The sequence below is a fragment of the Pseudomonas sp. BN102 genome (assembly GCF_029871245.1).
GTDB lineage: Bacteria > Pseudomonadota > Gammaproteobacteria > Pseudomonadales > Pseudomonadaceae > Metapseudomonas.
Map to the genome: position 1 here is coordinate 1 of NZ_SSON01000043.1, position 57,671 is coordinate 57,671.

Annotated in this window: 46 protein-coding genes, 4 pseudogenes and 1 riboswitch (1 of these 51 running past the window's edge); of the genes and pseudogenes, 25 read left to right on the top strand and 25 right to left on the bottom strand. The window is 64.0% G+C overall.

Translation table 11 applies throughout. The features are described 5' to 3' along the window. The 8 genes from E8F12_RS08255 to E8F12_RS08290 all read right to left on the bottom strand — a co-directional run. Window positions 1–587: haloacid dehalogenase type II (locus tag E8F12_RS08255; RefSeq protein ID WP_280324762.1), on the bottom strand; the 587-nt coding region annotated here is incomplete at its 3' end. A gap of 260 nt (window positions 588–847) precedes the next feature. Next, window positions 848–2,317 (bottom strand): aldehyde dehydrogenase family protein, encoded by a 1,470-nt coding sequence (locus E8F12_RS08260; RefSeq protein WP_280324766.1) that lies wholly within the window; start codon window positions 2,315–2,317, stop codon window positions 848–850. Window positions 2,318–2,737: 420 nt separating this feature from the next. Next, window positions 2,738–3,241: an Lrp/AsnC family transcriptional regulator gene (locus E8F12_RS08265; RefSeq protein WP_280324767.1), complete on the bottom strand. Its 504-nt coding sequence runs from the start codon at window positions 3,239–3,241 to the stop codon at window positions 2,738–2,740. A gap of 21 nt (window positions 3,242–3,262) precedes the next feature. Continuing rightward, window positions 3,263–4,615 (bottom strand): aspartate aminotransferase family protein, encoded by a 1,353-nt coding sequence (locus tag E8F12_RS08270; protein WP_280324768.1) that lies wholly within the window; start codon window positions 4,613–4,615, stop codon window positions 3,263–3,265. Beyond that, window positions 4,599–5,675 (bottom strand): phosphotransferase, encoded by a 1,077-nt coding sequence (locus tag E8F12_RS08275; protein ID WP_280324769.1) that lies wholly within the window; start codon window positions 5,673–5,675, stop codon window positions 4,599–4,601. The genes E8F12_RS08270 and E8F12_RS08275 overlap by 17 nt, the downstream gene beginning before the upstream one ends. After that, window positions 5,675–6,379, bottom strand: coding sequence for a haloacid dehalogenase type II (locus tag E8F12_RS08280; protein WP_280324770.1), 705 nt, complete (start codon window positions 6,377–6,379; stop codon window positions 5,675–5,677). Before E8F12_RS08280 ends, E8F12_RS08275 begins: the two co-directional genes overlap by 1 nt. 434 nt (window positions 6,380–6,813) lie before the next feature. Next, entirely contained in the window at window positions 6,814–7,785 is a 972-nt protein-coding gene (locus E8F12_RS08285) for a threonine/serine dehydratase (protein ID WP_280324771.1), read from the bottom strand. A 36-nt stretch (window positions 7,786–7,821) separates the two neighbouring features. Then, on the bottom strand, window positions 7,822–8,811 hold the full coding sequence (locus E8F12_RS08290) for an ornithine cyclodeaminase family protein (protein ID WP_280324772.1): 990 nt from the start codon (window positions 8,809–8,811) through the stop codon (window positions 7,822–7,824). A 661-nt stretch (window positions 8,812–9,472) separates the two neighbouring features. On the opposite strand from E8F12_RS08290, the gene E8F12_RS08295 reads away from it, so the two are divergent. Next, window positions 9,473–10,798, top strand: coding sequence for an FAD-binding oxidoreductase (locus E8F12_RS08295; RefSeq protein ID WP_280324773.1), 1,326 nt, complete (start codon window positions 9,473–9,475; stop codon window positions 10,796–10,798). A 229-nt stretch (window positions 10,799–11,027) separates the two neighbouring features. On the opposite strand, the gene E8F12_RS08300 is transcribed toward E8F12_RS08295, so the two are convergent. Next, window positions 11,028–11,735 (bottom strand): cupin domain-containing protein, encoded by a 708-nt coding sequence (locus E8F12_RS08300; protein WP_280324774.1) that lies wholly within the window; start codon window positions 11,733–11,735, stop codon window positions 11,028–11,030. A 435-nt stretch (window positions 11,736–12,170) separates the two neighbouring features. Here E8F12_RS08300 and E8F12_RS08305 point away from each other — a divergent pair, with 435 nt between their 5' ends. The 6 genes from E8F12_RS08305 (at window position 12,171) to E8F12_RS08330 (ending at window position 17,138) form a co-directional block, all read left to right on the top strand. Then, the gene (locus E8F12_RS08305; RefSeq protein WP_280324775.1) at window positions 12,171–13,505 is read left to right on the top strand and encodes an OprD family porin; all 1,335 of its coding nucleotides are present in this window, start codon (window positions 12,171–12,173) and stop codon (window positions 13,503–13,505) included. A 485-nt stretch (window positions 13,506–13,990) separates the two neighbouring features. After that, window positions 13,991–14,848, top strand: coding sequence for a GNAT family N-acetyltransferase (locus tag E8F12_RS08310; protein ID WP_280324776.1), 858 nt, complete (start codon window positions 13,991–13,993; stop codon window positions 14,846–14,848). Window positions 14,849–14,956: 108 nt separating this feature from the next. Further along, window positions 14,957–15,184 carry a twin-arginine translocase TatA/TatE family subunit gene (gene tatA, locus E8F12_RS08315; RefSeq protein WP_280291375.1) on the top strand — a complete coding sequence of 76 codons (228 nt, stop codon included), beginning with the start codon at window positions 14,957–14,959 and terminating at the stop codon, window positions 15,182–15,184. A 520-nt stretch (window positions 15,185–15,704) separates the two neighbouring features. Beyond that, window positions 15,705–15,974 carry a hypothetical protein gene (locus tag E8F12_RS08320; protein WP_280324777.1) on the top strand — a complete coding sequence of 90 codons (270 nt, stop codon included), beginning with the start codon at window positions 15,705–15,707 and terminating at the stop codon, window positions 15,972–15,974. After that, window positions 15,971–16,267 carry a LasR-specific antiactivator QslA gene (locus E8F12_RS08325; RefSeq protein ID WP_069084332.1) on the top strand — a complete coding sequence of 99 codons (297 nt, stop codon included), beginning with the start codon at window positions 15,971–15,973 and terminating at the stop codon, window positions 16,265–16,267. The genes E8F12_RS08320 and E8F12_RS08325 overlap by 4 nt, the downstream gene beginning before the upstream one ends. A 358-nt stretch (window positions 16,268–16,625) precedes the next feature. After that, on the top strand, window positions 16,626–17,138 hold the full coding sequence (locus E8F12_RS08330; protein ID WP_280324778.1) for an antirestriction protein ArdA: 513 nt from the start codon (window positions 16,626–16,628) through the stop codon (window positions 17,136–17,138). A 320-nt stretch (window positions 17,139–17,458) separates the two neighbouring features. Here E8F12_RS08330 and E8F12_RS08335 read toward each other — a convergent pair. From E8F12_RS08335 to E8F12_RS08375, 9 genes and pseudogenes are all read right to left on the bottom strand, one after another. Next, window positions 17,459–17,758, bottom strand: a pseudogene (locus tag E8F12_RS08335) (RidA family protein); the annotation flags it as partial. Between the two features lie 133 nt (window positions 17,759–17,891). After that, a complete protein-coding gene (locus E8F12_RS08340) occupies window positions 17,892–19,310 on the bottom strand; it encodes an aldehyde dehydrogenase family protein (RefSeq protein ID WP_280324779.1) in 1,419 nt (472 codons plus the stop codon). Window positions 19,311–19,326: 16 nt separating this feature from the next. After that, window positions 19,327–20,370, bottom strand: coding sequence for a homoserine dehydrogenase (locus E8F12_RS08345; RefSeq protein WP_280324780.1), 1,044 nt, complete (start codon window positions 20,368–20,370; stop codon window positions 19,327–19,329). 302 nt (window positions 20,371–20,672) lie between these two features. Further along, window positions 20,673–21,110: an Lrp/AsnC family transcriptional regulator gene (locus tag E8F12_RS08350; RefSeq protein ID WP_280324781.1), complete on the bottom strand. Its 438-nt coding sequence runs from the start codon at window positions 21,108–21,110 to the stop codon at window positions 20,673–20,675. Window positions 21,111–21,123: 13 nt separating this feature from the next. Continuing rightward, the gene (gene thrC / locus E8F12_RS08355; protein WP_280324782.1) at window positions 21,124–22,497 is read right to left on the bottom strand and encodes a threonine synthase; all 1,374 of its coding nucleotides are present in this window, start codon (window positions 22,495–22,497) and stop codon (window positions 21,124–21,126) included. Between the two features lie 15 nt (window positions 22,498–22,512). After that, window positions 22,513–23,403, bottom strand: coding sequence for a LysR substrate-binding domain-containing protein (locus tag E8F12_RS08360; RefSeq protein ID WP_280324783.1), 891 nt, complete (start codon window positions 23,401–23,403; stop codon window positions 22,513–22,515). A 65-nt stretch (window positions 23,404–23,468) separates the two neighbouring features. Then, window positions 23,469–24,905 (bottom strand): amino acid permease, encoded by a 1,437-nt coding sequence (locus E8F12_RS08365; RefSeq protein ID WP_280324784.1) that lies wholly within the window; start codon window positions 24,903–24,905, stop codon window positions 23,469–23,471. A 146-nt stretch (window positions 24,906–25,051) separates the two neighbouring features. Further along, complete coding sequence (locus E8F12_RS08370) at window positions 25,052–26,329, bottom strand: cystathionine gamma-synthase family protein (protein WP_280324785.1); 1,278 nt, start codon at window positions 26,327–26,329, stop codon at window positions 25,052–25,054. Between the two features lie 603 nt (window positions 26,330–26,932). Further along, window positions 26,933–27,160: pseudogene (locus E8F12_RS08375) on the bottom strand (IS5/IS1182 family transposase); the annotation flags it as partial. A gap of 150 nt (window positions 27,161–27,310) precedes the next feature. On the opposite strand from E8F12_RS08375, the pseudogene E8F12_RS08380 reads away from it, so the two are divergent. From E8F12_RS08380 to atzF, 12 genes and pseudogenes are all read left to right on the top strand, one after another. Continuing rightward, window positions 27,311–28,763, top strand: a pseudogene (locus E8F12_RS08380) (sigma 54-interacting transcriptional regulator); the annotation flags it as partial. A 281-nt stretch (window positions 28,764–29,044) separates the two neighbouring features. Further along, the gene (locus E8F12_RS08385; RefSeq protein ID WP_280324786.1) at window positions 29,045–30,313 is read left to right on the top strand and encodes an OprD family porin; all 1,269 of its coding nucleotides are present in this window, start codon (window positions 29,045–29,047) and stop codon (window positions 30,311–30,313) included. A 63-nt stretch (window positions 30,314–30,376) separates the two neighbouring features. Then, window positions 30,377–31,768: a GntP family permease gene (locus E8F12_RS08390; protein ID WP_280324787.1), complete on the top strand. Its 1,392-nt coding sequence runs from the start codon at window positions 30,377–30,379 to the stop codon at window positions 31,766–31,768. 58 nt (window positions 31,769–31,826) lie between these two features. After that, complete coding sequence (locus E8F12_RS08395; protein ID WP_280324788.1) at window positions 31,827–32,597, top strand: 3-hydroxybutyrate dehydrogenase; 771 nt, start codon at window positions 31,827–31,829, stop codon at window positions 32,595–32,597. 279 nt (window positions 32,598–32,876) lie between these two features. Beyond that, entirely contained in the window at window positions 32,877–33,251 is a 375-nt protein-coding gene (locus tag E8F12_RS08400; RefSeq protein WP_280324789.1) for a hypothetical protein, read from the top strand. Window positions 33,252–33,761: 510 nt separating this feature from the next. Continuing rightward, window positions 33,762–33,860: riboswitch (guanidine-I (ykkC/yxkD leader) on the top strand. A gap of 58 nt (window positions 33,861–33,918) precedes the next feature. Next, the gene (locus E8F12_RS08405; protein WP_280291370.1) at window positions 33,919–34,983 is read left to right on the top strand and encodes a putative urea ABC transporter substrate-binding protein; all 1,065 of its coding nucleotides are present in this window, start codon (window positions 33,919–33,921) and stop codon (window positions 34,981–34,983) included. A gap of 76 nt (window positions 34,984–35,059) precedes the next feature. After that, entirely contained in the window at window positions 35,060–35,875 is an 816-nt protein-coding gene (locus E8F12_RS08410; protein ID WP_280324790.1) for an ABC transporter permease, read from the top strand. Next, a complete protein-coding gene (locus E8F12_RS08415; protein WP_280324791.1) occupies window positions 35,872–36,675 on the top strand; it encodes an ABC transporter ATP-binding protein in 804 nt (267 codons plus the stop codon). Before E8F12_RS08410 ends, E8F12_RS08415 begins: the two co-directional genes overlap by 4 nt. A gap of 10 nt (window positions 36,676–36,685) precedes the next feature. Beyond that, entirely contained in the window at window positions 36,686–37,405 is a 720-nt protein-coding gene (locus E8F12_RS08420; protein WP_280324792.1) for an urea amidolyase associated protein UAAP1, read from the top strand. Between the two features lie 11 nt (window positions 37,406–37,416). Further along, window positions 37,417–38,052 (top strand): urea amidolyase associated protein UAAP2, encoded by a 636-nt coding sequence (locus E8F12_RS08425; RefSeq protein ID WP_280324793.1) that lies wholly within the window; start codon window positions 37,417–37,419, stop codon window positions 38,050–38,052. A 251-nt stretch (window positions 38,053–38,303) separates the two neighbouring features. Continuing rightward, the gene (gene uca, locus E8F12_RS08430) at window positions 38,304–41,921 is read left to right on the top strand and encodes an urea carboxylase (RefSeq protein WP_280324794.1); all 3,618 of its coding nucleotides are present in this window, start codon (window positions 38,304–38,306) and stop codon (window positions 41,919–41,921) included. Window positions 41,922–41,997: 76 nt separating this feature from the next. Beyond that, entirely contained in the window at window positions 41,998–43,806 is a 1,809-nt protein-coding gene (gene atzF / locus E8F12_RS08435) for an allophanate hydrolase (protein WP_280324795.1), read from the top strand. 488 nt (window positions 43,807–44,294) lie between these two features. Here atzF and E8F12_RS08440 read toward each other — a convergent pair. After that, window positions 44,295–44,552, bottom strand: a pseudogene (locus E8F12_RS08440) (transposase); the annotation flags it as partial. 172 nt (window positions 44,553–44,724) lie between these two features. Between E8F12_RS08440 and E8F12_RS08445 the strand changes: the two are divergent. Next, on the top strand, window positions 44,725–44,886 hold the full coding sequence (locus tag E8F12_RS08445; protein ID WP_280324796.1) for a hypothetical protein: 162 nt from the start codon (window positions 44,725–44,727) through the stop codon (window positions 44,884–44,886). Between the two features lie 4 nt (window positions 44,887–44,890). Further along, complete coding sequence (locus tag E8F12_RS08450; protein ID WP_280324798.1) at window positions 44,891–45,520, top strand: XRE family transcriptional regulator; 630 nt, start codon at window positions 44,891–44,893, stop codon at window positions 45,518–45,520. A gap of 148 nt (window positions 45,521–45,668) precedes the next feature. Here the strand turns inward: E8F12_RS08450 and E8F12_RS08455 are convergent, their stop codons facing one another. The 5 genes from E8F12_RS08455 to E8F12_RS08475 form a co-directional block, all read right to left on the bottom strand. Beyond that, a complete protein-coding gene (locus E8F12_RS08455; RefSeq protein WP_280324799.1) occupies window positions 45,669–46,175 on the bottom strand; it encodes a hypothetical protein in 507 nt (168 codons plus the stop codon). A 347-nt stretch (window positions 46,176–46,522) separates the two neighbouring features. Further along, entirely contained in the window at window positions 46,523–47,467 is a 945-nt protein-coding gene (locus tag E8F12_RS08460) for an aliphatic sulfonate ABC transporter substrate-binding protein (protein ID WP_280324800.1), read from the bottom strand. 1 nt (window position 47,468) lies between these two features. Continuing rightward, entirely contained in the window at window positions 47,469–48,512 is a 1,044-nt protein-coding gene (gene mgrA, locus E8F12_RS08465; protein WP_280324801.1) for an L-glyceraldehyde 3-phosphate reductase, read from the bottom strand. Window positions 48,513–48,571: 59 nt separating this feature from the next. After that, complete coding sequence (locus E8F12_RS08470) at window positions 48,572–49,894, bottom strand: LLM class flavin-dependent oxidoreductase (RefSeq protein WP_280324803.1); 1,323 nt, start codon at window positions 49,892–49,894, stop codon at window positions 48,572–48,574. A gap of 79 nt (window positions 49,895–49,973) precedes the next feature. Further along, window positions 49,974–52,229 carry a TonB-dependent receptor gene (locus tag E8F12_RS08475; protein WP_280324804.1) on the bottom strand — a complete coding sequence of 752 codons (2,256 nt, stop codon included), beginning with the start codon at window positions 52,227–52,229 and terminating at the stop codon, window positions 49,974–49,976. 217 nt (window positions 52,230–52,446) lie between these two features. Between E8F12_RS08475 and E8F12_RS08480 the strand changes: the two genes are divergently transcribed. After that, window positions 52,447–53,493: a LacI family DNA-binding transcriptional regulator gene (locus E8F12_RS08480; protein WP_280324805.1), complete on the top strand. Its 1,047-nt coding sequence runs from the start codon at window positions 52,447–52,449 to the stop codon at window positions 53,491–53,493. Window positions 53,494–53,533: 40 nt separating this feature from the next. On the opposite strand, the gene E8F12_RS08485 is transcribed toward E8F12_RS08480, so the two are convergent. Next, on the bottom strand, window positions 53,534–54,586 hold the full coding sequence (locus E8F12_RS08485; protein ID WP_280324806.1) for a sigma-54 dependent transcriptional regulator: 1,053 nt from the start codon (window positions 54,584–54,586) through the stop codon (window positions 53,534–53,536). Window positions 54,587–54,905: 319 nt separating this feature from the next. Between E8F12_RS08485 and E8F12_RS08490 the strand changes: the two genes are divergently transcribed. The 3 genes from E8F12_RS08490 to E8F12_RS08500 all read left to right on the top strand — a co-directional run. Then, window positions 54,906–55,979, top strand: a complete 1,074-nt coding sequence (locus tag E8F12_RS08490; RefSeq protein ID WP_280324807.1) for a PhnD/SsuA/transferrin family substrate-binding protein — start codon at window positions 54,906–54,908, stop codon at window positions 55,977–55,979. A 184-nt stretch (window positions 55,980–56,163) separates the two neighbouring features. Further along, complete coding sequence (locus E8F12_RS08495) at window positions 56,164–57,372, top strand: LLM class flavin-dependent oxidoreductase (RefSeq protein WP_280324808.1); 1,209 nt, start codon at window positions 56,164–56,166, stop codon at window positions 57,370–57,372. Window positions 57,373–57,376: 4 nt separating this feature from the next. Continuing rightward, a protein-coding gene (locus tag E8F12_RS08500) for an ABC transporter substrate-binding protein (protein WP_280324809.1) crosses the window boundary here: on the top strand, window positions 57,377–57,671 show its start. Its footprint extends 797 nt past the window's final position; only the first 295 of its 1,092 coding nucleotides appear in the window; the start codon lies at window positions 57,377–57,379; its stop codon lies off the right edge, out of view.

The window sequence follows — 57,671 nt, forward strand, 5'->3', positions numbered from 1 at the left end:
CCACGGGCGACGAAGGCCTTGTTCTTGATCTTCATGTCTTCGGCCGGCATCAGGTCGTAGCGGAAGCTGGAAGAAACGTGCAGCACGTCTTCCGGACCGCAACCGAGGTTGTCGAGCATGTATTCGAAGGCTTGCAGACGCGGCTTGTAGGCCTGGGCCTGTTGGGCGGTGAAAACCTTGTGGAAAGGCACGCCCAGCTTGTCGACGTTGGACATGATCTGTTCGTTCATGGCGTTGGAGAAGATCACCAGCGGGATCTTGTCGGCGATCTTCGCCAGGCCGGCCGTCACGTCGGGATGCGGGCCCCAGGTCGGCACGGCGTTGTAGTAAAGCTGGCCTTCGCCGCGATATTCGATGCCCCAGCGCTTGCACAGGCGCGACATGGCGGTATCGAGAATTTCATCATATGGCCGCCAGTCACCCATCACCTGATCCAGGCGATAAGCGGTGAAATCCTTGACGAACTGGTCCATCTGCTCAGGGGCAACGCGATCGGCGAACAGCTCGCGGGTCAGCGGCCCCATCTGGAAGTTGGTCAGCGTGCCGTAGCAGTCGAAGGTGATGTACTTGGGGCGCATGAAGCTCATATGGGCAGTCCTGAAAGTTCGTTGATAAAGGCGACGATAGGTCGCAGCACCACGACTTCATTACAGCACCGCGAACCCAGCAGATGACGTTAAAAGTTCGACCCACTCGATACAAAAAGACAATAATTCGAGCCAACCTCAGCAGACTCTGCGAAGTACTCCCAAATAGCAGAACCTCGCCCCACACGCCTTTTTTGCGGGCCTGCACAAACACCAAGGGCGCCCATTTGGGCGCCCTTGCAGGTCATATCGCAGCAGTATCAACCGATGTCGATCAACACGCTCTTGTGCCGTAGATTGGCCTCGAACGCCTCACTGCCCAGATCCTTGCCGATGCCTGAACGCTTGTAGCCGCCGGTGGGCAGTACATGATCGTTGCTGCGCCCGTACCGGTTGACCCACACGGTGCCGACCTCGAGGCCACGGACCAGGCGCAGGGCGCGATTGAGATCGGCGGTATGCACCCCGGCCGCCAGCCCGTAGGTAGGATGCTCGGCGAGTTGCAGCGCCTGCTGCTCGTCGTCAAAGGTCTGGATGGTCAGCACCGGGCCGAAGACCTCTTCGAGCACCGCCGGGTTGCGGCTGTCCGCCACACTCAACAAGGTGGGCTGGTAATAGGCTCCGCCGAGGCCGTCGATGGGGCCACCGCCTTCTAGCACTTCGGCACCGGCCTGACGCGAACGCTGCACGATGCCGTCTATGCGCTCGGCCTGCGGACGCGAAATGATCGGCGACAGGCTGGTTTGTGCCGACCAGGTATGGCCCGGGCGCAACTCGCGGAAATAGCCCTGCAGGTGCTCGACGAAGGGCTCGAGGATCGAACGCTCGATGATCAGCCGCGAACCGGAGACGCAGACCTGGCCGGCATTGCCGGTGATACCCATGGCAACGCTCAGAGCGGTCTTGCGCAGGTCCGGCACGTCGGCGAACACCAGCTGCGGGCTCTTGCCGCCGAGCTCCAGGGTAACCGGCTTGGGCCCGAACTTGGCGCAGGTCGACATGATGCTCGAGCCGGTGGTGGTGGAACCGGTGAAGGTCACCTTACTGATTCGCGGATGGCGGCATAGAGCATCGCCAGTGAGGCGACCGTCGCCCTGCACCACGTTGAAGATGCCCGGCGGGATGCCCGCCTGCACCGCTAGCTCGGCATAGCGCAGGATGGAGAACGGAGTGAGCTCCGACGGTTTGAGCACCACCGCGTTACCGGCCGCCAGGGCCGGCGCGACCTTCCAGTTAGCCATGCTCAGCGGGAAGTTCCATGGCGCGATGGCGCCTACCACCCCGTAGGGTTCAGCGATCTGCATGCCCAGACGATCGCGCTGGGTGGCCGCCACCTGGCCGCCATGCTTATCCGCCAGCTCGGCGAAGAAGCGCAGCACCTCGGCGACATAGGGAATGTCCCAGCCCAGCACGTCCTTATGCGGACGGGTCGAGCCGACCGCCTCCAGCGGCGCCAGGGTCGCGGCGTCGGCCTCGATCAGATCGGCCCAGCGGCGCAGCACGCGACAGCGCTCACGCGGCGGACGGCTCGCCCAGTCGCTGCGGCAGAAGGCCTGCCAGGCATTCTCCACCGCCTCGTCGACCAGCGCCACGTCGGCGATGGGCAACGGCGCGTAATACTGGCCATCGGAGGGACGTACCACCTCCAGCCCCGGCAGACCGTCGCGATAGGTTCCGCCGATGAAATGAGCACTGCGTACCTTGACGATGCTGGGGTCGAAGCTGTTCATAAAGGACTCCGGAAAGGGGCCGAACACCGGTTCGGCAGCGAGTTACCAGGCCCTCATCGTAGAGAAAATCGGCCGATATTTGCTGCCGACCTTACCCCCCGTTTGAGCAGTAGCTGCGGCCTGTCGGGCCTGCATTCGCGCAATCTACCGAAAGTCCTTTTAAGCCCGCAGCTTCGTAGGGTGGGTTAGCCGCCTGTTGCGTTTGTCGATCGACTCGCTGTGCCTGGAGCGGCGTAATCCACCACCGGCGCAACGCCATCCATGGCCTGGTGGGTTAAGCGGCGCACGACCTTCAGCTGCGCCTGGAGGACCGGCATTCGGCGCCGCCAACCCACCCTACGGGAGCGGCGCTCGGCACCTCGTGCCCAAACGGCAACAGCTCCTTGTGATGCATGGCGCCGAACCTCCAACACCACTCGATCAATCCCAGTCCGGCCTACCACTTGCGATGGTATTCAACGGATAGCCGCGTTGATCGAGCGGCTGACGCAGCACGATCCGGCTGGCAAATTTCTCGATGCCGATATCGTCCTCCAGCAGCCGATCCATCAGCGCCTGGAACCAGGTAATGCTGGGTGCCACGATTTTCAGCAGGTAGTCGTAACCGCCGCTGACGTTGTAGCACTCGACGATCTCCTGATACTTGCCGACCCCGGCTTCGAACTTGCGGAAATCACGGGGTCGATGGCTGCTGATGGTCACCTCGGAAAACACCATGACGTGGCTGCCCAGCTTCTCCAGCGCGACCTCCGCACGGTAGCCGCGGATGACGCCGGCATCCTGTAGACGCTTGGTGCGCAGCAGGCACGGACTCTCACTGAGGGCGATGGCCGCCGACAGATCGACATTCGAACAGCGCCCCTCGCGCTGAAGGTGCACGAGAATCTTGATATCGAACGGGTCGAGGGAAGCCGTAGGTCGCATGTCGATTACCTTCGAGGCCGGTTAACGCGCCTTTGCAGATTGCGCTTCAGTCAGCGCTGCATCGAGCGTCTCGATTACCATACCGGCTTGTTCTGCCGTCAGCACCAACGGCGGTCGAATCTTCAGCACATTGTGTCCCATCGCACAGGCGCTGAGCAGGACACCCTTGTCGCGCATCAGATTGACCACCCGGGTGGTGAGCTCGCGGTCGGGGGCTCGCGTTGTGCGGTCCGCGACGAGTTCCACACCGACGAACATGCCCGCACTGCGTACATCACCGATGGCCTCGTGCCGGTCGGCAAGCGCCGCGATACCGTCGCGCAGGACCTTCCCGACCCTGGCGGCATGCTGCAGCAGGCCTTCCTTCTCGATCGTATCGAGCACGGCCAACGCTGCCGCGCAGGAGACGGTGTTGCCGGCGAAGGTATTGAAGTACCTGGAATTCTTGCCGAACTCGGCCAACACCTCAGCGGTGGCCAGCAGCCCCGCGATGGGTTGCCCGTTGCCCATCGGCTTGCCCAGGGTGACGATGTCGGGGATCACGCCATGACGCTGGAAGCCCCACATGTGCTCGCCCGTCCGGCCGAAGCCAGGCTGGACCTCGTCGGCGATGAAAATGCCACCGGCACGCTTGATCGCCTCGACCGCGCCCTTCAACAGGCCCGCTGGCTCAGGCAGGATGCCGTCACTGGTGAACAGCGAATCGACGATTAGTGCCGCCGGCTTGATGCCGTGACGCTGCAGATCGGCGATCGCCGCCGCGACATCGCGGGTGAAGCGTTCGCAGAGATCGGCACCCTCGGCATGGTAGAGGCGCGGCGCCGGCACCAGGCGAACGTGGGCCCCGAGATCGACCGTCACGCCGAGCGAAGGCGAGAACTTCGACACCGCATCGGTGAAGCCGTGATAGGCGGTCTCGGTGACGATCACGCCGGTGCCGCCGGTGCGCACCTGGGCGATGCGATAGGCGACGTCGTTTGCCTCGCTACCCGTGCAGGTCAGCATCAGATGCGCGAGCTCGGTCTCGGGCACCGTGGCGAGCAGGCGCTCGGCCAGTTCGAGAATGGTGTCGTGCAGATAGCGGGTGTTGGTCGCCAGCGTCTGCACCTGCCGGCAAATGGCCTCGGTCACGGCCGGGTGGCAATGCCCGAGCGAGGCCACGTTGTTGTACACGTCGAGGTAACGGCGCCCCTCCGGATCGATCAGCCACACGCCCTCGCCGCGCACGATATGCAGCGGGTGCTCGTACATCAGCCGATAGGCCGGGCCGAGCAAGGCGTCGCGCCGCTCGATCATCGCCGCGGTTGCGGGGCTCAGTTCGGCGCGTCCGGGGATATAGGCGTTGACCATGTTGAGGTCAGTGGTGCTCTTCATTGGTTTGTCCTTTGCGTACTTCGGTGAGTAATAGGTCGCGCGCCTGATCGCGGGAAAGATCGGCCATCAGCGACAGCGCCTCCCACGAGGCGGGGTTGTGGCGCATGATGTAGGCGCAGTTCTCCGGGTAGCGCCTGGCCCGCCATTCCGAAATCAACACGGTGATCAGGTGACGTGTGGCCATGAGATCGGCAACGACCTCCTGCTCCATTTCGCTGAGCGGCAGCGTGGCGTGATAAGCGCCGACGAACTGCGCCGGCCCCTCGAACGGATCGGCGCTGCCAGCCATGTGAAAGGCCGCCGCCGTGGCGACCTCCCCCACCAGCGGCGCATGCAGCATGTCGCCGAAGTCGATGATTCCCACGATGCGCTGATGATCCTCGGGGGCGACCAGCACGTTGTAGAGGTGGTAATCGTTGTGGATGACCTGCGACCTCAGCGAGGGCAGACGCGGCAGCACATGCTCGGTGAAGCGCCTCATGAACGACTCGGCGAGCGCGCGCCGTGGGGCATCCTCAATTGCATCTAGCTTGGCTGCCAGCCGGTTCGCCGCGGAAACGTTCCACAGCAGATCGTGCGTCGCCGAAGGATGGTTGAAATCGCGCAGTGCCAGGTTCAGTTCTGCGAGCAATCGCCCCATGGCCCGCCGCTGCGCGGCGGTGCGCGGGGTCTCGCGGATCTGCACGCCGTCGAGATAGGTCAGCATCCGCACGCTGGTCTGCACCCCGCCGGCCAGCGCTACGCTGTCGCGCGCACGCCCGCCAAGCGTGCGCACCACCCGCGGCGCCGGCAGGCCGGGCGCGACGCGGGCGATGTGCTCTAGCGCCGCGATCTGAAAATCCACCACCGCAAGCGGCTCCGATGGATTGCTGATCTTGACGACGTAACGCCTGCCGTCGGCCTTCTCCAGGCAACAGTTCTGGTCGCGTTCGCCCACCAGTGATTTAACGCTGCCATCGATGCCGTAGAGACGGCGAACCAGGGCCCGCACCTCGTTCGGGGCGAGGCTGGGTGCCGCCGTGCTCAACGCCGCTGCCGCCATCGGACGATTGTCTGCCATCACGCGCCCCGTTTCATCGGGGCGGTCTGGGCCAGGCAATCGAGGCCGAGCAAACCGGGAAGCTGGCGAATATCGGTCAGGCGGTTGACACCATAGCCGTCGCGGGCAGGCGTGTGACCGCGGTCGATGAAGGCCTTGGCCATGAATCCGAGATCCGACGCGGTCATCAGGTCGTAACGGAAGCACGACGAGACGTGCATCATCTGCTCCGGACCACAGCCGAGCTGATCGAACATGTACTCGAACATCTGCGCCCGCGGCTTGTAGGCGCGGGCTTCCTCGGCGGTGTAGACCGCGTGGAAAGGCGCCTTGAGGTGGGCGACGCTGTGCGGGATCAGATCGACCATCGAGTTCGACAGGATCACAAGCGGAACATGCGGAGCGATTGCCTCGAGCGTCTCGACGACGTTCGGGTGCGGCTGCCAGGTCGGCACGGCCTCGTACAGGGCGAGCGCATCGGAAGGACGATATTCCACGCCGTGCTTCTTGCACGTGCGTTGAATGGAGTTCTCCACCACATCGAAGAACGGCTTCCACTCACCCAATACCTCATCGAGACGGTAGAAGCGAAAACTGTCCAAGAAGGCCGGCATCCGCTCGCTCGGAACGCGATCTTCGAAGAGTTTTTTCGCGGTCGGGCCCATTTCGAAGTTGATGAGCGTGCCGTAGCAATCGAAGCTGATGAATTTCGGTTTGTATGTCACTTGAGCGATCTCCAGGTTGTGGATGACGGGTTGGTGACTACAAGTCTATGAATCGCAGCCCTACTGAAATGCTCTATTGCCGGGTGACTCAGGCAGATTCCTTTTCGATATGGAGCTTGCTGGCAGCATCTGCGGCCGGCCTCGCAAGGCCCGTGATCGCCCGCCTTCGCGCTCCCAGAACTGCCTATTCAAACGAGGTATAGAAACTGCCTGCGCAACGCAACAGCCGGTTCTGCGCTGCCGAGCGAGTTCTGTTTCCACCGGTGCGCACGGTGCACCCTACGCTCTGCCCCCCCCGCAAAAGGATTCGGCCCATGCAGCGCAACATTGGGACAGCACCAAACAAAAACGCCCCTCCATAAGGAGGGGCGTTCTTCATTGGGGGGCCGAGGCTATATCGCGCACTCTGCCCGCTTCTTCAGCGCACCGACTGCTTAGTCGGCAGTGCCGTACACCTCGGCCAGATCCCGCAGGTCCCAGTTGCCGCCGCTCAGCACCACGCAGACCTTCTCATCCGGCCGCACCTTGACCACGCCCGCCAGCAGGGCGCCGATGCCGATCGCGGCGGCGGGTTCGGCGATCAGTTTCGCGTCCTTGGCCAGGGCGCGCATGCCTTCGATGATGTGCTCGTCCTCGACCAGGACGATCTCGTCGACGTAGCGCTCGATGATCGGGAAGGGGTTCCGCCCCGGCACGCTTAAGCGCAAGCCGTCGGCGATGGTGTTCTTCAAGGGCAGCGAGGTGCGCTCCTTGTTCAACCGGCTGTGATAGTACTTGGGCGTCAGCGCCGGCTCCGCGCCGACGACCCGTACAGACGGCCGGGTTTCCTTGATGGCGGTGGCAATACCGGAAATCAGGCCGCCGCCGCCCATGGGGACGATGACGGTATCCACATCCGCCAGGTCCTCCAGGATTTCGCAGCCGATGGTGCCCTGGCCGGCCATCACCAGCGGGTCTTCGAAGGCATGGACGGGCACATAGCCGTTTTCCTCGGCGATTTCGTACACCCTTTTCCAGCGGGCAGCGTTGTCGCCATCGAAAAGGATGACCTCCGCCCCGAGGGCTTCGGTATTGGCGATCTTGATCTTCGGAGTGGTCACCGGCAGCACCAGGATGGCTTTCACCCCCAGCATTCGAGCGGCGTAGGCGAGCCCCTGGGCGTGGTTGCCGGAAGAGGTGGCGATGATGCCGTTGGCGATCTCTTCCCTGGGCAGCGAGAGCGTCTTGTTCAGCGCGCCGCGAATCTTGAACGCCCCGGTGATCTGCAGGGTTTCTGGCTTCAGATAGAGCTGGCAACCGGCGGCCTTTTCTATCTTCTCCGCACGCAGTAGCGGCGTATGTTTGATGTGGGGTTTCAGCCGCTCTTGGGCTTCCCGAATGTCCTGAATGGTCGGATGGTCGCGCATCTGATGTCCTCTCTCCTATTGCTGAATAGTCACGCTTCAAAGGAACGCGAAGAAGGTTCCGACGTTGTTTTCCAGCGCATTACGATAGATTTTTTCGGCGGTGGTGTTGTCTTGGATGGCCATGCCGGTGGAGTCGAAGATGGTGATTTCTTGGTCGCTCTCCCGGCCCGGCTTTCTGCCCAGCAGAATCTCGCCGAGTTCGCCGTGGATATCGTCCAGGCTGATGATCTTCTCCTTCAGCGGATGCCAGGTTTCCCCTTTTTCGATGCACTGCGAGATCGAGTCGTTGACTATCTTGGCGTGCCTGAATATCTCGGGATCCAACTCCTGCTTGCCTTTCATATCCGTGCCGATGGCGACGATATGAGTGCCGGGTTTCACCCAGCTCGCTTCCACCAGCGAGCCCTTGCCACGGGTGGTGGTGATCAGGATGTCGGCCTGCTCGACCGCTTCCTGCTTCGAATCCGCCAGGATCACCGGGATACCGAACTCGCCTTCGATATCCGCTTTGAAGCGCTCGCGCGTTTCCGGGCTTCTACTCCAGGCATGGATCTCTTCGATCTCCATCACCAGGCTGATGGCGCGAATCTGCATCCGCGCCTGGTTGCCGGTGCCTATGCAGGAGATCTTCTTGGCATTCTTTCTCGCCAGCGCCTTGACCGAGACGGCGCCCGACGCGCCCGTCCTGAGGCCGGTGAGCAGGCTTCCATCCATCACGCAGATCAGTGCGCAGCTCCTGGCATCGAACAGCAGAACGCTACCCATGCCGTTGGGCACACCATGCGCGGCCGGGTTATCGAGGAAGCCGCCGGACGAGGCCTTCATCGAGATGATTTCATTGGCCTTGCAGTAACCGACCTTGAAGTCGATCTCTCCGCGCGGCTCCGGCAGATGTATGCCTATGTAATCGGGCTGTACCACCTGCCCAGCGCTGAAGGCCTTGTAGGCCTCCTCCACCGTTCCGATGACCTCCTCCATGGATATCAATCTGCCGACTTCTGCTTTGTTAAGCAGCAGAGTTTTCATCTACAGGACCTCACTGTTCTTTTGATCTGGGCAGCCGTAATTGACCGGGCTTACGCAAGCATCATCGATGCCGGGACTGCTCGCCCTGTTCGGCGCAAGTAGCGCGGCAAGGCAGGGCCGGTTTTCTGTGAGCAGTATGCTGGCGAGCGCTCGGCAGAAAATTTCGAATACCGGGTGAATACGCTATTTCCGCACACTTTCCTCGCCATCGACGAAAGCTAACGCTCCGCTCCTGCGACGTATGCATCGCGCGAGGCCAAAGCCCCTGTAGCATGCATTCCCGCACCTTCTTCGCAGGCGGGAGGAAAGGCGCAGAGGCTGCAGAACCTGTTGCGCCGAGCACCGCAGCAGAAACTTCCAGGCGCCCCCAGGAAAACGCCCGATTCTGCGATCGCACACTGCCAATACGACAGCCCCCTTTGGGGTGCGATGCCTAAGATAGGATCAGCGCAACGGCATGAGTGACTGCCGAAGCCTGTCTGCCGCGCCGAATCGAGCGATAAGGCAGCAGACCCGAATCTCAGTTTCGATCATCCGCTCTGGTGCGCATCGATCAGCTTATCGGCGCGCGCCGACACGGCCTTGCAGCCGCCTTGCAGCGCTGCTCTGCACCGCTTTCTGCGAAGCCGTAAAACAACAGATTCCAGGCCAGGAGAACAGAATGCCGGCTCCCTTGATCACCATGCAGTCCAGTCCGGAGCTGCCGAAAAGCGCCGATGTCGTCGTCATCGGCGGCGGCATCATTGGCGTATGCGCCGCCTATTTCATGTCGCGCCAGGGCATGAGTGTTGCTCTGGTGGAGAAGGGACGTATCGGCGCAGAACAATCCAGCCGCAACTGGGGCTGGTGCCGCCAGCAGAACCGCGATGCGCGCGAACTGCCGTTATCGACCAAGAGTCTCGCGCTCTGGGAGGAGATCACCACTGACCTCGGGGTAGACCTTGGTTTCCGCCGCTGCGGTTTGTTCTATCTCTCGGATAGCCAGGCCGAACTGGACGGATGGTCGAGATGGCGCGACTTCGCGCTGACCCAGGGGGTCACGTCCCACATGCTGAGCAGCGCCGAGGCCACACAACGCGGCGCGGCCACCGGCAAGCCCTGGTTGGGCGGCGTGTTCTCGCCGTCCGATGGCATCGCCGACCCGGCGCGGGCGGCGCCGCTGATCGCCAAGGGAGTGCTCAAGCATGGCGGGACGATCCACCAGTTCTGCGCCGCCCGCGGCGTCGAGACCGAGGCGGGTCGGGTATCGGGAGTCATCACCGAAAAGGGCGTGATCAAGACCCGCCAGGTGGTAATGGCCGGCGGCGCCTGGGCCTCCTCCTTCTGCGCCCAGCTAGGCATTCGCTTTCCGCAGGCTTCGGTTCGCTCCTCCATCCTTTCGGTCATGCCGGGAGTCCAGGGGCTTCCCGATACGCTGCATACCAGCGAGGTGACCGTCACCCGGCGCGGCGACGGCGGCTATACCCTGGCCATTTCCGGACGTGCCTGCGTGGATCCGACGCCACAGCAACTGCGCTTCTCCTCGTACTTTCTGCCGATGTTCGCCAAGCGCTGGCAGATGCTCTCGCCGGGCGGTCTGCAGGGTTGGCAGTACGGGCATGAGACGCGCAGCAAATGGGCGCTCGACCGCCCCACACCGATGGAGCGGGTGCGCATCCTCGATCCGCGCCCGTCGGAATCGATACTGCGCGATACCCTGGCCCGCGCGCGCCGTCTACTGCCTGCCCTGGGCAGCGTACCGGTTCAGGCAGGCTGGGCCGGCTATATCGACAGCACCCCCGATGGCGTACCGGTCATCGATGAGGCGCAAAACCTGCCAGGCTTCATCCTGGCCGCCGGCTTCTCGGGTCACGGCTTCGGCATCGGCCCCGGCGCCGGGCGCCTGATCGCCGAACTGGCACAGGGGCAGACGCCGTTCGTGGACCATACCCAGTACAGCCTCGCACGCCTGAACAAAGGCGTCTGGGGCAAGGTCTCGGAGTTCTGAGCACCTCGCCGCTCTGGCGGGAGCCTCGCTCCCGCCTCCTCTACCCCTTCGTTATCGACCGAGCTGCTCGAACCTGTGAGCGCGTATCGGACTGCCTTGGGCAACCCTGCCCCTCCTCTGCAATCCGATCCAGTTGGCTGAAACGCGGCAGCCCCGGCGTGCCGTTCGGAACAGTTACGCCCCATAAGCGCCTGCGGATCGCTATCGCGCAAGCGCCGACCACTAAGGCTTATTTGACGACGTACAGCTTGCGAACGTAGACGCTACTCTCCCAGGCGCAGGGTGTGCCCTGGGCCACGAATACCGTATCGCCGGTATTGACCTTCAGCTCGACGCCGTCGGCGAGCTGCAGGGTGACGCTGCCTTCGATCAGGTGCATCAGCTCATGCACCTTGTGCGGACGAGCGTGACGCGTGTAGGGCGTCGAATCCCAAACACCGATGAGCAGATTGCTGGTGGTATCCACGAAGGCGTTATGGGAACGGCATTGCGGGGCGGGGCTAATCAGGATCTGCGCATCTGGCCCCTGCGAGGGATTCAGCGCCGCGCGCGGATCGAGCGGGATCAGGCCGGGCTTGCGCTCGTCGCCCTGGCTCAGTGCGCAGAACGCCCAGAGGCTACCGGCCTGCGCCTGCACGCGCAGCGCCGTACCACGACCTATCACCACGCTGTCTCCGACACCCAACTCGAGCGTCTGCTGCTCGTCCTGCAGCCCGACCTTTCCGGCGTGGACAACCAGCATTTCAGTGTGCGGGTAATCCTCGACGACTAGCTCTCCACTTGCCTGGACGGTGCCAGCGGAAATGCCATCGTTGCCCTGATAGGCCACTTGGCGAACGTCGCCGAAGGGATCGGACGAACTCAGGGAGGCGGGAGGAAACGCTGCAGCAGGAATGCCGTCGGCGTGCACCAGCAGCGAAGCAATAGGGTGTGACATCGATAGTGTCTCCAATGGTAGGGAGTAGATGAGGCGCGCATCGGCGACTCATGAAGGAGTTCGAAAAGAAGGTTTGGCACCGGCTTGGTGGGCTCCGCTGCCAGGTCTCCATGCTAGGAAATATCACCCGATATTTGCTGCGGACTTCCCACCTCGCTCGAGCATTAGCTGCTGCCTGAAAATCCGAAACTTATGTAATCCACCGAATTGATCCGCCCCCCTTGCCAGCCCTGATTTGCAGCTGAGATATAGCCACCGCGCTCGGGGGAGAGGACGGGTGCGGTCCTCGCCGGTCAGCCGCGTTCTAAGTCGATTGCAATGACCGAACGAGCCCAACGTCCTCACACCTCGAACCGACGCGATTCATCTGAGCTGCCATAAAAGCGTTGCCCCCCATCTGGGCAATGAACACTAATAAGATCAATGGAGTACTCCATGAGCGCCCTTAAACCGAGCTGTCTCGCACTGGCGATAACCGCCGTCTCGCAACTGGCCGTAGCTGGCCAGGAACAAGCCAAAGGCTTCATCGAAGACAGCAGCCTCACTCTGCTTAACCGCAACTTCTACATGAACCGAGATTTCCGTCACGGCGGCAGTAATAGCCAGGGGATCAACCGCTCGAAGCCTGTCAGCGAGCGCAATGGTTATCGTGAGGAGTGGGCGCACGGAGCCATGCTCAACTTCACTTCCGGCTTCACCCAGGGCACGGTCGGGTTCGGCGCGGATACCTTCGCCTACGGGGGGGTCAAGCTTGATACCGGTCGCGGGCGCGCCGGCGCTGGCCTGCTGCCGATCAGCAATAACCAGACTGCTGATGCCGAAGTACCTGATGCTTTTGGTGAGATCGGCGGCGCAGTGAAGATGCGGGTCTCCTCCACCGTACTGAAGTACGGCGAACAGCGCCCGACCGCACCGGTATTCGCTATGGGCGACAACCGTCTGCTGCCGGAAGTGGCGACCGGCTTCCAACTGTCCAGCAGCGAGCTCGACAACCTCCTCTTCGAGGCTGGCCATTTCACCGCGTACAACGGCAGAAACTCGACCAACTCCGACGACAAGCTGCTAACCACGTACGGCGGCGTAGAAGCGGACAGCGTCGACTTTCTCGGGGGCTCCTACAAGGTCAACGACAGGCTCGTCTTCATGGCCTACGCCAGCGAAGCCGAGGAGGTCTGGCGACAATACTTCGGCAGCGCCTCGTACATCCTCCCGCTTGCCAACCAACACGCCCTGTCGTTCGGTCTGACTGCGTACAAGACCAGTGACGAAGGAGAAGCACGTGCCGGTGAACTGGACACTACCAGTTGGTCGGCCAAAGCCGCGTATGCTTTCGGCCCGCACAAGCTGACCCTGGCCTATCAGAAAATCGACGGCGACGAAACCTTCGACTACATTGGCGTCGACTCGATCTGGCTGGCCAACTCCGTTCAGTACTCGGACTTCAACGCCCCCAACGAGCGGTCGATGCAGATCCGCTACGACCTCAACATGGCAAGCTTCGGCGTGCCTGGCCTGACCTTGATGGCGCGCTACATCAAAGGCGATCAGATCGACTTCACCAAGGCTGATCCGACTGGCACCTCTTTCCGCGCCGGAGCGGACGATGAGCATCACTGGGAGCGCGACCTGGAAGCCAAGTATGTGGTCCAGGAAGGAGCTGCCAAGGACCTGTCCTTCCGCGTGCGCCAGGCCACCCATCGCTCCAGTTCGTTCGACAGTGATATCGATGAGGTACGCCTGATCATCGAGTACCCCCTGAGCATCCTGTAAGCACAATCGCCACTTTATTCTGCCAGGGATCGGCAAGTTCTTTTCGAAGGCATCCTCCACGCTCCATTGCCTCCAGACGCCCAACCGGGCGTCTTTTTTGTGCCCGACCGTAGACTTGAAGGCGGTTACGTGACGGCCGAGGCTATTCGCACGGCTGTCGCCTCCTTGCTGATTACACCCTGCTGATTCAAATAGCCCAATGTCGAGTATCAATCATGGATGAAACATGGCTCGCCACGGACACCACCGAAGGTGAGTCCATACCTCCTGGAGGGCTGCAACCGTGTGCCACAAAGGCAAAATCTCTCCCGGCATTTACTGCCGATCCCAGCGCCCGTACGAGCAGTAACTATGGCCTGCACAACTGTCCGCTTGGCGAATATGCCGAATTAACCGGCACCTATTGCCACGCTTCGGCGCAGGTGGGATACAGGCTCCATCGAACACGCAATCAAAGCCGTGCGGCCCATTCACGGAGACCTGTCATGCCCGACTCGCAGAATCATCGGTATACCTATCGCCCCATGACCGCCGCCGACGTGCCGGCGGCCCATGCCTTGTCGGTGCAGCTCAAATGGCCGCACCGCCTGGACGACTGGGCCATGCTGCAACACGTCGCTGAAGGGTTCGTTGTGGAGGATGCCGGTCGCCTGATCGGAACGGCCTTCTCCTGCCGGCAAGGTGACTACGCCACCATCGGCCTGGTCATCGTGAGCGATGACTATCAGGGTCAAGGTATCGGTCGCAAGCTGATGGAGCAGGCCCTGCAAGCCTGCGGCTCGGCAACGGCGGTACTCAACGCGACGCTCGCTGGCGTGCCGCTGTATGCCAGCCAGGGCTTTGTCGAGTTCGGCGAGATTCATCAGCACCAAGGTCACGTGCAACACATTGCGCGCCCTGCCCTGGCGGCTGGCGAACACTGCAGAGTTTCCAGGGTCGAGGACTGGCCACAGGTACTCGAACTGGCCCATGCGGGCAGCGGCCTCGACAGAACCTGTGTATTCCAGGATCTCCAAGACGCGATCGAGCGGACGACCGTCATAGAGCGCGATGGCCGATTGCGCGCCTTCGCGATGCTCCGCGCCTTCGGCCGTGGCCACGTCATCGGCCCAATTGTCGCGGAGACGCCGGAACAAGCCAAGCATCTGATCGCCGAGCTGCTTGACCACGTCCAGGGGGAATTCGTGCGCCTGGATGTCTTGGCGGACATCGGGCTCGGCGACTGGTTGAGCGATGCGGGATTGCGGCACGTCGATAGCGTCGCACAGATGGCCCGAGGAACGCCGCCCGTACCCCTTGGTGGTGTCCGGCAGTTCGCGCTAGTAACCCAGGCCATCGGCTAATCCAGTCGTCAGATAACCACCAACCGCAATCGGAGTCTGCGCGATCCAGATCCGCAGGCATCTGGCCACCGGGGCTAGCCTTCAGACCTTCACTACGGAGTAACCATCATGGGTATAGGCGGCATCAGTATCTGGAAGCTTCTGATCATCCTGCTGATCCTGATCATGTTGTTCGGCACTAAGCGCCTGAAAGGACTGGGATCGGATCTGGGTGAGACGATAAAAGGCCTGCGCAACTCCATGGGCAACGACGACGCGCAGGCCTTCGAGACTGCACCGGGTCAAACCAACGATGCGCATCCGCACAAGATCGAAGACCCGATGCAGAAACACTAAAAGCTTCGTGCAGCTGTGCAGCTCACCCCCCGAGCGGCCCATTTGTGAATTATCACGGGCTATTGGGGCAGACTTCACGAGAGACCTCCCCGTCTACTCGTTCATGTGTTCCGGTCAACGGCGGCAACACCACCAGTTTCCAACAACTTAACTACGCCACAGTAGGTTGCCATCCTGAAACCCGCAGGCTAGAGTGCGCCCGTCGTGGTAAATCCCACGACCGGGCGTGAGAACCCGGATGTTGTCCAAGGCACGGTAGCGCCGTAGAGCAGAGCCAATGTTTACGCATTGTGCTACAGCGCTTCTATGGCGGACCGTGTGAGGCGGGCTTTTGCCCGGCCGGTTTCCTTGGACGCCGGATTCTCACCCTTGCACGGTCCGCCTCCTATGCTCGTGAGAAGGCTGGTAGGCGGCTCCTTAACCCGTCCAAGGAGCATAAGGAAAATGCGCTACCTCCTTTTTACCCGAGAGCTCCGCCTTGGGAGTTTGGTCTTGTTCACCTCTATTCCGGAGGTGTGCCATGGCTGAGTTCGAAACCTGCGTTGTTCCCTTCCCACGGCGGCCTAGTCCGCTGCATGAATCCGAGCGCTCTCCCCTCCCCGTCGAGGCTGCGGCCGAACTGCGCGCCACCATGCTCGGCAACTTGCTGGATCAAATGGCCGGGCCGGATGGACTCCAGCCGGAAAACCTGCGCCTGCGGGTGGCGGCTTACTCGGCCCAGGATCTACTCGACGAGATGGTCGTGCTGTTCCGTCGCGCGCTGTCTGAAGCGCGAGGAGGTGCCCGATGAGCGAGGGCGTCATGACTTGTCTCCCGCCACACGATGGCCATCCCGGCATGGAAATCATCTGGGCCGCGGACTGCCGGCAGGCTTTCAACCAAGGCGTCGGACTGGCTCAGACCTGGCTCGACAATGCTCGCAGCGGCTGGCTGTGGGCGATCATGATCGCCGAGCGTGATCTTCTCCCCTGTGCAATGGAACGGCGTGCTTTCGAGGTCGGTTTCCTGAGCCGTATTCACCAGCGGCTGTGTTCGTTGCAGCGCAATGAGCAGCGGACCCGGGATCTGGCTTTGACGCGGTAGGCACGAAACTCGAGCCGGCTCAGCCGGCTCGATTCTGTAGAGCCCGCCATAGGATTTCTTGATAGACGCGCATGTCCTCTCCGGCCCCTTGGGCCTGCGCGCTTCGCTTGCCTTTGGTGCCACATGTGTGTGTGAAGCATTGGGCTGTCACCACCAGTGGTGACCCTTTCCCACTCCCAGAGCAGGGGTTCTTGCCCCCTCAAAATCAAGAAAAATAGACGGTTTCCACCCGGCCGCTGCGCTGGGTGGAGCCTCCGCGATTTTTCCTGATTTTTTCACGACGGCCTTAGTCGCCCTAGTCGGCAGGGGTTCATGCGCAACGCAAGCGCAGAACCCTGAAGACGAAGGAGCGAAAGCCATGAGCAAAGAAATCAGGATCTACGTTGCCGACCTGGCCGCCTACAACGCCGGTCATCTGCATGGCGTCTGGATCGATGCGATCCTGGACCTGGACGACATCCAGGCGCAAGTCGACGCGATGCTCGCAGCCTCACCGGTCGAGGGTGCGGAGGAGTACGCCATCCACGACTTCGAGGGCTTCGACGGCTACCGCCTCGGCGAATACGAGGGGCTGCAAGCCGCCCACGAGATCGCCTGGTTCATCGAGGAGTACCCCGACTTTGGCGGCGCCCTACTCTCCCATTTCAACGATCTGGAGCATGCGCGCAAGGCCGCCGAGGAGGACTACTGCGGTTGCTATGCCTCGCTGGCCGACTATGCCCAGGAGCTGACCGAGGAGACCACCAGCATTCCCCAGCATCTGGTCCATTACATTGACTACCGGGCCATGGCCTGCGACATGGAGATCGGCGGCGACCTGTTCACCCTCGAGACCGGTTTCGAGCAGGTGAATGTGTTCTGGAGCAGGTAGTGCAGGCACTGGCACCGGGATTGACCCGGTGCCCTTGTTTTTTGCGCCCCTGTCCATTCGGACACCCGCGCGCCCCACCCTTGAGGCAGACAGGTGCTGCACGTACCTGCACTGGTCAAACCATTCCGAACGGCGGTTCGAGTTTCTCTTGGCTACAGCGGGTGGTAGCCCGTCGCTGTACTGATGCGGCCTGATTCAGTTGTAGCGTTGCATCAGGCAATGACTGATGCACCTGGGCTGTCAGGTAGAAGGTCGCTGGAATCCGCTCCGACTTCTGGCCGCGGAACAGGTGCTTCAGAAGACTCCGTGGATGAGCGGAAGGCAAATACCTGGATCTCGATCAGGTATCTACCCAGGTCACTTTCGACGCAAGCACGTACCGGCTTGCGGAATCCTTCTACCCAGGCGTCATACACCGTATTGACCTGGTCGAACAACGCGTAGTCGGCGATCCAGATCTGGACTCGGGTCAGATCGTTGCGCGTGATCCCAGCGCGGGCCATCAGCGATTCGATTGTTGCCAGAGCCTCGCGTGCCTGCCCGACGACATCCAGCGCAGGACCATCGGCAACGATCCCGGCAGTTTCAAAAAAGGGACCGTAGGCCACTGCGAGGGACATGCGCTGTCCTTCGTCAAAGCGCGCGATCATTGCGTATCCATCTCCTTGCAGCCTGAAAAAAACGCACCGGACGGCGCGGCGAGCAGACCCGCCCGATGCAAAGGACGACCGTGAACGGACGTCGCCCGATGGTTCAGCTCAACTCGTTGATGCACACCACCTTCGGTTGCGTCATGTCCTCATAGGCGAAGCGGACGCCTTCGCGACCCAGGCTGCCGTATTTGAAGCCGCCGAAGGGCATGGCGTCGAAGCGGTAGTCGGAGGAGTCGTTGATCATCACCCCGCCGGCCTCGATGCGCTTCGCGGCGCTCAGTGCGCGCTTGAGGTCCGCGGTGAAGATGCCCGCGTGCAGGCTGTATTCGGGTTCGTTGGCCAGGGCGACGGCCTCGTCCAGGCTGTCGAACGGCTCCAGCACCACCACCGGAGCGAACACTTCGTGGCACCACAGGCGGCTGTCATGGCTCACCCGCTCCAGTACGGTCGGTGCATACAGGGTGCCCTGGCGACGGTGGCCACAGAGCAGGCGTGCCCCCTCGGCCAGGGCCTCCGTCACCACCTGCTCGGCGTTGCGTGCGGCCTGTTCGGTGATCATCGGACCAACGTCAGTCTTGCGGCAGCTTGGATCACCCACCACCAGCGCCTGGCTCAATGCCACGAAGCGTTCACGGAAGGCCTCGTAGATCGACGCCTGCACGAGGATGCGCTGCGTGCCAATGCAGTTCTGCCCCGCTGCCCAGAAGGCGCCGGACACGCAGGATTCGACCGTAGCCTCCAGCTCGCAATCCTCAAGTACCAGCACCGGTGCATTGCCGCCCAGGTCCATCGCCAGCTTCTTCAGGCCGGCGTTGCGGGCGATGTTCTCGCCGGTGACGAAGCCGCCGGTGAAGGAGATCATCCGTACTTCACGGGCGGCAGTGAGCGCCTTGCCCAGCTCCGCACCGCCGGGGGCGATGGTCACGACGGACTCCGGCAGGCCGGCTTCGCGCAGGCAGTTCACCAGCTTGCACGCCGACAGGGGCGCCAACTCCGAGGGCTTGAGCAACACCGCGTTGCCACCGGCGATGGATGGGCCGAGCTTGTGCGCCACCAAGTTCAGCGGGTCGTTGTAAGGGGTGATCGCCACGATCAGCCCCAGCGGCTCGCGGGTGAACCAGCCCTGGCGGGATTCGGAGCCCTCGTAGGACTCGAACGGCACCACCTCGCCGGCATTACGCCTGGCCTCTTCGGCTGATAGCTTGAGGGTGTTGATGCAGCGCTTCACCTCTTTCTCCGCCTGGCGCAGAGTCTTGCCCGCCTCGGCGACGATCAGGCCGGCGAAGGCAGCGGCGTCCCGCTCGACCAGGCGCGCGGCGTCCTCGAGGATGCGTGCACGGCGATGGCGCGGCAGCGCGGCACAAGTCCGCACACCCTCCCGGGCCTGCTCCAGCAGGCCGGGGACGTCGGCGACACCGAGGCAGGGCACGCAGCCCACCTGGCTACCATCGAAGGGGTTAAACACATCGATCAAGGGGCTTTCCATGGCCTTGGCGAGGGCGAGATGAGATGCGGTCATGAGTGTTCTCCCAGGCTCAGCGCTTCGTACGCGCGGTGTGAATGGCGACAATGTCGGACAGCAGCGCGAAGGCTGTCTCGATGCGCCCGGCCCCCGGACCGGAGACCGTCACCGCCCCCAGCAGTTCGGTGTTGAAGGACACCGCGTTGGTGGCGCCGGAGATGCCGGCCAGCGGGTGGCCATTGTCCAGTCGGCGGGCCTCGACGCTGGCACATACGGAGCCATCGGCCTGACGCTGGGCGGAGCCGATCAGCTTCCAGCGGGCGCCGGCCTGGCGAGCCTGTTCGAGGTCGGCGGCGCCCAAGCCGCTGATGCCGCTGCAACGCACATCGCTCACCTGCAGGTGGGCGTCGAGCAGTTCTTTGGCGAGGATCACCACCTTCAGGCGTACATCGAAACCTTCGACGTCCGCGGTCGGGTCGGCCTCGGCGTAGCCCAGCTCCTGCGCCTGGCGCACCGCTTCGGCGAAGCTCAGGCCTTCCTCCATGCGGGTCAGCACATAGTTTGAAGTGCCGTTGAGGATGCCTTCGAAGCCGGTGATCACCGCACCCGGCAGGGTCTGGCGCGCCATGCGGATGACCGGGGTGCCGCTCATCACCGAGCCTTCGTACTCGAAGGCCACGCCATTGCGCTCGGCCAGGGCCTTGAGTTCGGCGCCGTGCAACGCGATCGGGCCCTTGTTGGTGGTGACCACATGCTTGCCACTCTCCAGTGCCCAGCGGCAGAAAGTGGCTGCCGGCTCACCGTCCACCGGATTGGTGAAGGTGGCCTCGGCAATAATGTCGGCGCCGGACTGCTTGATGACCGTCTCGTTGAACGCTTCGGCAGTGCCGCCCGGCAGTTCTGCGAATGCCCCCTTGGCGGCCGGCAGCGTGACCAGTTGCGCAGCGTCCAGGCCGTCACGGTTCATGACGGACCCCAGGAACAGGTCGGTCACACCGACGATCTTCAGGCTGAAGCCCAGCTCGGCCTGCCAGGCCTCATTGCGCTCGGCGATCAGTTGGGCCAGGCCGCGGTTCACGCCGCCGAAACCAACCAGGGCAATCTTGTATTCGGACATCGGGTTGCCTCCCATACAGGCAGTTGCTTGATGGGTTCCAGCCTAAGAGCCGGTTGATGGCAGTTGAATATGGCAATCCGCTGTATTTATTGGCCATTTTGACCAGCACCAGCGCCAGCACCTGCTGTGGAAATGCGGAGGCGGCGGATTGCCCCGGGCCGATCCAGGAGCATGGGTGAGCGGGATTTCCACGTGGGCGTGACCACAGGGGGCTGGCTCGAACCAGGCAGCCCATGCGAGCGCGCATAAAAAACGCCGCCCGGACCAGGTCCGGGCGGCGCTGAGGGAGGATGCTCCCCAGTTCAGATCACAGAGGAGAGCACGAAGGAGGTAACCGTGTTGGAAACGCCGGGCATGGCGGAAATCTCCTTCCACACCAGATGCACGCGTTCAGGCGTCGCCGCGTCGACCCGAAGCATCAGATCGAACTCACCGCTCATGACCTCGCACTGGACGATTTCCGGAATGCCGCGCAGGGCTTGCAGCACTTCCTCGCCGCGCATGCGGTCGTAGCGGTAGACGAAGATCACCGCGCTGATCAACGAGGCTGGACGACGGCCGTCGCCGGTCTTCAGTGTGTAGCCCTGGATGGCGCCGTCGCGTTCCAGGCGCTCGATGCGCTGGCGAACCGCGTTGCGCGACAGGTTGACCTTGTCGCCGAGTTCCGCATGGGCAATGCGCGCGTTGGCGGTGAGTTCAGCCAGGATGCGTTCGTCCAGCGGATCGAGGATGCGCTTCATCGCCGCCCTCCCCCTACCATTCACGGAGCATCCGGCACAGCCCGTCGAGGTCGCCACGCGCCAGATGTCGCGGATGTCCTGCGGGCGCTTGCAGCTGCGGCAGCGGCCCATTCCAGGCACCCAACTCGGCCAGCAGCTCGGCCGACTTCTCCGGGGCGATCTGCCCCAGGGTCACCATCGGCGTCACCATGCTGCGCCGGTACAGGCGCGCCGCGAGCACACCGGTGGCGGTGTGCGGATCGATCGAGATGCCAGTGTCGCGGAACAGCGCAGTAATTTCCGCCACCGTCTGCTCGTCACCCACCGCGTAGGAGTCAATCAGCAGGCGAGCTTGCAGCCACTGGTGGTTGGCGATGCTGAGTTCGCCGACGTTTTCAAAGTGTTCCATCAGTGTCTTCACCGCCTGGTCGTCGTGGTCGTAGAGCTCCCAGACGAAACGCTCCAGATTGGAGAAGATGGAAAAGTCCATGGCTGGAGAGAGAGTGCGACTGGCCTCACGGGTGGAATAGTGGTTCTTGTGAATGAACTGGTGCAACGCGTCGTTACGGTTGGTGGAGATGATGATCTGGTTGATCGGTAGTCCCATCTTCTGCGCGATATAGCCGGCGTAGACCTCCGCGAAGCTCGCCGCCGGGATGCTGAAACCGATCGGGCGCTGGCCGCCGCCAAGCTGCAGGGCTGCGTGGAAGTAGAAGACGAGTTGCGCCAGCACGCCGATCCAGTTGGTGGAGTTGAAGCCGATGGGCACTACCTGCTCCAGTGGCCACTGACGAAACAGCCGCGAGACCAGGGTCTGGCAGTCGTCGAAGCTGCCGGCCACGGCGCAGGCCAGCACCCGCTCCGTGTCGGCAGCCTGGAGCGCAAGCAGGCGGTCACCCGGCACGCCTATCTCCGGATACAGCGTGACCACCCGGCAGCTTGGGCAGGCGCCGAAAGCCTGCATGGCGGCCAGCCCGGTGTCACCATTGGTGGCGCCCACGACCAGTGCCCGTCCTCCGTCGCATTCGAGGAAGTATCGCACCAGGCGCGCGTGCAGCTGGGCGGCGAAATCCTTGGAGGCGCGGGTCGGGCCGTGGAACAGCTCCAGCACCCATTCGTTGCGGTCGATCTGGCGCAGCGGCGCGATGGCGCGGTGGTTGAAGGGGCGATAGCTGTCCTTGAGCAACGTCTTGAGTTCGTCCTCCGCGATGGTCTGCCCGACGAAGGGGCTGATCACCCGCCAGGCCAGCTCCTCAAACGGCAGCCAAGACCAGTTGGCGATTTCCTGGGCACCGAACACCGGCAGGCTGGCCGGCACGAAGAGCCCGCCATCAGTGGCGAGCCCCGACAACACCACATTGCGGAAATCCGCCCGCAAGGCGGCGCTGCGTGTACTTACGTAATGCATGATCTCTCCTGGCGCTTACTTGTAGCGATGGGCCTGGGCCACCAGCCAGGTGGCAAAGGCCGAGGCATCTGGATGCAGTTTTGTCCCTGTACCGTGGACCAGGTAGAAGGACTCGCTGGCCTCAATGCGCTGATCGAAAAGCTCCACTAGACGGCCTTCGCGCAGCAGGTCCTCAACCATAGACGAACGCGCCAGGGCGATGCCCTGCCCCAGTTCGGCGAGGCGCAAGGTGGAGACCAGGGTGTCGAACTGGGGGCCGGTGGAGAAATCGACGTCGTCGGCACCCACCCGCTTCAGCCAGTAACCCCAGCCCTCTTCGTAGCCGAGCACGTGCAGCAGCGGGTGACGGGCGACGTCGCGAGGCTCCTGCAGCGGCAAGTCGGCGATCAGCTGCGGCGAACAGACTGGGAACAGGGTGTCCCAGGTCAGCCTCTGCGACACCAGCCCCGGCCAGTGCCCGTGGCCCCAGCGGATCTCCACATCGTCCTCACCATCCAGCTCCTTGACCCAGAGATTGCTGATGTAACGGATATCGAGATGGGGATGAGCGCGACGGAAATCGGCCAGCTTGGGTGCCAGCCAGAAGTGCAGGAACGAAAGGCTGCCACGCACCTTGATCGGCCGCCGCTTGTGCTGGCCGAAGATCTCGTTGGTGCCCACCGCCAGGCGGGTGATGGCGTCCTGTACCACCGGCAGGTAGGACTGTCCTTCCTCCGTCAGGCCGAGGCCCCGTGGCAGGCGCTTGAACAACGCTACCCCCAGGTGGCTTTCCAGCTGGCGGATCTGCTGGCTCACCGCCCCTTGGGTCAGGTGCAGCTCGTCCGCCGCGTGGGTGAAGTTGAGGTACCGCGCCGATACCTCGAACGCTCGCAACCAGTTCAACGGGGGCAAGGCTTTCTGGTTCATGCGCGGTCTCTCATGGGGTCATTTCCGGGGAATCGTCGCGGGGCGGACGGTTTCAATCAGCCCCCTCAGGCCACCTCGGGCGTGCGGACCGGCGCGGCGTGGGAGGCCAGGCGCCGCTCACGGCCCTTACGGGTGACCCAGTAGACGAAGTAGCACCAGGCAATGAACGGCACCCCGAAGTAGAGCGCAACTCGCTGGGCCGGATCAAAGGCAATCCCGATGCAGGCCAGCGTGCAACTCGCCAGCGCGCCCAGCGGCACCCAGGGATAACCGCGTACCCGGAACTTGAGGTCCTCGACCTTGCCGCCATTGGCCACGTAATGGCGACGGAAGGCGATCTGGCTTGCCGCAATGCTCATCCACACCACCACCACGGCCAGGCCCGAAATCGACACCAGCGCGAGGTAGACGGTATCCGGGGCAAAAACGCCGCTCAGCAGCGAGGCAATGCTGCCGGCCATGCTCACCACAATTGCGTTGAACGGCGTGCCCATGCGGCTCAGCTCGCCGAAGCGCTTGGGCATGTGACCCTGGTCGCTCAGGGTCCAGAGCATCCGCGAAGCGGCATACAGGCCAGAGTTGGCAGCTGACAACAACGCACTGATGATCACGAAGTTCATGATGTCGGCCGCATAGGGGATGCCGATGGACTCGAACACCGTGACGAAGGGACTCTCCACCAGGCCGGCCTGCTCACGCGGCAGCAGGGTTGCGAGGACGAAGATGGTGCCGACGAAGAACAACGCCAAACGTACTACGGTGGTGCGGATGGCCTTGGGCACGTTGCGTTGAGGGTCACGGGTCTCGCCGGCGGCGATACCGATCAGCTCGGTGCCGGAAAAGGCGAACGACACCGCCAGCAGGGTCATGGCGATCGACCAGAAGCCGGTCGGGAACAATCCCTCGCGGGTGAAGTTGCCGAGGCCAATGCTGTGGGCCTGCTGCACCTCGAACAAGCCGATGATGGCGCCCGTTCCCACCACCAGGAAGGCGATCACGGCCACTACCTTCACCAGTGACAGCCAGAACTCGGTTTCGGCGAACAGCCGCACCGACACCACGTTGCTGACGAACACCGTGATGGCGAACAACGCGCTCCAGATCCACACCGGGGTATCAGGGAACCAGCGCACCATGAGGATGCCGGCTGCAGTGAACTCCGAGCCAATGGCCACCGCCCAGGTCAGCCAATAGAGCCAGGCCACGGTATAACCGGTGCCGGGGCCCAGGTAACGTGAGGCGTAGCTGCTGAAGGAGCCGGTTTCCGGCATCTGCACGGCCAGTTCCCCAAGGCACATCATCACCATGTAAACCATGATCGCGCCAATGATATAGGCGATGACCGCCCCCAGCGGACCGGCCTGGTTGACGGTATAGCCGGATGTCAGGAACAGGCCGGTACCGATCACCCCTCCCAGCGCCAGCATCACAATGTGGCGCGTCTGCATATCCTGTTTGAAACCAGGTCCCGAAATATTCTTATCTGTTGTTTGCGCGGACATATGTGGACTCTCATGAAAGTTTGCGGGCAAAGAAGTTTCTGCAACCAACTTCAAGGCAGAACTGATCAAGTTGCCATCGGGTATTGTTATTGTTCCTTTTCATGATTAACTCGCTGGCTCTCCGGCCAGGAGTCAGGGGGCGAACGTCAGGTTTCCACCTCGGTGTGACGTTCGGTCAGAACAGTGGAGAATTTCGAAGCAGGTTCGTTAGCGAGTTCCCGGTGAACAAACGCAAACGCCTGCTGGAGATCGGCGAGCAGATCGCCGGTTTCTTCGATTCCCACGGAGATCCGCACCAGACCTTCGGAGATGCCCAGCGCCTGGCGCTCCTCCAGGGTGTTCTCGACGTGACTGGTGGTGCGCGCGGGGCCGTAGATGGTTTCCACCGCGCCCAGGTTGCCGGCGCGATGGGCAAAGCGCAGGCGCGGTAGGAGGCGTTTCACGGTGTCCATGCCACCGGCCAGGACGAAGCTGACGATGGCGCCGAAACCGCGCATCTGCGAGCACGCGATGGCATGACCGGGATGGCTGGGCAGTCCGGGATAATTCACCGCCTCCACCAGCGGTTCGGTGAGCAGGTATTCGGCCAGCGCTTGGGCGCTCTGCTGCTGTTGGCGCAGGCGCAGGGCCAGAGTCTTGATACCCCGGATGATCAGGTAGGCGGAGAACGGGTCCAACGCCGCGCCATTGATCTCGCGGTAATGACGCACCTGGGCCATCAGGCTTTCCGCGCCGCACACCACGCCTCCGAGCACGTCGCCGTGGCCCGAGAGGAACTTGGTCGCGCTGTGCACCACCACATCCACACCCAGGGCCAGGGGGTTCTGGTTAAGCGGCGTGGCGAAGGTGTTATCCGCCACCACCAGGGCGCTCACGCGCTTGGCCGCAGCCACCAGACGGCGGATATCAAGGACTTTAAGGGTCGGATTGGTGGGCGTCTCCAGGTACAGCAGGTCGCAGCCCTTGGCGATCTCGTGCTCGATGGCCTCGGCATCCAGGGTGTCGCAGAGGGTCACCTCCACGCCCATGCGCGGTAGAAACTCCTCGAAGATCTTGTTAGTGCCACCGTAGCTGTCGCGGGTGGACACCACGCGCTTCCCGCTGCAGAGGAAGGTGTGCAGCACCCCGCTGATTGCGGCCATGCCACTGCTGAAGGCCACTGCCGACTCCGACTTCTCCAGCTCGCACAGTTTGTTCTCCAGCGTGGCGACCGTCGGGTTGCTCATGCGGCTGTAGATGAAACCCTCGCTCTTGCCCAGCGCTACGTCGTACCAGAGATCGATATCCTGATAGCCATATGCGGCACTTAAGACAATTGGCGTTTGCGTAGCGTTATAGGGATGCTGTACTTGCTCTCCCGCCCAGACAACTTGAGTGCCAATGCCCGCACACTCGCTGCGAGCAGCTTCCAAATTCTTGTTCATATAATTTCCCGGCGACGATCAGTACGACTTTCAAGCCATGGACTTGATTTACGGGAAATATAGGGAAGCGCAACGCATTAGAAAAACGATGTTATCGATGCCTAAGGGTCGCTTTTTTTAATGGCTGTCCTATGTCAGCTCGTTAGCCATTCGCCGAAGCGCGCATCAGCAGCGAGGTCCCAGATCCTGCCGTCATTCTTTCTATCTACGCGTCAGCGGAAAGAAGCCGGACAAAAACATGACGATATTCACCGTGGGCCTGCTTCGTTCATTCGGCGCCGGTGGCGCCCGATCCTGGATAGCTGATCGGGGGCAGCACACTTCTGCAATCAATCTGAGGCAGGTAAACCGAATCGCGGCCACAGATTCGGACCGATACGGACTTCCGTATCTGCACAAATGCGCAGATCCGCTTCTACGGAACTGCGGCGTTGTGGGGAAGCGGATTTACGCTTCTACCGAAGTACGGAAAAAGCGCCGACGCGCTTTTCAGGTTCTGCCCCAAGTCACCGAATCGTATTCCAGCAGCGCTGCGTGCTGGGGAAGTTAAGGCGTCACCTGCCGGGAAGTGCTCGTGCTCCGACATGGGCCTGCTCGGTTAACCACCACGCCGTGCACCAAGCTCGGCCATCGTCAGCGCCAATGTGCTCTTTGGCATTGAAGTAATACGGGTTGCCTTTCTTCGTCTGGTGCATTTCCGGGTCGCGCTTGCCGTCCGGGCTCCTGGTTGAACTGGGCACACAGATCATGTGTGGCATCGACGATGGTGCCCTGGCAAAACGACAATCCATGGTCGCCCAGAAAGCCATTTATCACAGCCATATTCCCCGCTGGAGCACTACCTGATCCATCTCGATCAGGAACAACTCCTTGCAGATCTGCTTGCGCTTGCCACGCCTTTGAGAGGAAACAAGGATGCTCGCCGACCGAATGAGGGTGCGCTAAGGTGCGCGACTCACCTATCAGACTGTCGAAAGCCCCATGAGCGACAACCACTCCCTCTCGGACTATCAAAGCGTCCGTCAACTGGCGATACGCTCGCTGTTCGAAATCTTCGAGCAGTTCAGCGAAGGCACGGTGATCGTCGACCGCGATGCGCGCATCGTCTGGATCAACCAGCGCTATGCCCAGCGCTTTGGCCTGGAAGACGCCGAGCAGGCCATCGGCCGGCCGGTGGAGCAGATAATCCCCGGCAGCCTGATGCGCGAGGTGGTCAGCAGCGGCCGGCCGATCCTGCTGGACATCCTCGACATGGCCAAGGATCCGCTGGTGGTGATGCGCGTGCCGATCCGCGACGACGCCGGCAAGGTAATCGGCGGCATCGGCTTCGCCCTGTTCGACGAACTGCGCACACTGTCGCCGCTGCTGACCCGCTACCAGCGCATGCAGGCGGAGCTGGCTTCGACCCGTTCCCTGCTGCAGGCGCGCCAGGCGAAATACAGCTTCGGCCACTTCATCGGCACCAGCCCGGCCAGCCTGGAGGTCAAGCGTCGCGCCCGACGCGGGGCGGCCAGCGAGGCACCGGTGCTGCTGCTGGGCGAGACCGGCACCGGCAAGGAGCTGCTGGCCCATGCCATCCATGCTTCCTCGCCGCGCGCCGACAAGCCCTTCGTCAGCATCAACGCCGCGGCGATTCCCGAAACCCTGCTGGAGGCGGAGTTCTTCGGCACCGCGCCTGGCGCATTTACCGGTGCCGACCGCAAGGGCCGCCCCGGCAAGCTGCAGATCGCCCAGGGCGGAACCCTGTTCCTCGACGAGATCGGGGACATGCCGTTGGCCCTGCAGAGCAAGCTGCTGCGCGTGCTGCAAGAAAAGGAGTTCGAACCGGTGGGTTCCAACGAGGTGCTGCGCAGCGACATCCGCCTGATCGCCGCCACCTCCATCAACCTCGATGCTGCCATGCGCGAGGGGCGTTTCCGCGCCGACCTGTTCTACCGCATCAACGTCCTGCCCATCGAAATTCCTCCGCTGCGCGAGCGCCTGGAAGACCTGCCGGCGCTGTGCGAAGCCATACTCGACGGCCTGCGCGACGACCGTCAGACACTCTACGAACTGGACGCCGACGGTCTGGCGCTTCTGGCCCAGCACGCCTGGCCGGGCAACGTGCGCGAGCTGCGCAATCTGCTGGAACGCACCGTGCTGCTCGGCGACCGCCCGCAGCTCGACACGGCCGCGCTGCGCTCGGCCCTCGGCACGCTGCAACCACTGCCGGCATCGGTAGGCGCGCCTTCCGCCAGCCTCGCCGCCGGGCAGGATTTCTATGCCGCGCGGGAGGAGTTCGAACGTCAGTTGATCCGCAGCGTGCTCGCCGAGCAGGCCGGCAATGTCGACGCAGCCGCACGGCGCCTGGGCCTGGGCCGTTCGACGCTGTACAAGAAGATGGCCGCGCTGGGCCTTTCGTCCTGAAACAGAGACAAGTCTCCAAATGGAGACAACCCAATTCTCCGCATACCGCAGAGCATCCAAGAGCTGTCAGCTCGCAATTCGTCTCCATTCGGAGAATGCCGTAGCGGCCCGATGCCCTCGATTTTAAAAATAATACTTACAAATCAATTAGTTACGACATTGGCACGATCCTGGCTATGGCGACTGTCGCGGCCTGAGTCCGCGCAGCCGACATAACAACAATCAACGCAGTCCGATTGCGAACTCCACCCCACGGGACACCACGGCACGTCCCGCTTCGCACTCGGCCTGGCGCCAGGAGATTCTCCGATGAGCCGTTCCACGCTCAATCATGCTGTCATTATCGCCACGCTGGGCTCCGGCCTCAGCCTCTCTCCCCAGGTCTTCGCCGAGTTCCTCACCGACAGCAAGGCCAGCGTCGAGCTCCGCAATTTCTACTTCAACCGCGACTTCCGCCAGGACGGCGCCGCCCAGAACAAGGCGGAAGAATGGGCCCAGGGCTTCCTGCTGCGTTACGAATCCGGCTACACCGACGGCACCGTCGGCGTGGGCGTGGATGCCCTCGGCCTGCTCGGGGTGAAGCTGGACTCCAGCCCCGACCGTACCGGCACCGGCCTGCTGAAATCCGACGGCGAGAAGCCCAACCGCGCCCAGGACGAATACGGCGAGCTGGGCCTGACCGCCAAGCTGCGCGCCTCGCAGAGCACCCTCAAGGTCGGCACCTTGCTGCCCAAGCTGCCGGTGGCGCTGTACAACGACAGCCGCCTGCTGCCGCAGACCTTCCGGGGCGCCTGGGTGAATTCGGCGGAGGTGGACAATCTCAGCCTGGACCTCGGCCGCTTCGACCGCATCAACCTGCGCAACTCGTCCGATAACGAAGAGATGGCCGTGTTCAACGGCGGCAACCGCAACATCGTCCTGGGGCGGACGAAGACCAGCGACCGGTTCGACTTCGCCGGCGCGTCGTACAAGTGGTCGCCCAACCTCAGCACCGGCTACCACTACGGCGGCCTGGATGGCCTCTACCAGCAGCACTACCTGACCCTGAACCACCTGCTGCCCATCGCCGAAGGCCAGTCATTGAAGAGCGACATCCGCTGGGCGCGCAGCACCGACGATGGCGGCAGCAATGTGGACAACACAGCCTTCGGCGCGCTGTTCACCTACTCCCTGGGCGGCCACGCCTTCGGCCTGGGCTATCAGCGCATGAGCGGCGATACCGGCTTCGCCAACATCAATGGCACCGACGCTTACCTGGTGAACCTGGTGCAGATCAACGACTTCGGCAACGAGGACGAACGCTCCTGGCAGGCGCGCTACGACTACAACCTCGCCGCGCTCGGACTCCCCGGCCTGACCTTCATGACACGCTACCTATCAGGCGATAACGTCGACCTGCGCGGTGCGGTCAGTGAAGGCAAGGAATGGGAACGCAACACCGACATCGCTTATGTGGTGCAGAGCGGTCCCTTGAAGAACCTGGGCGTGAAATGGCGCAACGCGACCGCGCGGAGCAACTTCGGCAGCGACCTCGACGAAAATCGTCTGATCCTCAGCTATGTGCTGCCGCTCTGGTAAGCCCTCAGCAAAACAACAAGAACCACTCGCGGCACCCAGCCGCACTAACTGGAGATTCATTCGATGAGCGTGGTCATCGCCCTCGCGGCCCTCGCCCTGCTGATGCTCGCCGCCTATCGCGGCTACAGCGTGATCCTCTTCGCCCCCATCGCGGCCCTGCTCGCGGTACTGCTGACCGATCCGTCCGCCGTCGCCCCGGCCTTCACCGGGGTGTTCATGGAAAAGATGGTTGGCTTCGTCAAACTCTATTTCCCGGTGTTCCTGCTGGGCGCAGTGTTCGGCAAGCTGATCGAGCTGTCGGGCTTCTCGCGCTCCATCGTCGCCGCCGCCATCCGCCTGCTTGGCACCAGCCAGGCGATGCTGGTCATCGTGCTGGTCTGTGCATTGCTCACCTACGGCGGCGTATCGCTGTTCGTCGTGGTGTTCGCGGTCTATCCGTTCGCCGCCGAGATGTTCCGCCAGAGCAACATCCCCAAGCGGCTGATTCCGGCGACCATCGCCCTTGGCGCCTTCACCTTCACGATGGACGCGCTGCCCGGCACCCCACAGATCCAGAACATCATCCCGACCACATTCTTCAGCACCAATGGCTGGGCCGCCCCCTGGCTGGGCGTGATCGGCAGCCTGTTCGTGTTCGCCATGGGCATGCTGTTCCTGCGCCGCCAACTGACCAAGGCCCAGGCCGCCGGTGAAGGCTACGGCAACGACCTGCGCAACGAGCCGGAAACTGCCAGCGACCTGAAACTGCCCAACCCGCTGCTGGCGCTCTCACCGCTGGTGCTGGTGGGGGGTGCCAACTTGCTCTTCACCCACTGGATTCCCCAGATCTACGGCAAGACCCACAGCCTGCAACTGGCCGGCATGGCCGCGCCGGTGGCCAGTGACGTGGCCAAGCTCACCGGCATCTGGGCAGTGCAGGCGGCACTGCTGCTGGGCATTCTGTTGGTACTGACGAGCAGTTACCGGGTGATCCGCAGCAAGCTTGCCGAAGGCAGCAAGACCGCGGTTTCCGGCGCCCTGTTGGCGGCGATGAACACTGCCTCGGAATATGGCTTTGGCGCGGTGATCGCCTCGCTGCCAGGATTCCTGGTGCTGGCTAACGCGCTCAAGAGCATCCCCGATCCACTCATCAACGAGGCCATCACCGTTACCACCCTCGCCGGCATCACCGGCTCGGCGTCCGGAGGCATGAGCATCGCCCTGGCGGCCATGTCCGAGCAGTTCATCGCCGCAGCCCACGCGGCTGACATCCCGTTGGAGGTTCTGCACCGGGTGGCATCGATGGCCAGCGGCGGGATGGACACGCTGCCGCACAACGGCGCCGTCATCACCCTGCTCGCGGTCACTGGGCTGACTCACCGCGAGGCCTACAAAGACATCTTCGCCATCACCTTGATCAAGACCCTTGCCGTGTTCTTGGTGATCGGCACCTACTACGCGACCGGCATCGTCTGAGCCGAACCCTACCAGGCAGCCGCCTGCACGCGGCTGCCGTGACTGACAGGAGAAACCCATGAACCTCAATGGCAAGACCGCCCTGGTCACCGGCTCCACCAGCGGTATCGGCCTGGGCATCGCCCATCGTCTCGCCGCCGCAGGTGCCAACGTGGTGGTCAACGGCTTCGGGGACATCGACGCGGTGGTTGGCGAGCTCGCCATCCACGGCCCTCGCATCGGCCACCATGGCGCGGACATGTCCCAACCCGACCAGATCGCCGAGATGATCGCCTACGTCGAGCGCGAGTTCGGCGCCCTCGACATCCTGGTCAACAACGCCGGCATTCAGCACGTCGCCGCGCTGGAAGACTTCCCCGTCGAGCGCTGGAACGCGATCGTCGCCATCAACCTGTCCTCGGTGTTCCACACCACGCGCCTGGCGCTGCCGGGCATGCGCCAGCGCGGCTGGGGGCGCATCCTCAACATCGCCTCCACCCACGGCCTGGTCGCCTCGGCGGGGAAGAGCGCCTATGTCGCCGCCAAGCACGGGGTCATCGGCCTGACCAAGACCACCGCACTGGAAACCGCCACCACCGGCATTACCTGTAATGCCATCTGCCCCGGTTGGGTACTGACGCCGCTGGTCCAGCAACAGATCGACGCGCGTATCAGTGCCGGCGCCAGTCCGGAGCAGGCGCGTCACGACTTGCTGGCGGAAAAGCAGCCCTCGCTGGACTTCGTCACCCCCGAGCAACTCGGCGAGCTCGCGTTGTTCCTGTGCAGCGACGCCGCCGCTCAGGTCCGTGGTGCCGCCTGGAACATGGATGGCGGCTGGACGGCACAATAATTGTCGATGCAGGAAAGGGAACGCTCTCTACTCCCCGTCAAGGCTGCCGCAGAACTGCACGCCATCATGCTTGGCAACTTGCTGGATCAAATGGTCGAGCCGGATGGATTCCAGCCAGCCCGGTGGTCGGCCACCACCAGAACGACTGTATCGACGTGCTGTGGAAGGTCGCAAACGCGCCGCAAGGCTCCCGCCTGCTGACTCTGGCATGGATGATTGAATGCCTGCGGCCTGATACCCCCCTCCCTGTGCTGGAGTTGCCGGGCGAGCAGGACCGAAATGGGTTTCGACGCCGGCTGGCTGAAGATCAAGGTCACCCCGCAGCTGGCTACCGTCCTGGCGAGCTGCCGCGATGACGTGCTATCGCCCTGCCTGATCCACCGCCGCCCCGAGCGCAAGAAGAAGCGCGACGGCAAGATCCACTGGACCCAGGCAGACGAGCGCCTTCTTACCCGCGCATTCAAGGACGCCAGGGACGAAGCTGGGTGCTGCAAGAGCTGGAAGGAAGAGGAGACGCCGGCTTTCCGAGATCCGCGCCCTCTCCCTACACCTCATAAGCGGGCGGGTAAGGACGGGCAGAAGATCGCCGGACATACCAGCGAAGATATGGCGCGCTATTACCAGAAAGACCAGGCCGCACGGCATTCGCCATGACACATTTAGCTTTAGCGCTGGGCCCACGGGGATTCCAACGACCTCGATGAGAACCGGCATGATTCACAGAGGATACGCCTAGGAGGCCATTAACTTCATCTCGAGTCCCTTTTGCGCTGAAGTGGACGAGGTAGCTCTTCGCTCTGGACCATTCACAACCGTGGACCTCCTAACAGATCGCAGGCGCCAGAACATGTGCATGTGCAGTTTCCGGAAAGCTTCCTGATGGGCGCCCGTGGCTTCGAGTCTTCGAGAGCGCCCCTGCGCTCTTCGGATAGCGCTGCCTCACTTCGGTCAAGCCATTCACCCCGGCCGCAACGAACGTCATGCACCAGAAAGCAGCGCAACGCCTCTTTCAGGGGCGCAGACCACACGAAAAAGCTGGTCGTAATCCACCTGGGTGCATTGCAGCCTCACTGAAATGGCGGTCTTCCAGAGTTGGCACGGCATTCGCTTCGTCCAATGAGTGCAGGAGTAATCCGGACCACCGGAAAGCGGCACCACAATCTGACAATGGATGACTAGGGTTCCGGCTCGCGCAGCGAGTGACTGGTCCGAGAGTCATCGACCTCCAGCGAGGTTACACGGCGGGACAAAAGCCCGGGAGACGAGAGCGACAAGTGCCGCCCGACTCCTGCCCGCCCGACAACCGACCTGGAGATTGTCCATGCGCAAGCCCCTTCTGACCGCCCTGCTCGTCGCCGGCCTCGCCACTTTCAGCCTCGGCGCCAGCGCCGCCGCGAAGAACAGCTTCAACCTCTGCTGGACCATCTACGCCGGCTGGATGCCGTGGGAGTATGCGGCCAGCCACGGCATCGTCGACAAGTGGGCGAAGAAGTACGGCATCGAGATCAAAGTCACCCAGCTCAACGACTACATCGAGTCGATCAACCAGTACACCGCAGGCCAGTTCGACGGCTGCACCATGACCAACATGGACGCCCTGACCATCCCCGCGGCCGGCGGCGTGGACTCCACCGCGCTGATCGTCAGCGACTTCTCGAACGGTAACGACGGCATCGTCCTCAAGGGCGAAGGTAAATCCCTGGCCGACCTCAAGGGCATGAACGTCAACCTGGTGGAACTCTCGGTCTCCCACTACCTGCTCGCCCGCGCGCTGGAAAACGCCCGCCTGACCGAGAAGGACGTGAAGACGGTGAACACCTCCGACGCCGACATCGCCGCCGCCTTCAACACCGACGACGTGCAGGCAGTGACCACCTGGAACCCGATGCTCTCCGAAGCCCGCGCCAAGCCGGGCACCACCGAGGTGTTCAACTCCAGCCAGATCCCCGGCGAGATCATGGACATGATGGTGGTCAACAGCGCCGTCCTGAAGGACAACCCCGCCCTGGGCAAGGCCCTGACCGGCGCCTGGTTCGAAACCGTCGCGCTGATGCAGGGCGACAGCGCCGAAACTCGCGCCGCGCTGGAACACATGGCCAAGGCCTCGGGCACCGATCTGGCCGGCTACCAGAGCCAGCTCGCCACCACTAAGCTGTTCGCCACGCCGAAGGAGGCCCTGGCCTTCGCCACCAGCCCGAAACTGCCGGCGACCATGGACAAGGTCGCAGCCTTTTCCTTCGCCCACGGCTTGCTGGGTGAAGGTGCCAAGAGCGCCGAAGCCGTCGGCATGAGTTTCGCGGGCGGCCTCTCCACCGGAGATGCACAGAACCTGAAGCTGCGTTTTGACCCGACCTACGTGCAGATGGCGGCGGAAGGGAAGCTCTGACCTATGCACCGTTTCCCCTCGTAGGGCGGATAACGCGCTCCGCGTTATCCGCCCTACGAACCGACTGGTACGAAGCATGCGCCTGATCAACCGAACCCCCGACCGCAGCGGCCGCCTGTTCCTGGTGCTGCTGCCCTTCGCCCTGCTGCTGTTCGCCTATTTCGCCGGCTCGGCATCGCGGCTTGCGGAGAACCCCAACGACAAGCTATTGCCCAGCGCCGCGCAGATGGCCGACGCGGTGAACCGCCTCGCCTTCAGCGAAGACAAGCGCACCGGCGAAGTGCTGTTCTGGCAGGACACCGGCGCCAGCCTGCAGCGCCTGGGCGTGGGCCTCTCCATCGCCGCCCTGCTCGGCCTGGTGCTGGGCATTGCCGCCGGCAGCGTGCCGCTGTTCGGCACGCCCTTGTCGCCGCTGCTCACGGTGCTGTCGATGATCCCGCCGCTGGCGATCCTGCCGGTGCTGTTCATCGTCTTCGGCCTGGGCGAGTTGTCCAAGGTGGTGCTGATCGTCATCGGCGTCGCGCCCTGCATCGCCCGCGACATCGAACAGCGCGCCCGGGAAATCCCCTGCGAACTGCTGATCAAGGCGCAGACCCTGGGCGCCAGCACCTGGACGCTGATCCTGCGCGTGGTGCTGCCGCAACTGATGCCGCGCCTGCTCATCTCCCTGCGCCTGATGCTCGGCACGGCCTGGCTGTTCCTCATCGCCGCCGAAGCCATCGCCTCCACCGACGGCCTGGGTTACCGCATCTTCCTCGTGCGCCGCTACCTGGCCATGGACGTGATCCTGCCCTACGTCGTGTGGATCACCGCGCTGGCCTGGCTGATGGACTGGGCGCTGCGCGCACTCACCCGCCGCGCCTTCCCCTGGTACGAAGGAGGCAAGGCATGAGCTTCATCCGCGTGAAGAACGTCTGGCAGGAATACGACGGCAACGTGGTGCTCGAACGCCTCAACCTGGAAGTGCAGGAAGGCGAGTTCTGCACCCTGGTCGGCGCCTCCGGCTGCGGCAAGTCCACCTTCCTGCGCCTGCTGCTCGGCCAAGAGCGCCCCAGCCGTGGCGAACTGCTGCTCAACGGCCAGCCGCTGCCGGGCGAACCCGACCCGAGCCGGGGCGTGGTGTTCCAGCGCTACTCGGTGTTCCCGCACCTTAGCGTGCAGGACAACGTCGCCCTCGGCCTGGAACTGCCGCGCTCGCCGCTGCTCGGCCGGCTGTTCGGCGGCGCCAAGCGCGAGGCCCGCGAACAGGCCGCCGCCCTGCTCGAGCGCGTCGGCCTTGGCCATGCGCTGAAGCAATACCCGAGCGCCCTCTCTGGCGGCATGCAGCAGCGCCTGGCCATCGCCCAAGCGCTGGTGATGAAGCCGCGCGTGCTGCTGCTCGACGAACCCTTCGGCGCGCTCGACCCGGGCATCCGCAAGGACATGCACGCCTTGCTGCTGGAGCTGTGGCAGGAAACCCGGCTCACCGTGTTCATGGTCACTCACGACCTGGCCGAAGGCTTCAGCCTGGGCACCCGCCTGCTGGTCTTCGACAAGGTCCGCCACGACCCGCAGGCGCCCACCGCCTACGGCGCCCGCATCACCTATGACATCCCACTCAACGCCGACCGCAAGGCGGCCCGCGCCGCCCTGCCCGAACCGCTCGCCGCGCGCCTGGAAACGGCCGCGCCGCTGATCACGCCGGCCTACTGAGGAACCCGATATGAACGAACTGCGCACCAGCCTCTATGAAGAAATTGTCCCCGGCGGCGGCCACACTTCCTTCGTGCTCAAGCGTGGCCAGTTGCTGCGCCTGACCGACCTGGAAGGCGGCGGCAACGCCAGCGTGCTGCTATTCAACGCCGCCGAGAAAAGCGAGCGGCTGAATCTGCCCGACAGCCTCAAGTGCCAGCACACCGCCAAGCTCACCGCCGGCCACTGCCTGTACTCGGACATGGGACGCGTGCTCGCCGCCATCACCGCCGACAGCTGCGGTTGGCACGACAGCTTTGGCGGCGTGCTGAACGCCACCGAAGTGCAGGAGAAGTACGGCCAGGGCCGCTACCAGGAACTGCGCAACGGCTTCTTCCGCAACGGCGCGGACAACCTGCTGGTGGAAATGGGCAAATGGGACATGCGCCTGCAGGACCTGCTGATGTGCCTGAACCTGTTCAGTCGCGTGGATGTCGACGCCGACGGATGCTTCCGCTTCGCGACGGGCAACTCCAGGGCCGGCGACTTCGTCGAACTCTACGCGCCGATGGACACCCTCGTGGTGCTCACCGCCCTGCAACACCCCATGGATCCGAACCCGCAGTACGCGCCCAAGCCCATCGGCCTGACCTGGCAGCAGGTCGCGTCCGACGGCATCAGCGTGCTCTGCCGCACCTCGCGCGCGGAGAACGGCCGCGGCTTCCACAACACCGAACGCCTGTTCATCTGAGGAGCGCGAACATGCCCATCGTCCCCAGCGACAAACACCCCGAAGCCTGCATCTTGCGCACCCTGATTCCCGCCGGCGAGCCCAGCCTCACCGAACTGAAAGCCGGGCAGACCCTGCGCATCCTCGACCTGGAAGGCAACCAGGCGGTGGACACCCTATTCTTCTGCGCCGCCAACCCGCGCGAGCGCTACGACGTGCAGCGCACCCTGCGTAAACAGGGGCAGGTCTATCTCAGCGCCGGCAGCGTGCTCTGGTCCAACCTCGGCAACCCGATGCTGAGCATCGTCGCCGACACCTGCGGCCGCCACGACACCCTGGGCGGCGCCTGCGCCCAGGAAAGCAACACCGTGCGCTACGCCCTGGACAAGCGCTACATGCACAGCTGCCGCGACAACTTCCTGCGCGCCAGCCTGCACGACGGGCGCCTCTCCAAGGCCGACATCGGCCACAACATCAACTTCTTCATGAACGTGCCGGTCACCGCCGAAGGCGGCCTGACCTTCGAGGACGGCATCTCCGGCGCCGGCAAGTACGTCGAGCTGCTCGCGCACATGGACGTCATCGTCCTGATCTCCAACTGCCCGCAGCTCAACAACCCCTGCAACGGCTGGAACCCGACCCCGGCGGAGTTGCTGGTATGGGACTGACCGTGCGCCTGCGTCGCTGGCTGTGGCTGCTTTGCCAGAGCCGCAGCGCTCAGTGCAGCCCCACGCTTCGCCAGCGCCCCGGCGGCAACGAACCTGCCCCGTAGGATGGGTGGAGCCTGCGATTCCCATCGCCGATACCGCATGGGTATCGCTTCGCTCCTCCCATCCTACGAGAAGCTTCAGCGCCGCGGACGACCCTGGCGCACACCGAATGACGGCGGGACGACCCGCCACCCCATGGGGACTTCCTCATGTTCGACAAACTCCTGATCGCCAACCGCGGCGCCATCGCCTGCCGCATCCTGCGCACCCTCCAAGCACTCGACGTGAAAGGCGTGGCTGTCTACTCCGAAGCCGACGCCGCCAGCCTGCATCTCCAGCAGGCCGACCAGGCCATCAGCCTCGGCGAAGGCCCGGCGTCCAGCACCTACCTGGTGGTCGAGAAAATCCTCGCAGCCGCCCGCGCCAGCGGCGCCCAGGCCATCCACCCCGGCTACGGCTTCCTCTCGGAAAACGCCGCCTTCGCCGAATCCTGCGAGGCCGCCGGCATCGCCTTCGTCGGCCCGACGCCGGAGCAACTGCGCCTGTTCGGCCTCAAACACACCGCCCGTGCCCTGGCCCGCGAACAGGGCGTGCCGATGCTCGAAGGCACCGACCTGCTGCCCGACCTCGAAGCCGCCCTGCTCGCCGGTGAACACGTCGGCTACCCGGTGATGCTCAAAAGCACCGCCGGCGGTGGCGGCATCGGCATGCGTGTGTGCCGCTCGGCGGACGAGCTGCGCGACGCCTTCGACGCGGTGAAGCGCCTGGGGCAGAACAACTTCAGCGACTCCGGCGTATTCATCGAGAAGTACATCCAGCGCGCCCGCCACCTGGAAGTGCAAGTGTTCGGCGACGGTCAGGGGGAAGTGATCGCCCTCGGCGTGCGCGACTGCTCGGTGCAGCGGCGCAACCAGAAGGTGCTGGAAGAAACCCCGGCGCCCAACCTGCCCGCCGGCATGGCGGAGCAGCTCTGCGCAGCGGCGATCCAACTGGCGAAAGCCGTCAGCTACCGCAGCGCCGGCACCGTGGAATTCGTCTACGACAGCGAGGCGCAGCGCTTCTACTTCCTCGAAGTGAACACCCGCCTGCAGGTGGAGCACGGCGTCACCGAGCAGGTCTGGAGCATCGACCTGGTGCGCTGGATGATCGAGCTGGCCGCCGGCGACTTGCCGCCGCTGGCCGAACTGGCCGCTACGCTGCAACCCACCGGTCACGCCATTCAGGCACGGCTGTACGCGGAAGACCCGGGCCGCGACTTCCAGCCCTGCCCCGGCCTGCTCACCACCGTGCAGTTCCCGCCGGCAGATGGCAAGGCGCTACGCATCGATACCTGGGTCGAGGCCGGCTGCGAGATTCCGCCCTACTTCGACCCGATGATTGCCAAGCTCATCGCCTGGGCGCCGACCCGCGAGCAAGCCAGCACCGGTCTCGACCGCGCGCTCGCCGACAGCCTGCTCTACGGCGTGGAATGCAACCGCGACTACCTGCGGCAGATCCTCGCCGACGCTCCTTTCGCCAGCGGCTCACCCTGGACGCGCTGCCTGGAGCGCCTGCGCTACCGCGCCCACACCATCGAAGTACTCAACGCCGGCACCCAGACCAGCGTGCAGGATTACCCCGGCCGCCTCGGCTACTGGGCCGTGGGCGTGCCGCCGTCCGGGCCGATGGACGACCGCGCGCTGCGCCAGGGCAACGTCCTGCTGGGTAACCCCGACGGCGCCGCCGCGCTGGAAATCACCATGAGCGGTCCGAGCCTGCGCTTCAACACCGACGCGGTGGTCGCGATCACCGGCGCGGCGTTGCCGGTCCTGCTCGATGGCATCGAGCAGCCGATGAATACCGCGCTGTTCATCGCCGCCGGCGCCACGCTCAGCCTGGGCACCGTCAGCGGCGCCGGCGCACGCAGCTACCTGTGCCTGCGCTGCGGCCTGCAAGTGCCGGACTATCTGGGCAGCAAGAGCACCTTCACCCTCGGCCAATTCGGCGGCCACGGCGGCCGCGCCCTGCGCGCGGGCGACGTGCTGCACCTCGCCGCACTGGAAGACACCAGCCACGGCGCCAGCCTGCCGCCGCCGCTACGCACCGAGCTGCCAGACGTGCGGCAGATCCGCGTGATCTACGGCCCCCACGGCGCGCCGGAATATTTCACCCAGGCCTACATCGAGACCTTCTTCGCCACCGACTGGGAAGTGCACTTCAACTCCAGCCGCACCGGCGTGCGCCTGATCGGCCCGAAGCCGGAATGGGTGCGCGAGAGTGGCGGAGAGGCCGGCCTGCACCCCTCGAACATCCACGACAACCCCTACGCCATCGGCGCGGTGGACTTCACCGGCGACATGCCGGTCATCCTCGGCCCGGACGGCCCGAGCCTGGGCGGCTTCGTCTGCCCGGTGACGGTGATCGAGGCCGACCTCTGGCAGCTCGGCCAGCTCAAGGCCGGGGACAAGGTACGTTTCCTACCGGTGGATATCTCCACCGCTCGCGCACTGGCACAGTCCTGTAGGAGCGAGCTTGCTCGCGAAACCGCACAACTCAGGGACCACCAGCAGAATGCGTTCGCGAGCAAGCTCGCTCCTACAAGTCCCATCGTCCTCGACCTCGGCCAGGACGACACCCGCCTGGTCGCGCGCCTCTCCGGCGACACCCACCTGCTGCTGGAAATCGGCCAGCCCGAGCTCGACCTCGTGCTGCGCTTCCGCGCCCACGCCCTGATGCAGGCGCTGGAAGCGAAGGATCTCGCCGGCGTGATCGATCTCACACCCGGTATCCGTTCGCTGCAGGTGCACTACCAGCCGGAAACCCTGCCGCTGCAAAGCCTGCTGGAAACCGTCGCCGGCCTGTGGGATGCCGTGTGCGCCGCGCAGGACCTCAAGGTGCCGTCGCGCATCGTCCACCTGCCACTGTCCTGGGACGACCCCGCCTGCCAGTTGGCCATCGAGAAGTACATGACCACCGTGCGCAAGGACGCGCCCTGGTGCCCGAGCAACCTGGAGTTCATCCGCCGCATCAACGAGCTGCCGGACCTGGAGGCGGTGTACCGCACCGTGTTCGAGGCCAGCTACCTGGTGATGGGGCTGGGCGACGTCTACCTCGGCGCGCCGGTGGCCACGCCGCTGGACCCGCGCCACCGCCTGGTCACCACCAAGTACAACCCGGCGCGTACCTGGACGGCGGAAAACTCCGTGGGCATCGGCGGCGCTTATATGTGCGTCTACGGCATGGAAGGCCCCGGCGGCTACCAGTTCGTCGGCCGCACCCTGCAGATGTGGAACCGCTACCGCGAAGTCGCCGCGTTCGACGGCAAGCCGTGGCTGTTGCGCTTCTTCGACCAGATCCGCTTCTACCCGGTGTCGGCGGACGAACTGCTGCGCATCCGCCGCGACTTCCCGCTCGGCCGCTACCCGCTGCGCATCGAACACAGCGAACTGCGCCTGGCCGACTACCAGCAGTTCCTCGCCGAGGAAGCCGAGAGCATCGCCGCCTTCCGACACCACCAGCGCGCCGCCTTCGACGCCGAGCGCGAACGCTGGATCGCCTCCGGCCAGGCGCATTTCGAGAGCGAAGAGGCCGCCGTGGAAATCGGCGAAGATGCCCCGCTCGGCGCCGGCCAGCACGCCATCGAAAGCCACATCGCCGGCAACCTCTGGCAGGTGCAGGTGGAGGCCGGCGCCAGCGTGAAGGCCGGCGACATCCTGGTGATCCTCGAATCCATGAAGATGGAAATCCCCCTCACCGCCCCGCGCGACGGCGTGGTGCGCGAAGTGCGCTTGCAGCCCGGCTCGCCGGTGCGTGCCGGGCAGAGGGTGGTGGTGATGGAAGAATCCTGAGCGACAGCTGAAACGCGCCCTCTCAGGGAGAGGGCTGCCCACGCACTGAAATGACCGGCCCCAAGGAATCCCGACCATGCCCCACACCTTCGACCTGCGCCTCGCCACTCTGCGCACTGCGTACCGCGAAGGCCGCGCCACGCCGCGCCAGCTGATCGCCCAACTACGCGACAAGGCCGCCGCGCTGAACCCGGACTACCACCTGTTCATCCACCTGCTGACGCTGGACGAGCTGGAACCCTACCTCGCCGCTTTGGACGACAAGTCGCCGGATAGCCTGCCGCTCTTCGGCATCCCCTTCGCCATCAAGGACAACATCGACCTTGCCGGCATCCCCACCACCGCCGCCTGCCCGGCCTTCGCCTACACGCCGGAGACTTCCGCGACGCTGGTGCAGCAACTGGTCGACCTGGGCGCCATCCCGCTGGGCAAGACCAACCTCGACCAGTTCGCCACCGGCCTCAACGGCACCCGTTCGCCCTACGGCGAATGCCGGAACAGCGTGCTGCCGGAATATCCGTCGGGCGGCTCGAGCGCCGGTTCCTCGCTGGCCGTGGCGCTGGGCTTGGCGAGCTTCGCCCTGGGCACCGACACCGCCGGCTCCGGCCGTGTGCCGGCGGCGCTCAACGGTTTGCTGGGGCTCAAGCCGAGCAAGGGACTGCTGTCCAACCACGGCTTGCTGCCGGCCTGCCGCACGCTGGACTGCATCACCTACTTCACGGCCAGCGCCGCCGAGGCCAGCGAACTGCTCGCCCTCACTGCTCGGCTCGATCCGCAGGATGGCTATAGCCGCGCCAACCCGGTCTGGAATGACGCCAGCGCCTTCGGTGCACCCGGGCCGTTCCGCTTCGGCGTGCCCCGCGCCGATCAGCTGGAGTTCTTCGGCTGCCACGAAGGCCCGGTGCTGTTCACCGACGCCCTCGACCAGCTCAAGGCCCTGGGCGGCGAAGCGCGGGAAATCGACTTCGCGCCCTTCCTCGAAGCTGCGCGCCTGCTCTACGAAGGCCCGTGGGTCGCCGAGCGCTACAGCGTGGCCGGCGACCTGATCGAGCGTGACCCGCAGGCGGTGCTGCCGGTGATCCGCGACGTGCTGGCGAAAGCGCCCGGTGCATCCGCCGTGCAGGCGTTCCGCGCGCAATACCGGTTGCAGGAGCTCAAGGCGCAGTGCGACGCGATCCTCGCCGACCTCGACTGCGTGCTGACGCCCACCATCGGCCGTCCGGTGACGCTTGACGAGCTGCACGCCGAACCGGTGAAGCGCAATTCCGAGCTGGGCTACTACACCAACTTCATGAACCTGCTGGACTACGCCGCCGTCGCCGTGCCCAGCGCCCTCATGGACAACGGCCTGCCCTGGGGCGTGACGCTGTTCGGCCGCACCTTCACCGACCAGTACCTGCTCGGCGTGGCCGACGCCCTGCAGCGCCAGCACAACCTGCCGCTCACCGGCGGCAATCTGGTCTGCCCCGCCACTTCCGCCAACGCCGCGCGCAACGACCGCGCACGCCTGGTCGTCTGCGGCGCGCACCTGGACGGCCTGGCGCTGAATTGGCAATTGCGCCAGCGCGGCGCCCGCCTGCTGCGCGCCACCCGCAGCGCGCCAAACTACAAACTCTACGCCCTGGCCGGCGGCCCGCCGCTGCGTCCCGGCATGCTGCGCGTGGCCGAAGGCGGAGTGGCTATCGAGGTGGAAGTCTGGGAACTGCCCGGCGCCGCGTTGGGCTCCTTCCTCACCGGTATCCCGGCGCCGCTGGGGCTGGGCAAGGTGCAATTGGAAGACGGCAGTTGGGAAACCGGCTTCATCTGTGATGTTTGGGGACTGGATGGCGCTGAGGACATCAGCCGCTTCGGTGGCTGGCGGGCGTGGTTAACAAGCCGCGGGTAACTCCACGACCGCTCTCGATGTGTCGAGGTCGTCGCCCACGAGCCATGGCTAGGATTAGTTGCTCGATCGAAGTTCGCGCCGTCACTGGCTAAGCCGGGGCCAACTGACAGCGCATCAGCTGGCATGCAACAGAGGTGATGCCCCTCGGCCAGGCCGCCTAGATCGATGCCAGCGAAGCCTAGGCGCTCGATCTGGGCGGACTTGCCGAGGGACGCCTTGCGCAGTTCCCCGGTGGGCCACTGCCGGCTCTCAAGCTGGTGAGGTTTAGCTAGGGCCCAACTGGCGGACACCGACTCAAGGTGTCCGCTTTCGGACCAGGCCGTGTAAAAACGCAGCGGGTGATGGATAGTTGGATATTGAACGGTTTTAGCAGCGTCCAACGGCCTCGAGGGCGCTTGGCGTGTCGATCCGAGGCATTCAGCTGATTCGGGCAAGTGCGGCTTCCGCGATTCGGTGCGACGAGTTGAGCGGGCAGCCAATGGGGGGGTTCAGGCCTTCATCGCCGCCATCAGGGCGTTACTGCCCAGCAGCTTCAGCATCCGTTTGAAGTTGTAAGCGAGCACATGCAGGCTCATTTCCGTGCTCACCCGGTCGAGCGTCTTGGTGAGGAAATGGGTGGCGCCCATCCAGGCCTTCAACGTGCCGAACGGATGCTCCACCGTCTGGCGGCGGATGCGCATCATCTCCGGTGCCTGATCCAGGCGGGACTGCATCGTGTCGAGCACCGACTCATGTTCCCAGCGACTCCCCGCCGCTGTGCGCTCGGTCAACCCATCCTACGGCTGGCCCCTCCGTAGGGTGCGCTGCGCGCAGCTTAGACTCTAAATGGAATAAATAAATACAAATTAAGTATTTATTGTTCTAAAACAGAACGACTAGGCTAGCTCCGTACCCCATGACTCCAAAGGAGAACGTCAAATGGACCGCGCAGACAACGTCATCGACATCGCCCGCTACCGCACGCGCCGCCAGGCCCGCCGCATAGCCGAGCTGATGTGGCTGATGTATGCGTCTCGCGCCGGCTACGGGGCGTTTCAGGTGCTGCAGCAGCATCGGGACAGCAGCACTCGAGAGGCGTGAAACCATGGGGCAGTCCTTATCTGCCGGTGCCCATGACCAGGTGTTGATCGCGGCGCCAAGCGCAGTGGATGACCCCATAGGCCAGCGAGTTGCCAGCAACCTGTTGCGCCTGCGCAGCAAGCGCAATCTGTCCCTGGATGGCCTGTCGCGTGTATCCGGCGTGAGTCGCGCAATGCTGGCGCAGATCGAATCGGGCCGCAGCGTGCCCTCCATCAAGGTGCTGTGCAAGATCGCCCAGGGCCTGAAGGTCTCGGTGGCCGCCTTTCTTGATGACCGCGCCTTCGACGGTGTCGCGGTGCTGCCGGCGCGCCAGAGCAAGCGTCTGGTGAGCAGCGACGGCAGCTTTGTCAGCCGCGCGCTGTTCCCCTTCGATTGTTCGCGCCAGGTGGAATTCTATGAACTGCGCCTGGCGGGCCTGGCCACCGAGGATTCCCCCGGCCACGCTCCCGGCACCCAGGAGAACCTGGTGGTGGCCCAGGGTGTGCTGGAGATCGGCGTGAACGAGGAGCGCTTCCTGCTCGCCACCGGCGATTCGATCCTGTTCTACGCCGACCAGCCCCATGCCTACCGCAATCCCTCGGACAGCGAAGCGGTGGCCTACCTGGTCACCACCTATGCCGAGCGGCTCGACTGAGCCGGACCGCTCCCGTTTCCATCCCCCCAGGGGGCCCTCGCCGCCCGGCGGGGTGGGAATCGCGAAGCGCCTTCCACCACGGCCCCCGGAATGGAGGCATAAAAAAGCCCGGCGGGTTTCCCGGCCGGGCTTTTTTTTGTCCTGCCGATCAGCAGGTGCAGCACATCATGGGCATGCCATTGCAGCTCATCATCATCGGCATGCCGCACTCCATCATTTTCATCATCAGGGCGCAGCAGTTCTTGAACATCTCCATGTTCATGCCCTGCATCGGCATCATCTTGCACATCATTGCGTCGCCCTGCATGGAGCACTCCATCATGCACTTCATGGACGGCATGGGCATGCCCATCCCCATCATCGGCATCATGTTCATCATGCCCATCATCGGCATCATCGCCATGCCGGCCTGGGACATGCACATCATCGACATGTTGCCACAGTGCATCATCACCGGCATGCCGCAGTTCATCATCATCGCCATCATTTCGGCGCTGTTGCGGAACATCGCCATGTCCATGCCCATGGCTGGCATCATCTTGCACATCATGCCGTCGTCCTGCATGTCGCACGCCATGGTGACCATCATCATGGGCATGCCCATCATCGGCATCATGGGGTTGGTGGACATCGGCATCTGCATGGCATTCATCATGGTGGCGCTCCCTCAAAGGATGGAATGGGTAACCGGAATGGCGTCGATTCTAGGAGCGCCATTCCGTCGAGCAAGATGACGAGACAGCGTCGACCAGGTACGCCGGGCATACGATTTCCTCATCGATGGCAGCGTATTCGGACTTGGTAACAGCGATTTCCATGCGATCACGTACGATTGAGCATCGATAGCGTCTTCCCTGACGTAATGGATATGCACTTCAGGAATTAGCAAATAACCCTAGTGAATATTCAATCTAACGAAGAGGCACTTTTTTACGCCTCGGCTCCTGTGCCCATAAAAGGGCGGAAGAGCCCGTCCTTGAACTATCCACACGTGTTCGCGCATCAGTCGCCGACCGCCTTCGGCTGCCACACCGCCGACGCCACATCCACCCGCCGTGGCAGCAGGCGGTTTTCCCGGAACAGATCGGCCGTGCGTTGTTGCGCCGCGATGATCTCCGCGGTCACTGGGCCTATCGGCGAAGCCGGGCGATGTTCGAAGGTGCGCGCAACCACAGCGGGTGCCAGTCCGGTGAAGCGCGCCAGTATGGCGATGCTCTCGTCGCGGTGGCTGCGGGTCAGCGCTTCCGCCGCGCTCAGCTCATCCAGCAATTGCCGGATGAACGCCGGGTTGGCGTCCACATAGGCGCGGGCGCCCAGGACGAAGGGGCCGATCAGGTCCAGCCCTTCGCCATTGGCCAGCAGGCGTGCGCGGCCTTCCAGTTCCATTGCCGAATAGAACGGGTCCCAGATGGCCCAGGCGTCCACGGCACCCTGCTCGAAGGCGGCACGTGCATCGGCGGGACTGAGGAACACCGGCTGGATATCGGTGATGCCCAGCCCGGCTCGCTTGAGGGCACGCAGCATCAGGTTGTGGGCGCTGGAGCCCTTCTGCAGCGCCACCTTGCACCCCTTGAGCCCAGCCACGTCGGTGATCGCACTGTCCGTCGGCACCAGGATGACTTCGGCCTGCGGCTTGGCGGGCTCCGAGCCGAGGTACAACAGGTCGGCGCCGGCCGCCTGGGCGAAGATGGGCGGAATGTCACCGGTGGAACCCACATCCAGGCTGCCCACGTTCAGCGCTTCGAGCATCTGCGGGCCGGCGGGAAACTCGATCCATTCCATCCGGGTACCGGCGAAACGCTTTTCCAGCAGGCCATGTTCCTTGGCCAGCACCAGACTGGAGGACGCCTTCTGGTAGCCGATGCGCAAGGTGGCCGGGTCGGCCACGGCACCTTGCGCCAGTGTCAGCAGCGCCAATAGCGCCGCCCCAAATCCAAGTCGTTTCATATCAGTCCTGCCAATCGGTAGAGGGTTTTTCCCAAAGGTTGATGCCGCCTTCCACGGCGTAACGATCGATCTCCGCCAGCTCATCGGAAGTGAACGCCAGCTTCTGCAACGCGGCGACGTTCTCCACGATCTGTTCCGGCCGGCTCACGCCGATCAGGGCGGAGGTCACGCGCGCATCCCGCAATGTCCAGGCCAGGGCCAGTTGGGCCAGGCTCTGGCCACGTCGCCGGGCGATCTCGTTCAGCGCACGGGCGCGCTGGATATTCGCCGGAGCCAGGTGCTCAGCCCGCAGCGAGGCGCCGCCCGGACGATTGACCCGCGCGTCTCCCGGGACTCCCTCGAGGTATTTGTCGGTCAGCAGGCCCTGGGCTAGCGGTGTGAAGGCGATGACCCCGGCACCCAGCTCATCGGTCGTCGCCAGCAGGTCCTTCTCCACCCAGCGGTTGAGCAGGTTGTAGGCCGGCTGGTGAATCAGCAGCGGCACCTTCCACTCGCGCAGCAGCGCGGCGATTTCTCGCGTCTTGCCCGCCGAGTAGGACGAGATGCCGACATGCAGGGCCTTGCCCTGCTGCACGGCACTGGCCAGCGCGCCTGCCGTTTCCTCCAGCGGGGTGTCGGGGTCGAAACGGTGGGAATAGAAGATGTCCACGTACTCCACGCCAAGCCGCTGGAGACTCTGGTCCAGGCTGGACAGCAGGTACTTGCGCGAGCTGCCGCCCTGGCCATAAGGGCCGGGCCACATGTCCCAGCCTGCCTTGGTGGAAATCACCAGCTCGTCGCGGTAGGCGGCAAAGTCTTCGCGCAGCAAGCGCCCGAAATTGATCTCGGAGCTGCCATAGGGCGGGCCATAGTTGTTGGCCAGGTCAAAGTGATTGATGCCCAGGTCGAAGGCGGTGCGCAGCAGCTCGCGCTGGGTGTCGATGGGGGTGGTGTCACCGAAGTTGTGCCACAGCCCGAGGGACAGGGCGGGCAGCACCAGGCCACTGCGGCCGACACGTCGGTAAGGCATGGATTCGTAGCGCTGCGGAGCGGCGATATAGGTCATCAGGTCGACTCGTGAATCATTGAGTGGAACGCCTTGATGTGGGCTTCAGCCCGCCGGGTTCAGGCGAAACGATTGGCCGGGCGCGTCAGCCCCAGATGCTCGCGCAAGGTGGTGCCTTCGTACTCGGTGCGAAACAAACCGCGCCGTTGCAGCTCCGGCACTACCAGGCCGGCGAAGTCCTCCAGTCCACCGGGTAGGTGCGGAACCAGAACGTTGAAACCATCGGCGCCCTGCCCTTCGAACCAGGCCTGGAGCTCATCGGCTATGCGTGCCGGCGTGCCGATCAGGCTGTAGTGGCCACGTCCACCGGCAATGCGCCGCCCCAGTTGGGCGAGGCTGAGGCTTTCCTCCCCGGCCAGTTCGGTGAGCAGCTTCTGCCGGCTCTGCTGGCCATCCTGGGTCAGCGGCAATTCGGGAAGCGGCCCGTCGAGCGGGCATTGCGACAGGTCGAAGTTGCCCAGCATGCGCCCGAGCAGCGCCACGCCGACGCGGGGTTCCACCTGCTCCTGGAACTGTTCGAACTTGTCCCGTGCCTCGGCTTCGCTGGAACCCACCACCGCGAATACGCCGGGCATGATCTTCAGCTCGTCCGGATGGCGGCCAAACTGCTCCAGCCGGCCCTTGAGGTCGCGATAGAAGTCCTGTGCGCGGGCCAGGGAGGATTGCGCGGTGAACACCACATCGGCGGTTTCGGCGGCCAGCGCGCGACCGGTTTCAGAGGACCCCGCCTGCACCACCACCGGCCGCCCCTGCGGTGAGCGGGCAACGTTCAGCGGCCCCTGTACGCGGAAGTGCTCGCCCTGGTGATTCAGCACATGCAATTTGGCCGGGTCGTAGTACTGGCCGCTGGCCTTGTCGCGCAGGAAGGCGTCGTCTTCCCAGCTGTCCCAGAGGCCGCTGACGACCTGGTGGAACTCGCGGGCGCGGGCATAGCGCTCACTGTGGCCAAGGTGTGCCTCGCGGTTGAAGTTCAGGGCTTCGGCGGCGGCATCCGAGGTCACCAGGTTCCAGCCGGCACGGCCACCGGAGATATAGTCGAGCGAGGCGAACTTGCGCGCCACGTGGTACGGCTCGTTGTAGCTGGTGGTGACGGTGCTGATCAAGCCGATGCGCTCCGTGACCGCCGCCAGTGCACTGAGCAGGGTCAACGGCTCGAAACCGGTGGAGCGCGCCATATGGCTGGCATACGCGGTGGTGGGCGCGGCAACGCTGTCGGCGACGAACAGGGTGTCGAACTTCGCCGCCTCGGCGACTTGCGCGAGGCGTTTGTAGAGCGCGAAGTCGAGCGTATCGGCGGGCACGTCCGGATGCCGCCAGGCGGCAACGTGGTGCCCGGTGGCCATGAGGAAGGCGCCGAGGCTTAGCTGTCTTGGTTGGGTCATGGGGGTCTGTCCTGGATCGATGGCGATGCCGCCCGGCCGGTCTCTGCCGGCTCGGGCGGTCCCTGCACGCAGGTGCTGGTCAGAAGTCGAAGTCCTTGCGCAGCTGCACGCCGAAGTAGCGCTGGTCGTCTCGTGGAACGGCGCGAAAGATGTGGTTGCCGCCACTGGCCAGGGACTGGGCGTAGGACTTGTCGGTCAGGTTCTTGCCCACCAGGGCCACGCGCCAGCCCGCGTTGTAGTCGGCCAGGCCGACGCTGGCGTTCCAGATGCCGTAGGCGCCCTGCACGGTGTCCTTGTTCTGGTCGAGGCTGAACTGCACCTCGTCCTGCCAGCTGTAGTCGGTGGACAGCTCCACATCCAGACCGTTGTCCAGCGGGATGCTGTAGTCGGCGCGCACGTAGGTCTTCCAATCCGGGGTGAAGGGCAAGCGTCCACCATCGATGTTGCAGCTGGCCGCGGCGCCCGGCGGGCAATTGAAGTGGTCCACCCGCGCCTTGGTGTAGGCCACGCCACCGGAGAAGCTGAGCTGCCGGGTGGCCTGGTAACTCGCATCCAGTTCAATGCCCTGGGTCTTCACGCTGCCGGCGTTGATCAGGCGGGTCACCACCTGGTTGGCCACGGTGTCGAAGAAGTTCGCCTGGTAGTTGTCGTAATCGGTGTGGAACACCGCCAGGTTGGCGGTCAAGCGCTTGTCCAGCGCGGTGGCCTTCAGGCCTACCTCGTAGGAGTCCGATGTTTCGGGCTTGAGTGGATCGGTGTCACGCGGCTGCATGTTGAAGAACACGTTGTAGGCCGGGCCCTTGTAGCCGCGCGAGTAGGTCACGTAGCCCATCAGGTCGTCGCTGAGGTCGTACTGCAGGCCGGTGCGTCCGCTCCAGCCATCCTCGTCCACCGAGCCGGAACTGGCGGTGGAAGGCTGGATGCCCGTGACGGCGGTGGCCGAGGTGGACACGCGGCGGTGGTCGTACTCCAAGTCGTCGTGGGTCCAGCGCAGGCCGAAGAGCGCGCGGAAGTCCCTGGTGAAGTTGAAGGTGTTTTCGCCGAACAGCGCGTAGCTGTCGTTGGTCACGCTGAAGTCGGCGCGGCCGGTATTGGGAACCCCTCCATTGACCGACAGGCGCCGGTAGTTCTCGTCGGAGCGACCATGGAAGTAGTAGGCGCCGAGCACGTACTCGTTGAATTCGCCCCTGGGCGAGGTCAGGCGGAACTCCTGGGAATACTGGTCGTAGTCCACCTCGCCCTTATCATGGGAGGCCGTCAGCGGCAGCGCGGCCCGCCGGTCGCCGTCCTGGAACTGGGTGTTGTCCCAGCCACGCCAGGCGGTGATTGAGGTCAGGGTGAAATCCCCCAGTTTCCAGTCGGCCTGCCCGGACAGGCCGGTGTTGATGTCCTCGACGTGCGTCTTGAAGTCACTGTTGATCTTGCGGTTGTGGGCGCTGAGCGCCACCGGGCGCAGCGAATCGGCGAAGGCGGCGCTGCTGGTGGAGGTGACCACCCCGCTCGGCAGGGTGTCCTCGCCGTCCATGTAGTCGCCGATGAGGGTGAAGGTGAAGTCTTCGCTGGGTTCGAACACCAGCTTTCCTCGCACGCCCTTGCGGTCGTAGCCGTTGACGTCATGGCCGTTGGCGACGTTCTCGACGTTGCCGTCGTACTTGCCCAGCAGGGTGCTCAGGGAGCCCTTGAGGCTGTCGGTGAGGCGGCCGCCGATGCCGAAGCGCAGGCGGTTCTCGTTGCCGCCACCGAAGTGCGAGTAGTCCAGGTAGCCGTGGCCCTGCTCCGGCGGGTCCTGGCTGACGATATTGAGCACGCCGGCCGAGGCGTTCCTGCCGAACAGGGTGCCCTGGGGTCCGCGCAGCACTTCGATGCGTTCGACGTCCAGCAGGTCCAGGGTGGACTGGCCGGGGCGGCCAAGCGCCACGCCATCGATCACGGTGGCCACGGTGGGCTCGACGCCTGGTGAGGTGGAAATGGTGCCCACGCCACGGATGAACAGCGAGGTGTCCTTGTTCGAGGCACCGGTGCGGTAATTCAGTGTAGGCACCTGCTGGACGATGGCGGAGACGTTGTTGCGGTTGTCCCGCTCCAGTTGCTCGCCCTGCAGCACGGTAATGGCCACCGGCACTTCCTGCAGGCTGGCCTCGCGGCGGGTCGCCGTCACGGTGACCGCCTTCAGGGTGGTGGTGGATTCGGCGGAAGGCTCGCTGGCCCCGCCCTCTTGCGCCTGGACCGCGCTCCCCAGCGCCGCCAGTAGGATGGCTACCGCCAGCGGACTGCGACGCGCGCCGTGGTGGAGCCCCAGGCCGCCGTTGGCGGCCGCTTTGGAAAATCGGTTCATCTTCGTTTCACTGCCCTTGCTGTGACCAGACTGGCCCTCCGTCTTCGCGGTCGGGGCCTCGTTGAGGAGCTGTCGAACGTCTGGTCTCGCTCGTGCGAGTGGCAGTGGGTTGGAGACAAGCTCTACTTGGTAGCGCTACCATGTGTAGTATCAGAGCGCTGTTGTTAGTGCGTCAAATACTCAAAAATTGATTTCATATTCTTAAGGGAAATAAGAGTTGAGCACCTCGCCCCCCTCTCCCCGCAAACGCCGTGGATCCGGCCGCGTCACCCTGAGCGAAGTGGCCCGGCACGCCGGCGTCGGCGCCATCACGGTGTCGCGCTTCTTCAACCAGCCGGAGCAAGTGTCCGGCGAGCTGCGCGAGCGCATCCAGGCAGCAGTGACCGAGCTGGGTTACGTGCCCAACCGAGTGGCCGGCGGCCTGGCCTCGGCACGGGGGCGTGTGGTGGGCATGGTGATCCCGAACATCTCCGGACCGATCTTCGCGCCCACCATCCAGAGCTTCAGCGACTCCCTGGCGCGCCACGGCTACCAGTTGCTGCTGGCCTCCAGCTACTTCTCGGAGGAACAGGAAGAAAGCGCCGTGCGTGCCTTTCTCGGCTGGTCGCCAGCGGCACTGGTGGTCACCAGCCATTTCCACAGCGCCGGCACCGAGAAACTGCTGGCCGAGGCGGATATCCCGGTGGTGGAAATCTCGGACTACCGGCCCGAGCGCGCGCCTACCCAGGTAGGTTTCCTCCACTATGAGGTGGGCGTCAGCGCGGCACGCTACCTGCTGGACAAGGGCTACCGGAGCATCGCCTTCGTACAGAACAGCGCGGCGGGTGACTTCAGCGCCCTGGAACGCCGTGACGGCTACGCCGCCACCGTGCAGGCCGCGGGACTGGAACCCTGGGTGTTCGTGCCAAGCGCCGACAAGGCACCTTTCGAAGCGGGCAAGCAGGCCATGGAAGCCCTGATGAACCGCAACCCGCGCCCGGACGCCATCATCTTCGCCAACGACAACCTCGCGGCCGGCGGACTACTCGCCGGCCAGCGCGCGGGCCTGCGCATCCCGGAAGATTGCGCGGTGGTGGGTTTTGGCGACTACCCCTTCGCCGAGATGCTGCTGCCGAGCCTGACCACCATCAAGCCACCCTCCCGGGAGATCGGCGAGGTGGCGGCCATGCGCTTGCTGGAAACCTTCGGCGCGCTTCCCGTAGAAGGCGAGCCGATGCGGCTGAACCTGCTGGATTGCCAGGTAATCGCGCGGGAGAGCGCCTGAAGCTGGAAGGCATGAAGTGGGGCGCGCGATATCGCACCCCTCAACCCAGCTCGCCGATCTTTTCCAGCCTGGCTCGCACAATGTTGCGGCTGATGCCCAGCAGCCGGCCGGTCTGTAGCTGGTTGCTGTGGCAGAAACGGTAGGCCGAGCGGAACAGGGTTTCTTCGATGTATTCGTAGAGGTTGGGCAGGTTTTTCTCGAACAGGTCGTTGAGTACCGCATCTAGGGCGTCTGCCGCCTGGGGGGCAGGCACTGCGAGGGAGTGCTCTTCCTGGCCGCGGGCGAGGGGGAGCAGGTCAACCAGGTGCAGGTCGTTGGGCTGCACCTGTTCGTTGCGGCACACCAGCAGCGCGTGGTGAATGGCGTTCTCCAGTTCGCGGATGTTGCCCGGCCAGCTATGGGCCAGCAGCACCCGTTCGGCGTCCTGGCTGAGGGTGGCGCGGTTGTAGCCCAGGCGCTGGCAGTGTTCCTGGATGAAGAATTCGGCCAGGGGCAGGATATCGCCCGGACGTTCCCGCAGTGGCGGCAAACGCAGCGTCGCCACGTGCAGGCGATAGAACAGGTCCTCGCGGAAGTGCCCGGCCACCACGGCATCGGCCAGGTTGACGTTGGTCGCCGCGATGACCCGAACGTTGATGGGCACTGGCGTGCGCGAGCCCAGGCGTACCACCTCGCGCTCCTGCAGCACCCGCAGCAGCTTCACCTGCATGGCCAACGGCAGGTCGCCGATCTCGTCGAGGAACAGCGTTCCGCCGTTGGCCGCTTCGAACCAACCAGCCTTGTTCGCCGTGGCGCCGGTGAAGGCGCCCTTCTCATGGCCGAACAGTTCGCTCTCCACCAGGGTTTCGGGGAAAGCACCGCAGTTGACGGCAACAAAGGGTTCCTTGCTGCGTCGGCTGAGGTGGTGGATATGGCGCGCGACCAGCTCTTTGCCAGTACCGGTCTCGCCGATGATCAGCGCATTGGCCTCGCTGGGCGCCACCCGCTCGATCCGGCTGAGCAATTCCTGCGAGCGCGGGTCCTTGAAGACCAGCACGGTCGCACGGACCGACTTGGTCAGTTCACGGGCATTGGGGTGAGTGAGCAGTGACATCTCGTATTCCTTGCTTTCTGATGCGCCCGGGCATCTTGCATAAAGTCTTTTAGATAATTAAGGAATTAATAAATATTTATTAATTCCCAAGAGAAATATGTGCATTTTTCCCTGCGCCGATTGCTGAGCCCGCAGCAGTCCTCCAGCACGCCTGCTGAAATCCCAGCACTCGCGAAACACCGATAAGGCGCAACCGCTCAGGCCTCCACGCCACGTCGCACCTGGGTTACGCGGCAGCTGCGGGGTTGCTGGCATGCATTTCGCTCCTTTCCTCCGCAAATGCCGGACCAACTGGCAGGAACTGGAAAGGAGAACTCCCATGAAGAATCCATGGCGCGCCGGACTGGCAGCGCTCGTCGCAGTGTTCGCCGTCGGCCAGGCCCTCGCGGCCGAAGTGCCGGCCTCCGTGAAGATCGCCATCGTCGCCTACACCCAGGGCGGCAAGCCGGTGTTCGGTGGCATCCCGGGACGTGTGATCGAAGAAGGCTGGCTGGAGAAGGAGCTGGCGGCCAAGGGCGTGAAGCTGGACTGGATCGCCCTGCCCCACGCCGGAGCCGGTCCGCAGATCAACGAAGGCTTCACCAACAACAGCATCGACTTCGCCGTGCGTGGCGACCTGCCCTCGGTCATCGGCGGCGCCGGTGGAGTACCGGGCAAGCTCATCGTCCCCGGCGGCAGCGGCAATAATGTCTACCTGGTGGTGCCCGCCTCCTCCAGTGCCCAGAGCATCGACGACCTCAAGGGCAAGCGCCTGGCGCTGCATCGCGGTCGCCCGTGGGAGTTCGCCTTCAGCAACTACCTGGCCAGCAAGGACCTCAAGCTCAGCGACTTCAAGGTCGCCAACCTCAACCCGCAAGTCGGCGCCGCAGCGGTGTCGGCCGGCAAGGTGGATGCCGCCGTGCTGCTCAGCGAGTCCTACCTGCTGGAAGACAAGGGCGTCGGCCGGATCATCTGGTCCACCAAGCAGGGCGACAACAGCTGGCGCCTGATCTCCGACCTCTGGGGCACCGATGACTTCATCCAGCGTTACCCCGAAATCACCCAACTCCTCGCCACCGCCTGGGTCAAGGCGGCCTGGTGGATATCCCAGGAGCAGAACAAGGACGCCTATTACCAGCTCTCGTCCCGCGCCGGCACTCCCGAAAGCGTGCTGCGTCGCGATGACCAGAACGACCCGGTGGCCTGGAAGGATCGCTGGGCACCCAAGAGCGATGAACAGCTCAAAGCCCACTACCGCGCCCTCACCCAGTACGCCCTGGCCAACAAGCTGATCCGCCAGGACTTCGACATCACCCAGTCCTTCGCCACCCGCTTCACCAATCAGGCCATCCTCGACCTCAAGCTGGAGAACTACTGGCCCGCCCTGAGCAACCAGGTCACCGCCAGCCACTGACAGGCCGAATGCTGCTGGCGCACTGCTGCGCCAGCAGCAAGGAGTTGCTGCCACTCCAGCATGCGCATCCCGCGGGCAAGCGGAAAATCGCCCGCAACCCCCGCCCCGCAAGACTTCCGACGAACTGGCGCGAAACCTGCTCAAACCCCATCGACCGTATCAACCGCTTCCTTACGAGGCCCCCATGAGCATTGAATTCTTCACCCGTCTGCCACTGCATGGCGAAACCCAGTACCTGCCAGGCGACCCGCGCAACCGTGGCGACTGGCACCGAGGTGAGCACAGCACCGGCGCCGTCTCCAACTTCCGCATCGGTGACCACTTCACCTACATCGACTACCTGGGCCAGATCGCCCGCGCAGCGGAAATCAACGGCTTCGGCGGCGCCCTGATGGTCAACGCACCCACCGGCGAGGAACCCTGGACTGTCTGCTCCCTGCTGGCGCGGGAAACCCGCACCCTCAAGTTCGTCACCGCCTTCCAGCCCTATCACTACACGCCCTGGGTCGCCACCCAGCAGGCCGCCACCTACCAGCGCGCCACCGGCAACCGCTTGGTGTGGAACATCATCAACGGCGGTTCCGATGCCATCCAGCGCCAGGTCGGCGACTTCAGCAGCCACGACGAACGCTATGACCGCGCCATCGAGTTCCTCGATGTGGTCAAGGGCTACTGGCACAACGAGAACTTCCGCTACGAAGGCAAGTACTACCGCGCTGAAGGCGGTGGCCTGCGTGGTCCGCTGAAGAAGGCCGAACTGCCGCTGATCTGCACAGCCGGCTCCTCGATTCCGGCCCGCGAGTTCGCCGCCAAGCACGCCGATTACTACCTGATGCGCGCCGAGCATCCCGACGAGGTCCGTGCGTTGATCGCCGACGTCCGCGAGCGCGCCCTCAAGTACGGCCGCAGCGATATCCGCTTCGGCATGTCCATCGACGTGATCACCCGTGAAACCGAAGAAGAAGCCCGCGCCGAAGCCAAGCGCTTCTTCGACGAAGGCATCGCCAAGGGTGCGGTGAAGGCGGTCGCCGCCCACGCCGGTCTGCGCACCGCGCGCAAGCTCAGTTACGAGCACGGCTACGCCGAGAAAAGTGAAACCCAGGGCTACGACGAGTTCTTCATCTACCCCAACGTCTGGGCCGGTTTCGGCTACATCGGCATTCCGCCGGGCTGCGCCCTGGTGGGCAGCTACGAAAACGTGGTCGCGCGCATACGCGAATACAACGCGGCCGGCATCGACCTGTTCTTCCTCGCCGGCTACCCGCACCTGGAGGAGGCCTATCGCCTGGGTGAACACATCCTGCCGCACTTCCGCAGTGAACGCGCCGAGCTGGTCCGCAGCCACGACAGCCTGCCGGAACTGCGTTCCGTGAACGGACCCGCCGGAGCCTGACGCCATGGATGCGCATCGTCGTCTGCTCGATTTCAGCCTTGCCCTGACCGTGCTCCTGTCCATGCTGCCGTTGCTCGGCATGGCCGAGCCGCTCCCGGAGGTGATCCGTATTTCCACGGGCGCCGGCTCGCCGCTGACACCCAAGCTCTCCGGCGCCAATTCCGGCCTGACCGCCGCACGCCAGGCCGTGGAGCAGGAGTTCGCCGCAGACGGCGTGCGTATCGAATGGCTGCATCCGCTGGGTGGCGGCGTGGCCAGCAACGAAGCCCTGGCCAGCGGCGCCGTGGATATCGGCTATG

Coding starts and splice junctions, on each gene's coding strand:
- E8F12_RS08260 (WP_280324766.1), bottom strand. CDS start 2,317: ATGAACAGCTTCGACCCCAGCATCGTCAAGGTACGCAGTGCTCATTTC.
- E8F12_RS08265 (WP_280324767.1), bottom strand. CDS start 3,241: ATGCGACCTACGGCTTCCCTCGACCCGTTCGATATCAAGATTCTCGTG.
- E8F12_RS08270 (WP_280324768.1), bottom strand. CDS start 4,615: ATGAAGAGCACCACTGACCTCAACATGGTCAACGCCTATATCCCCGGA.
- E8F12_RS08275 (WP_280324769.1), bottom strand. CDS start 5,675: ATGGCAGACAATCGTCCGATGGCGGCAGCGGCGTTGAGCACGGCGGCA.
- E8F12_RS08285 (WP_280324771.1), bottom strand. CDS start 7,785: ATGCGCGACCATCCGACCATTCAGGACATTCGGGAAGCCCAAGAGCGG.
- E8F12_RS08290 (WP_280324772.1), bottom strand. CDS start 8,811: ATGAAAACTCTGCTGCTTAACAAAGCAGAAGTCGGCAGATTGATATCC.
- E8F12_RS08295 (WP_280324773.1), top strand. CDS start 9,473: ATGCCGGCTCCCTTGATCACCATGCAGTCCAGTCCGGAGCTGCCGAAA.
- E8F12_RS08300 (WP_280324774.1), bottom strand. CDS start 11,735: ATGTCACACCCTATTGCTTCGCTGCTGGTGCACGCCGACGGCATTCCT.
- E8F12_RS08305 (WP_280324775.1), top strand. CDS start 12,171: ATGAGCGCCCTTAAACCGAGCTGTCTCGCACTGGCGATAACCGCCGTC.
- E8F12_RS08310 (WP_280324776.1), top strand. CDS start 13,991: ATGCCCGACTCGCAGAATCATCGGTATACCTATCGCCCCATGACCGCC.
- tatA (WP_280291375.1), top strand. CDS start 14,957: ATGGGTATAGGCGGCATCAGTATCTGGAAGCTTCTGATCATCCTGCTG.
- E8F12_RS08320 (WP_280324777.1), top strand. CDS start 15,705: ATGGCTGAGTTCGAAACCTGCGTTGTTCCCTTCCCACGGCGGCCTAGT.
- E8F12_RS08325 (WP_069084332.1), top strand. CDS start 15,971: ATGAGCGAGGGCGTCATGACTTGTCTCCCGCCACACGATGGCCATCCC.
- E8F12_RS08330 (WP_280324778.1), top strand. CDS start 16,626: ATGAGCAAAGAAATCAGGATCTACGTTGCCGACCTGGCCGCCTACAAC.
- E8F12_RS08340 (WP_280324779.1), bottom strand. CDS start 19,310: ATGACCGCATCTCATCTCGCCCTCGCCAAGGCCATGGAAAGCCCCTTG.
- E8F12_RS08345 (WP_280324780.1), bottom strand. CDS start 20,370: ATGTCCGAATACAAGATTGCCCTGGTTGGTTTCGGCGGCGTGAACCGC.
- E8F12_RS08350 (WP_280324781.1), bottom strand. CDS start 21,110: ATGAAGCGCATCCTCGATCCGCTGGACGAACGCATCCTGGCTGAACTC.
- thrC (WP_280324782.1), bottom strand. CDS start 22,497: ATGCATTACGTAAGTACACGCAGCGCCGCCTTGCGGGCGGATTTCCGC.
- E8F12_RS08360 (WP_280324783.1), bottom strand. CDS start 23,403: ATGAACCAGAAAGCCTTGCCCCCGTTGAACTGGTTGCGAGCGTTCGAG.
- E8F12_RS08365 (WP_280324784.1), bottom strand. CDS start 24,905: ATGTCCGCGCAAACAACAGATAAGAATATTTCGGGACCTGGTTTCAAA.
- E8F12_RS08370 (WP_280324785.1), bottom strand. CDS start 26,329: ATGAACAAGAATTTGGAAGCTGCTCGCAGCGAGTGTGCGGGCATTGGC.
- E8F12_RS08385 (WP_280324786.1), top strand. CDS start 29,045: ATGAGCCGTTCCACGCTCAATCATGCTGTCATTATCGCCACGCTGGGC.
- E8F12_RS08390 (WP_280324787.1), top strand. CDS start 30,377: ATGAGCGTGGTCATCGCCCTCGCGGCCCTCGCCCTGCTGATGCTCGCC.
- E8F12_RS08395 (WP_280324788.1), top strand. CDS start 31,827: ATGAACCTCAATGGCAAGACCGCCCTGGTCACCGGCTCCACCAGCGGT.
- E8F12_RS08400 (WP_280324789.1), top strand. CDS start 32,877: ATGGGTTTCGACGCCGGCTGGCTGAAGATCAAGGTCACCCCGCAGCTG.
- E8F12_RS08405 (WP_280291370.1), top strand. CDS start 33,919: ATGCGCAAGCCCCTTCTGACCGCCCTGCTCGTCGCCGGCCTCGCCACT.
- E8F12_RS08410 (WP_280324790.1), top strand. CDS start 35,060: ATGCGCCTGATCAACCGAACCCCCGACCGCAGCGGCCGCCTGTTCCTG.
- E8F12_RS08415 (WP_280324791.1), top strand. CDS start 35,872: ATGAGCTTCATCCGCGTGAAGAACGTCTGGCAGGAATACGACGGCAAC.
- E8F12_RS08420 (WP_280324792.1), top strand. CDS start 36,686: ATGAACGAACTGCGCACCAGCCTCTATGAAGAAATTGTCCCCGGCGGC.
- E8F12_RS08425 (WP_280324793.1), top strand. CDS start 37,417: ATGCCCATCGTCCCCAGCGACAAACACCCCGAAGCCTGCATCTTGCGC.
- uca (WP_280324794.1), top strand. CDS start 38,304: ATGTTCGACAAACTCCTGATCGCCAACCGCGGCGCCATCGCCTGCCGC.
- atzF (WP_280324795.1), top strand. CDS start 41,998: ATGCCCCACACCTTCGACCTGCGCCTCGCCACTCTGCGCACTGCGTAC.
- E8F12_RS08445 (WP_280324796.1), top strand. CDS start 44,725: ATGGACCGCGCAGACAACGTCATCGACATCGCCCGCTACCGCACGCGC.
- E8F12_RS08450 (WP_280324798.1), top strand. CDS start 44,891: ATGGGGCAGTCCTTATCTGCCGGTGCCCATGACCAGGTGTTGATCGCG.
- E8F12_RS08455 (WP_280324799.1), bottom strand. CDS start 46,175: ATGATGAATGCCATGCAGATGCCGATGTCCACCAACCCCATGATGCCG.
- E8F12_RS08460 (WP_280324800.1), bottom strand. CDS start 47,467: ATGAAACGACTTGGATTTGGGGCGGCGCTATTGGCGCTGCTGACACTG.
- mgrA (WP_280324801.1), bottom strand. CDS start 48,512: ATGACCTATATCGCCGCTCCGCAGCGCTACGAATCCATGCCTTACCGA.
- E8F12_RS08470 (WP_280324803.1), bottom strand. CDS start 49,894: ATGACCCAACCAAGACAGCTAAGCCTCGGCGCCTTCCTCATGGCCACC.
- E8F12_RS08475 (WP_280324804.1), bottom strand. CDS start 52,229: ATGAACCGATTTTCCAAAGCGGCCGCCAACGGCGGCCTGGGGCTCCAC.
- E8F12_RS08485 (WP_280324806.1), bottom strand. CDS start 54,586: ATGTCACTGCTCACTCACCCCAATGCCCGTGAACTGACCAAGTCGGTC.
- E8F12_RS08490 (WP_280324807.1), top strand. CDS start 54,906: ATGAAGAATCCATGGCGCGCCGGACTGGCAGCGCTCGTCGCAGTGTTC.
- E8F12_RS08495 (WP_280324808.1), top strand. CDS start 56,164: ATGAGCATTGAATTCTTCACCCGTCTGCCACTGCATGGCGAAACCCAG.